Source organism: Ornithinimicrobium cavernae, from assembly GCF_003121625.1.
GTDB lineage: Bacteria > Actinomycetota > Actinomycetes > Actinomycetales > Dermatophilaceae > Ornithinicoccus > Ornithinicoccus cavernae.
In genome coordinates this window covers 1-55,822 of record NZ_QDDJ01000002.1, presented here as the reverse complement: position 1 = coordinate 55,822, position 55,822 = coordinate 1, and the positions used below count along the sequence as shown (strand labels likewise).

Annotated in this window: 57 protein-coding genes, 1 tRNA gene and 1 pseudogene (1 of these 59 cut by a window edge); 10 read left to right on the top strand and 49 right to left on the bottom strand. The window is 71.1% G+C overall.

Annotated elements, in window-relative coordinates:
* The 7 genes from DA085_RS02045 to DA085_RS02015 form a co-directional block, all read right to left on the bottom strand.
* On the bottom strand, positions 1-356 hold the 5' portion of the coding sequence (locus DA085_RS02045; RefSeq protein WP_237565255.1) for a MerR family transcriptional regulator. Its footprint begins 481 nt before the window's first position; 356 of the gene's 837 nt are visible here — the first part of the coding sequence; its start codon is at positions 354-356; its stop codon lies off the left edge, out of view.
* Positions 353-751 carry an FHA domain-containing protein gene (locus DA085_RS02040; protein WP_419866495.1) on the bottom strand — a complete coding sequence of 133 codons (399 nt, stop codon included), beginning with the start codon at positions 749-751 and terminating at the stop codon, positions 353-355. Before DA085_RS02040 ends, DA085_RS02045 begins: the two co-directional genes overlap by 4 nt.
* A gap of 83 nt (positions 752-834) precedes the next feature.
* Positions 835-1,224: a glycine cleavage system protein GcvH gene (gene gcvH / locus DA085_RS02035; RefSeq protein WP_109471275.1), complete on the bottom strand. Its 390-nt coding sequence runs from the start codon at positions 1,222-1,224 to the stop codon at positions 835-837.
* 43 nt (positions 1,225-1,267) lie between these two features.
* Entirely contained in the window at positions 1,268-2,014 is a 747-nt protein-coding gene (locus DA085_RS02030) for a DUF881 domain-containing protein (protein ID WP_154402069.1), read from the bottom strand.
* A 3-nt stretch (positions 2,015-2,017) separates the two neighbouring features.
* Entirely contained in the window at positions 2,018-2,350 is a 333-nt protein-coding gene (locus DA085_RS02025) for a small basic family protein (protein ID WP_109471273.1), read from the bottom strand.
* Positions 2,347-3,210: a DUF881 domain-containing protein gene (locus DA085_RS02020; protein WP_109471272.1), complete on the bottom strand. Its 864-nt coding sequence runs from the start codon at positions 3,208-3,210 to the stop codon at positions 2,347-2,349. The genes DA085_RS02025 and DA085_RS02020 overlap by 4 nt, the downstream gene beginning before the upstream one ends.
* Entirely contained in the window at positions 3,207-3,815 is a 609-nt protein-coding gene (locus DA085_RS02015; protein ID WP_237565254.1) for a CDP-alcohol phosphatidyltransferase family protein, read from the bottom strand. The genes DA085_RS02020 and DA085_RS02015 overlap by 4 nt, the downstream gene beginning before the upstream one ends.
* Positions 3,816-3,939: 124 nt before the next feature.
* Here DA085_RS02015 and DA085_RS02010 point away from each other — a divergent pair, with 124 nt between their 5' ends.
* Positions 3,940-4,425 (top strand): VOC family protein, encoded by a 486-nt coding sequence (locus tag DA085_RS02010; RefSeq protein WP_109471270.1) that lies wholly within the window; start codon positions 3,940-3,942, stop codon positions 4,423-4,425.
* A gap of 10 nt (positions 4,426-4,435) precedes the next feature.
* Here DA085_RS02010 and DA085_RS02005 read toward each other — a convergent pair whose 3' ends face one another.
* Positions 4,436-5,236: a hypothetical protein gene (locus DA085_RS02005; RefSeq protein WP_154402068.1), complete on the bottom strand. Its 801-nt coding sequence runs from the start codon at positions 5,234-5,236 to the stop codon at positions 4,436-4,438.
* A 289-nt stretch (positions 5,237-5,525) separates the two neighbouring features.
* Here DA085_RS02005 and DA085_RS02000 point away from each other — a divergent pair.
* Positions 5,526-5,599, top strand: a tRNA-Pro gene (locus DA085_RS02000).
* A gap of 104 nt (positions 5,600-5,703) precedes the next feature.
* Positions 5,704-6,444, top strand: coding sequence for a group I intron-associated PD-(D/E)XK endonuclease (locus DA085_RS01995; RefSeq protein ID WP_154402067.1), 741 nt, complete (start codon positions 5,704-5,706; stop codon positions 6,442-6,444).
* A gap of 15 nt (positions 6,445-6,459) precedes the next feature.
* On the opposite strand, the gene der is transcribed toward DA085_RS01995, so the two are convergent.
* From der to xerD, 9 genes are all read right to left on the bottom strand, one after another.
* Positions 6,460-7,932, bottom strand: coding sequence for a ribosome biogenesis GTPase Der (gene der / locus DA085_RS01990; RefSeq protein ID WP_109471267.1), 1,473 nt, complete (start codon positions 7,930-7,932; stop codon positions 6,460-6,462).
* Positions 7,929-8,411, bottom strand: a complete 483-nt coding sequence (locus DA085_RS01985; RefSeq protein ID WP_109471266.1) for a SufE family protein — start codon at positions 8,409-8,411, stop codon at positions 7,929-7,931. Before DA085_RS01985 ends, der begins: the two co-directional genes overlap by 4 nt.
* On the bottom strand, positions 8,411-9,280 hold the full coding sequence (locus DA085_RS01980) for a sulfurtransferase (RefSeq protein ID WP_109471265.1): 870 nt from the start codon (positions 9,278-9,280) through the stop codon (positions 8,411-8,413). The genes DA085_RS01985 and DA085_RS01980 overlap by 1 nt, the downstream gene beginning before the upstream one ends.
* Complete coding sequence (gene cmk / locus DA085_RS01975; RefSeq protein WP_109471264.1) at positions 9,277-10,008, bottom strand: (d)CMP kinase; 732 nt, start codon at positions 10,006-10,008, stop codon at positions 9,277-9,279. Before cmk ends, DA085_RS01980 begins: the two co-directional genes overlap by 4 nt.
* 41 nt (positions 10,009-10,049) lie before the next feature.
* A complete protein-coding gene (locus DA085_RS01970) occupies positions 10,050-11,012 on the bottom strand; it encodes a pseudouridine synthase (protein WP_109471263.1) in 963 nt (320 codons plus the stop codon).
* Positions 11,009-11,641, bottom strand: coding sequence for an SMC-Scp complex subunit ScpB (gene scpB / locus DA085_RS01965; protein WP_109471262.1), 633 nt, complete (start codon positions 11,639-11,641; stop codon positions 11,009-11,011). The genes DA085_RS01970 and scpB overlap by 4 nt, the downstream gene beginning before the upstream one ends.
* Positions 11,634-12,554 carry a segregation and condensation protein A gene (locus DA085_RS01960; protein ID WP_419866494.1) on the bottom strand — a complete coding sequence of 307 codons (921 nt, stop codon included), beginning with the start codon at positions 12,552-12,554 and terminating at the stop codon, positions 11,634-11,636. The genes scpB and DA085_RS01960 overlap by 8 nt, the downstream gene beginning before the upstream one ends.
* 74 nt (positions 12,555-12,628) lie before the next feature.
* The gene (locus tag DA085_RS01955; RefSeq protein WP_109471513.1) at positions 12,629-13,558 is read right to left on the bottom strand and encodes a ParA family protein; all 930 of its coding nucleotides are present in this window, start codon (positions 13,556-13,558) and stop codon (positions 12,629-12,631) included.
* Between the two features lie 89 nt (positions 13,559-13,647).
* On the bottom strand, positions 13,648-14,640 hold the full coding sequence (xerD, locus tag DA085_RS01950) for a site-specific tyrosine recombinase XerD (RefSeq protein ID WP_109471261.1): 993 nt from the start codon (positions 14,638-14,640) through the stop codon (positions 13,648-13,650).
* A 12-nt stretch (positions 14,641-14,652) separates the two neighbouring features.
* Between xerD and DA085_RS01945 the strand changes: the two genes are divergently transcribed.
* Positions 14,653-15,270, top strand: coding sequence for a hypothetical protein (locus DA085_RS01945; protein ID WP_109471260.1), 618 nt, complete (start codon positions 14,653-14,655; stop codon positions 15,268-15,270).
* 4 nt (positions 15,271-15,274) lie between these two features.
* On the opposite strand, the gene lgt is transcribed toward DA085_RS01945, so the two are convergent.
* Positions 15,275-16,243, bottom strand: coding sequence for a prolipoprotein diacylglyceryl transferase (lgt, locus tag DA085_RS01940; RefSeq protein ID WP_161958389.1), 969 nt, complete (start codon positions 16,241-16,243; stop codon positions 15,275-15,277).
* Positions 16,244-16,327: 84 nt separating this feature from the next.
* Between lgt and DA085_RS01935 the strand changes: the two genes are divergently transcribed.
* A complete protein-coding gene (locus DA085_RS01935; protein ID WP_202619071.1) occupies positions 16,328-16,708 on the top strand; it encodes a DUF2784 domain-containing protein in 381 nt (126 codons plus the stop codon).
* A 117-nt stretch (positions 16,709-16,825) separates the two neighbouring features.
* On the opposite strand, the pseudogene DA085_RS21980 reads toward DA085_RS01935, so the two are convergent.
* The 11 genes and pseudogenes from DA085_RS21980 to DA085_RS01880 form a co-directional block, all read right to left on the bottom strand.
* Positions 16,826-17,272: pseudogene (locus DA085_RS21980) on the bottom strand (HutD/Ves family protein); the annotation flags it as partial.
* Positions 17,273-17,418: 146 nt separating this feature from the next.
* Positions 17,419-18,879 (bottom strand): P1 family peptidase, encoded by a 1,461-nt coding sequence (locus DA085_RS01925; protein WP_109471511.1) that lies wholly within the window; start codon positions 18,877-18,879, stop codon positions 17,419-17,421.
* Positions 18,880-19,045: 166 nt separating this feature from the next.
* The gene (gene hisIE, locus DA085_RS01920; protein WP_109471257.1) at positions 19,046-19,669 is read right to left on the bottom strand and encodes a bifunctional phosphoribosyl-AMP cyclohydrolase/phosphoribosyl-ATP diphosphatase HisIE; all 624 of its coding nucleotides are present in this window, start codon (positions 19,667-19,669) and stop codon (positions 19,046-19,048) included.
* A complete protein-coding gene (hisF, locus tag DA085_RS01915; RefSeq protein WP_109471256.1) occupies positions 19,666-20,466 on the bottom strand; it encodes an imidazole glycerol phosphate synthase subunit HisF in 801 nt (266 codons plus the stop codon). Before hisF ends, hisIE begins: the two co-directional genes overlap by 4 nt.
* The gene (hisA, locus tag DA085_RS01910; protein ID WP_109471255.1) at positions 20,463-21,209 is read right to left on the bottom strand and encodes a 1-(5-phosphoribosyl)-5-[(5-phosphoribosylamino)methylideneamino]imidazole-4-carboxamide isomerase; all 747 of its coding nucleotides are present in this window, start codon (positions 21,207-21,209) and stop codon (positions 20,463-20,465) included. The genes hisF and hisA overlap by 4 nt, the downstream gene beginning before the upstream one ends.
* Positions 21,206-21,817: an imidazole glycerol phosphate synthase subunit HisH gene (gene hisH / locus DA085_RS01905; protein ID WP_109471510.1), complete on the bottom strand. Its 612-nt coding sequence runs from the start codon at positions 21,815-21,817 to the stop codon at positions 21,206-21,208. The genes hisA and hisH overlap by 4 nt, the downstream gene beginning before the upstream one ends.
* Positions 21,818-21,829: 12 nt before the next feature.
* The gene (hisB, locus tag DA085_RS01900) at positions 21,830-22,924 is read right to left on the bottom strand and encodes a bifunctional histidinol-phosphatase/imidazoleglycerol-phosphate dehydratase HisB (protein ID WP_109471254.1); all 1,095 of its coding nucleotides are present in this window, start codon (positions 22,922-22,924) and stop codon (positions 21,830-21,832) included.
* Entirely contained in the window at positions 22,921-24,207 is a 1,287-nt protein-coding gene (hisC, locus tag DA085_RS01895) for a histidinol-phosphate transaminase (protein ID WP_109471253.1), read from the bottom strand. The genes hisB and hisC overlap by 4 nt, the downstream gene beginning before the upstream one ends.
* Positions 24,204-25,526, bottom strand: a complete 1,323-nt coding sequence (gene hisD, locus DA085_RS01890; protein WP_109471252.1) for a histidinol dehydrogenase — start codon at positions 25,524-25,526, stop codon at positions 24,204-24,206. Before hisD ends, hisC begins: the two co-directional genes overlap by 4 nt.
* A complete protein-coding gene (gene hisG, locus DA085_RS01885; RefSeq protein WP_109471251.1) occupies positions 25,523-26,431 on the bottom strand; it encodes an ATP phosphoribosyltransferase in 909 nt (302 codons plus the stop codon). Before hisG ends, hisD begins: the two co-directional genes overlap by 4 nt.
* Positions 26,432-26,535: 104 nt before the next feature.
* Positions 26,536-26,880, bottom strand: a complete 345-nt coding sequence (locus DA085_RS01880; protein ID WP_109471250.1) for a YerC/YecD family TrpR-related protein — start codon at positions 26,878-26,880, stop codon at positions 26,536-26,538.
* A gap of 225 nt (positions 26,881-27,105) precedes the next feature.
* Here DA085_RS01880 and DA085_RS01875 point away from each other — a divergent pair, with 225 nt between their 5' ends.
* Complete coding sequence (locus DA085_RS01875) at positions 27,106-27,975, top strand: alpha/beta fold hydrolase (RefSeq protein WP_109471249.1); 870 nt, start codon at positions 27,106-27,108, stop codon at positions 27,973-27,975.
* Here DA085_RS01875 and DA085_RS01870 read toward each other — a convergent pair.
* The 3 genes from DA085_RS01870 to DA085_RS01860 form a co-directional block, all read right to left on the bottom strand.
* Complete coding sequence (locus DA085_RS01870; protein WP_202619070.1) at positions 27,945-29,939, bottom strand: hypothetical protein; 1,995 nt, start codon at positions 29,937-29,939, stop codon at positions 27,945-27,947. The genes DA085_RS01875 and DA085_RS01870 overlap by 31 nt on opposite strands.
* 99 nt (positions 29,940-30,038) lie before the next feature.
* The gene (gene hisS, locus DA085_RS01865; protein WP_109471248.1) at positions 30,039-31,442 is read right to left on the bottom strand and encodes a histidine--tRNA ligase; all 1,404 of its coding nucleotides are present in this window, start codon (positions 31,440-31,442) and stop codon (positions 30,039-30,041) included.
* Between the two features lie 43 nt (positions 31,443-31,485).
* Positions 31,486-32,178: an MBL fold metallo-hydrolase gene (locus DA085_RS01860; protein WP_237565253.1), complete on the bottom strand. Its 693-nt coding sequence runs from the start codon at positions 32,176-32,178 to the stop codon at positions 31,486-31,488.
* Between the two features lie 117 nt (positions 32,179-32,295).
* Between DA085_RS01860 and DA085_RS01855 the strand changes: the two genes are divergently transcribed.
* From DA085_RS01855 to DA085_RS01845, 3 genes are all read left to right on the top strand, one after another.
* Complete coding sequence (locus tag DA085_RS01855; protein ID WP_109471246.1) at positions 32,296-33,039, top strand: peptidylprolyl isomerase; 744 nt, start codon at positions 32,296-32,298, stop codon at positions 33,037-33,039.
* Positions 33,040-33,587: 548 nt separating this feature from the next.
* On the top strand, positions 33,588-34,871 hold the full coding sequence (locus DA085_RS01850; protein WP_237565252.1) for a DUF349 domain-containing protein: 1,284 nt from the start codon (positions 33,588-33,590) through the stop codon (positions 34,869-34,871).
* Between the two features lie 2 nt (positions 34,872-34,873).
* Positions 34,874-36,181 (top strand): M18 family aminopeptidase, encoded by a 1,308-nt coding sequence (locus tag DA085_RS01845; RefSeq protein ID WP_109471245.1) that lies wholly within the window; start codon positions 34,874-34,876, stop codon positions 36,179-36,181.
* Between the two features lie 21 nt (positions 36,182-36,202).
* Here DA085_RS01845 and DA085_RS01840 read toward each other — a convergent pair whose 3' ends face one another.
* The 16 genes from DA085_RS01840 to DA085_RS01765 all read right to left on the bottom strand — a co-directional run bounded on the left by DA085_RS01840 (position 36,203) and on the right by DA085_RS01765 (position 52,384).
* The gene (locus DA085_RS01840) at positions 36,203-38,509 is read right to left on the bottom strand and encodes a RelA/SpoT family protein (RefSeq protein WP_109471244.1); all 2,307 of its coding nucleotides are present in this window, start codon (positions 38,507-38,509) and stop codon (positions 36,203-36,205) included.
* Between the two features lie 52 nt (positions 38,510-38,561).
* On the bottom strand, positions 38,562-39,131 hold the full coding sequence (locus DA085_RS01835; RefSeq protein ID WP_109471243.1) for an adenine phosphoribosyltransferase: 570 nt from the start codon (positions 39,129-39,131) through the stop codon (positions 38,562-38,564).
* Positions 39,132-39,156: 25 nt separating this feature from the next.
* Positions 39,157-40,434 (bottom strand): protein translocase subunit SecF, encoded by a 1,278-nt coding sequence (gene secF, locus DA085_RS01830; protein WP_109471242.1) that lies wholly within the window; start codon positions 40,432-40,434, stop codon positions 39,157-39,159.
* A complete protein-coding gene (secD, locus tag DA085_RS01825; protein ID WP_109471241.1) occupies positions 40,434-42,332 on the bottom strand; it encodes a protein translocase subunit SecD in 1,899 nt (632 codons plus the stop codon). The genes secF and secD overlap by 1 nt, the downstream gene beginning before the upstream one ends.
* Complete coding sequence (gene yajC, locus DA085_RS01820) at positions 42,332-42,673, bottom strand: preprotein translocase subunit YajC (RefSeq protein WP_109471240.1); 342 nt, start codon at positions 42,671-42,673, stop codon at positions 42,332-42,334. Before yajC ends, secD begins: the two co-directional genes overlap by 1 nt.
* Before the next feature lie 190 nt (positions 42,674-42,863).
* Complete coding sequence (ruvB, locus tag DA085_RS01815) at positions 42,864-43,943, bottom strand: Holliday junction branch migration DNA helicase RuvB (RefSeq protein ID WP_109471239.1); 1,080 nt, start codon at positions 43,941-43,943, stop codon at positions 42,864-42,866.
* 74 nt (positions 43,944-44,017) lie between these two features.
* A complete protein-coding gene (gene ruvA / locus DA085_RS01810) occupies positions 44,018-44,623 on the bottom strand; it encodes a Holliday junction branch migration protein RuvA (RefSeq protein ID WP_109471238.1) in 606 nt (201 codons plus the stop codon).
* Entirely contained in the window at positions 44,620-45,444 is an 825-nt protein-coding gene (locus DA085_RS21975; protein WP_419866488.1) for a crossover junction endodeoxyribonuclease RuvC, read from the bottom strand. The genes ruvA and DA085_RS21975 overlap by 4 nt, the downstream gene beginning before the upstream one ends.
* Before the next feature lie 161 nt (positions 45,445-45,605).
* Complete coding sequence (locus DA085_RS01800; RefSeq protein WP_109471237.1) at positions 45,606-46,376, bottom strand: YebC/PmpR family DNA-binding transcriptional regulator; 771 nt, start codon at positions 46,374-46,376, stop codon at positions 45,606-45,608.
* On the bottom strand, positions 46,376-47,044 hold the full coding sequence (gene pdxT / locus DA085_RS01795) for a pyridoxal 5'-phosphate synthase glutaminase subunit PdxT (protein WP_237565251.1): 669 nt from the start codon (positions 47,042-47,044) through the stop codon (positions 46,376-46,378). Before pdxT ends, DA085_RS01800 begins: the two co-directional genes overlap by 1 nt.
* Complete coding sequence (gene pdxS, locus DA085_RS01790; RefSeq protein WP_109471236.1) at positions 47,041-47,964, bottom strand: pyridoxal 5'-phosphate synthase lyase subunit PdxS; 924 nt, start codon at positions 47,962-47,964, stop codon at positions 47,041-47,043. Before pdxS ends, pdxT begins: the two co-directional genes overlap by 4 nt.
* A 172-nt stretch (positions 47,965-48,136) precedes the next feature.
* Positions 48,137-48,691, bottom strand: coding sequence for a LemA family protein (locus DA085_RS01785; RefSeq protein WP_154402066.1), 555 nt, complete (start codon positions 48,689-48,691; stop codon positions 48,137-48,139).
* The gene (locus DA085_RS01780; RefSeq protein WP_109471234.1) at positions 48,688-50,043 is read right to left on the bottom strand and encodes a glycosyltransferase family 4 protein; all 1,356 of its coding nucleotides are present in this window, start codon (positions 50,041-50,043) and stop codon (positions 48,688-48,690) included. The genes DA085_RS01785 and DA085_RS01780 overlap by 4 nt, the downstream gene beginning before the upstream one ends.
* Entirely contained in the window at positions 50,043-50,981 is a 939-nt protein-coding gene (locus DA085_RS01775; protein ID WP_109471233.1) for a phosphatidylinositol mannoside acyltransferase, read from the bottom strand. Before DA085_RS01775 ends, DA085_RS01780 begins: the two co-directional genes overlap by 1 nt.
* A gap of 98 nt (positions 50,982-51,079) precedes the next feature.
* Complete coding sequence (gene pgsA, locus DA085_RS01770; RefSeq protein ID WP_109471232.1) at positions 51,080-51,700, bottom strand: phosphatidylinositol phosphate synthase; 621 nt, start codon at positions 51,698-51,700, stop codon at positions 51,080-51,082.
* 93 nt (positions 51,701-51,793) lie between these two features.
* Complete coding sequence (locus DA085_RS01765) at positions 51,794-52,384, bottom strand: HIT family protein (RefSeq protein ID WP_109471231.1); 591 nt, start codon at positions 52,382-52,384, stop codon at positions 51,794-51,796.
* 70 nt (positions 52,385-52,454) lie between these two features.
* On the opposite strand from DA085_RS01765, the gene DA085_RS01760 reads away from it, so the two are divergent.
* The gene (locus DA085_RS01760) at positions 52,455-53,756 is read left to right on the top strand and encodes a serpin family protein (protein WP_202619069.1); all 1,302 of its coding nucleotides are present in this window, start codon (positions 52,455-52,457) and stop codon (positions 53,754-53,756) included.
* A gap of 150 nt (positions 53,757-53,906) precedes the next feature.
* Here DA085_RS01760 and DA085_RS01755 read toward each other — a convergent pair whose 3' ends face one another.
* Complete coding sequence (locus DA085_RS01755) at positions 53,907-55,628, bottom strand: HNH endonuclease (protein ID WP_237565250.1); 1,722 nt, start codon at positions 55,626-55,628, stop codon at positions 53,907-53,909.
* Positions 55,629-55,822: the final 194 nt, after the last annotated feature.

Here is a 55,822-nt window from a genome sequence, read left to right as displayed (position 1 = left end):
TTCGTCCCCGGGCGCCCCCCGTCCCCACCGGCGGCCCCGTCGGTGGAACGGCCGCCCGGCCCCTCGGCATACGCAGGGTCGTTGGTCTGGGCACCGGGCACGTGCGGATCGACGCCCAGGTCCATCCGGTCCAGCGCCGCCTTGATCACCTTGAGCGGCCAGAACCGGTCCCGCTGCGCGCGCAGGACGAACCGGAGCCGTTCGATGTCCTCGTCGGTGAAGGCCCGCTGGCCGGACTCGCGCCGTTGCGGCAGCACCAGTCCCTCCGTCTCGAGGAACCGGATCTTGGAGACCGTCAGCTCGGGGAACTCCTGCTGCAGCAGCCGCAGCACGGTCCCGATCGGGTGGAGCGTCACTGCCGCCCGCGGTAGTAGACCAGCCGGAACTTGCCGATCTGCACCTCGTCACCCTGCCCGAGGCGCTGCTGGTCGATGCGCTCACGGTTCACGTAGGTGCCGTTGAGCGAGCCGACGTCGCGCACCTCGTAGCCCTCACCGGTGCGGGCGAACACCGCGTGCCGGCGCGAGACGGTGACATCGTCCAGGAAGATGTCGCTGCTGGGGTGCCGACCGGAGCTGACCTCGTCGGCGTCAAGGAGGAAGCGCGCCCCCGTGTTGGGGCCCCGCAGGACGATGAGCAGGGCGGTGCCGGGGCGCAGCGCGTCGACAGTGCGCTGGTCCGCCTCCGACAGGCGCGGCATCTCCTCGTCGAAGGTGTATCCCTGTGCGGGCAGGTCAACGCCCGCCGGCAGATTCGCCGTGGGGTCCACGCCGGACCCGTAGTGCTCGCGCTCCCGCTCGCTCACCAGCTACCTCCTCGTTCGGTGTGCCAAGCCTAGTTGGTCTGCTCCCGGTAGGCGCCGACGTCCAGCAGCCCGTCGAGCGCCGCCTCGTCCGCGACCTTGATCTCCATCATCCAGCCCTCGCCGTAGGGATCGGAGTTGATCAGCTCGGGCGTGGCGTCCAGCGCGTCGTTGACCGCCGTGACCTCCCCGTCCAGCGGCGCGTAGAGGTCGCTGACCGACTTGGTCGACTCGACCTCGCCGCAGGCGTCCCCCGCAGTGATCTCGTCGCCGACGGCGGGAAGGCTGACGTAGACGACGTCGCCCAGGGCGTCCTGGGCGAAGGCGGTGATGCCGACGCGCACGACGCCGTCGCCCTGGTTCTTGACCCACTCGTGGTCGGAGGTGTAGCGAAGGTCCTCGGGGTACTGCAGCTCACTCATGGGGATCCGGTCTCCTCGTCGAAACGTACGGGTGCAGCAGACCCTACTCTGAGGGCACGGGGCGAGCGTACTGAGGCTCCTCGACACGGTGCAACGCGTCGATGACGAGCTGCTCACCCTCGACGACCTGGACGTTGCCACCGATGCCGCGCACACTGTCCGTGAAGCCTCCCGGGATCGCCATGGCACCCGAGAGGGTGTGCGGGTCGCCGATGGCCACGATGCGGAAGGGCGCCTCGACCCGCTGACCGTCGACCAGCAGCGTCCCGTCCTCGATGCCGATCCAGCTGGTGGCGACCACGCGGACCGCACCGATCTGGATCGCCTCGGCACCGGCGTTGCGGAGCTCCTGCATCAGGTCGATCATCATCGTGGGCGTGAAGCCACCCTCCCGTGCCTCGACCGTCATGGTGACCCCCGGGCCCTCGACGGGGACGGTGCCGGCGAGGATCTGGTGGCTGGTCAGTCTCGTGAGGGCCGCCTCCGCGGCCTCGGTGCCGCTGCCCTGCTCCAGTGCCCGCTTGTCGCTCTCGAGGAGCCTGATCTCTGCCTCCAGCGTGTCGGCCCGCTCCGACACGTCGTCGAGCAGGGCGATCAGGTCGGTCTCCCGCAGCTCGTCCAGGGCGACGTCGTTGGCCGCCTGGACCTGGGTGACCAGGGCGAAGCCCACCGCCAGGGTCATCAGGGCGGCGAGCACGTTGCCGGTGCTGAGGCGCGGCCTGACCAGCCGGCCCAGACGTCGCCAGGCGTGTCGCGTGGAGACCGGCATGCTGCTCTGCTGCTCGCTCACCGGCTAGGCCCCCATGAGGTGGCGCCGGATGGCCGCCACGTTGGAGAAGATGCGCAGCCCGAGCACGACCACGACGCCCGTGGACAGCTGTGCGCCCACGCCGAGCTGGTTGCCGAGGAGCACGATGAGCGCAGCAACCAGGACGTTGGACAGCACCGAGACGACGAAGACCTTGTCGTTGAACGCGGCCTCCAGGGCGGCGCGGATTCCACCGAAGACGGCGTCGAGGGCAGCGATCACGGCAATCGGCAGGTACGGCTCCAGCCAGAGCGGCACCGTCGGGGACAGGACCAGCCCGATGACGATGCCTGCGGCGAGACCGATGAGGGGGATCACGAGTTGTCCTCCGTTGTCGCGGTGGTGTCGGGCACGGTAGCCACCCTGGTGCTGAGTCGCGAGGCCGACGGCACGGTGACCTCGTCCTCCGGGACGAGTTTGACGAGGATGCCGTAGTCGGAGCGCAGCTCGGTCAGGTATGTGCCGGTGCCACCAGAGCGCAGCTCGTCGACCAGCTGGTCCTGCGGTCCGATCGCCTCGATGACATAGGGGCGGGCCAGGGCCTTGAGGTCCACGACGATCGCCTGCCCGGCGAACCGGATCGTCGAGGTGGAGGTGAGCCGCTGTCCGTTGATCGCGATGGCCTCGGCGCCCGTCGCCCACAGGCCGTTGACGATGATCTGGAGGTCACGGGAGAAGACGCGGTCGCCGTCGTGGCTGTCGGCGCTCAACGGGGCGTCGTTGAGGGTCAGCACGACTCCTTCTCCGACGACCGCCCTCGCGCCTGCCTGGAGCGCTGCCGCGTCGGCCAGTCCGGGGTCCAGCGGCGGCCGGGCGCGGAGGTCCTGCAGGGCCTGGATCTCCTGCCGGAGGACCTCGATCTGCGCGGCGCGCTCGTCCCCGATCCCGTCCGCGACCTCGATCCGGTGGCTGAGCTCCTCTCTGGTCGTGGCGTCGGCCGAGTCGGGGGTCCGGAGCGTCTGGGCCGCGACCGAGAGCAGGAAGCCGAGCGTGACCGCCGCCACCAGCAGCAGCAGGCTGCGGCCGCCTGTGCTGCGGGGCAACCCGGCTGCCTCACGGGCTTCTGCCCACGAGGCGTAACCGGGGTCCAGGGGTGGGTCCATGACCTCGCGCAGCAGCGCCATCGACGCGGCGGGGTCCCGATCGGGGTCGGCGACACGGTTGCGGAGGAACCTCACGCTCCCACCGCCTGCCACTGTCGTCGCCTGGTGGCCACCATAACCCCGACCTGCCAGGCGTAGACCGCCGCACCGAGCCAGTACAGACCGGTCCCCCACCACGCGAACGCCCAGCCGACCGGGAGCGCGGCGGTGCCCAGCCAGGTGTCGAACTGGCCGAGCAGCAGGAGGGGGAAGGCGTACAGCAGGTTGAAGGTGGCCGCCTTGCCGATGTAGTGGACCGGCGGCACCGGCACGCGGAAGGTGTGCACCGCTGGGTACATCCCGAGGATGAAGGCGTCGCGCGCGATGAGCAGGAGCACGAGCCACCACGGGATGACCTCTCGCCAGGCCAGCCCGAAGAGCGTGGAGGCGATGTAGAGGCGGTCGGCGAGCGGGTCGAGATACTGCCCCAGCTTCGTCACCAGGCCGTAGTGGCGGGCGATCTTGCCGTCCAGGTAGTCGGTGACCCCCGAGGCCATCAGCACCACCAGTGCGAGGACGTCCTGGTGGGTGAGGATCGCCCAGAGGAAGACGGGCACCCCCACGAGCCGGAGCGTGGAGAGCACGTTGGGCACGTTGAGCGCACCCCCTCGGCGACCCCCGTCACCCTGTGTCCTGCTCACGGGCACAGCCTACGTTCCTGAGGGGCCCTGTCCGGTCACCGCCGGGCCGATGAGTATGCCGCGTGGTCCCGGTCCGTAGGGATAGCGGCACGCTCCCGTGCCGCAGACCGCGAGGAGGATCACCATGCGACAGATCAGCACGTGTCTCTGGTTCAACACCCAGGGCGAGGAGGCGGCGAACTTCTACGTGTCCCTCATCCCGAACTCCCGCATCGTCAAGGTCAGCCCCTACGTCGTGGAGACGCCGTCGCCGAACAGGGTGGGCAGCGTCATGACGGTGGACTTCGAGCTCAACGGGCAGCCCTACCAGGCGCTGAACGGCGGGCCGGAGTTCACCTTCAACGAGGCCATCTCCATCGTCCTGGCCTGTGACTCCCAGGAGGAGTCGGACCAGCTGTGGCACGCCCTCGGCGACGGCGGAGAGTTCGGCCCGTGCGGCTGGCTCAAGGACAGGTTCGGACTGTCCTGGCAGATCTATCCGGCCGAGTTCGACGATCTCGTCCAGGACCCCGACCCCGAGCGCGCGAAGGCGGCCATGACCACGATGCTCACGCAGTCGAGGATCGATCTTGCCGAGATCAGGGCTGCCATGCAGGCCGTCGCTCAGTGATCAGTCGCTGCTAAGACCGTGAGAGATCGGGGTAGCGCTGCTCGAAGTCAGGGTCACGGACGCTGTCGGGATCCGCGTCCATGACCACGTTGATGCCGGTCGGGTGGTCGTGCTCGCCGTCGGCACACACGTCGACGGTGCCGTCGATGACAGGGGCATCCGAACGCGGGACTCCGGGCAACGCCGTGACAACCTGCGTCGTGCCACGGGGCCGGGCTGTCACCTCGAAGATCTCCCGTTCGGAGGTGCCGGCACCCGGGCGCCAGCTGACGTCCAGCACGTCGGCGATGACCCGCGTGCCGTGCTCTCGGAGCTGCCTGCGCCGTTGGTGCTCCACGTGCCGGCGCCGGACCGTGCGGACAAACCTGCGGTAGGTGAGAGCCGCGAGGAGCAGGGCGAGGAGGCCGGCGCCCGCCAGGGCGAGCGCGACGATCGGTCGGACATAGCCGATGCCGGCCGCGACGAGGGCGAGCCCGGTGCCGGCGAGGGCCGCCTGCAGACCAACCGTGTGGGGGGCGCCACCGATCGATGACCAGGGGTCGTCCATCGAGAGGAAGATCGAGATGCCGAGCGCGGCGAAGACCGAGAGCACGGCGACGGTGATCCCGAGGCCCTCCCACCCGTCCGCGGGAGGCCAGCGGACCTCGAGGATCCCGATCAGCGCCGGGTTGCGCGCCTCAGGGAGAGGACAGACCCTGGATCCCGTCCCGTTCGAAGAGCATTCCGGGTCCATCTGCGGAATCAGGAACGCGAAGATCGTGAAGGTCGCCAGCGCCGAGAGCGCCGCCACAGCAACGCCCTGAGCCGCCACTGTCCGCCAGCCACCCTCCGGCTCGTGAAGAGTGCGGAAAGGCGACCCCTGCATCTCGCCCCCCGTTCGATCACCGTTGCGATGCCTCGTGCCTCAAGTTTAGGCACCCCGAAGGATGTGAACCTGCGTCCCCCCGCTGTCCCCGCTGAAGCTGGGTCAGGGACAGGTTCGGACTGACCTGGCAGATCTGTCCGGCCGAGTTCGCCGACCGCATCCCCGTGATGCCCCACCGATTCAGGCGCGCGCCCCTTCATGAGGTACATTTCTCGTTGCCCCGCCAGGGGCAGCACGGGCTGTGGCGCAGTTTGGTAGCGCACTTCACTGGGGGTGAAGGGGTCGCAGGTTCAAATCCTGTCAGCCCGACAGATGTGCCAGCTGGCACGGCGCCCAGATCCACTGCAGGTGGGTCTGGGCGCCGTACTGTCGGTCGCCTGCCGTGATGACGCAACCTGGATAGTGTGGTGTCCATGCCACGGGCGCGCTCCTATACCGACGAGGACTTGGTGGCAGCTGTCCTGTCCAGCCACTCCTGGCGCGGGGTGCTGCGGGTTCTGGGCCTCACCGCCACATCGTCGGCCGCCATCCGTTCTGTTCGACGCCATGCCGACGCCCTCCAACTCGACCACAGCCACTTCCGGGGGCAGCGGACCTGGAGCGAGCAACAGTTGCGCACTGCTGTGGCGAAGGCGAGGACCTGGCAGGAGGTCGCTGAATCCCTGGGGTTGAATGGTGGCTCGAGTCAGTCGACCATCCGCGGCCACGTCGTCAGGCTGGGCATCGACGCCGAGCACCTTGCCCCGATCCGGCCGGACTCCCAGCAGGAACTCCCCATGGGCCCCAGCCGGGCGCACCTCTCCCGGTCCGGTTCGCTCCTCGCGGCTGGCTGGTTCTCCCTGTGCGGCTATCAGGTGTCCTGGCCGCTCGAGCCCTGCAGGTACGACCTGCTCGTTGAGCACGCAGGGGTCACGCAACGCATTCAGGTGAAGACCACGACCGTCCGCACAGGTCGATCGTGGACAGTGTGGCTCTCCACAACGGGCGCGGAGAGAGTTCCCTACGCAGTCGACGAGATCGACGCCTTCTTCGTCATCGACGGGGACCTTCGCTACTACCTGATCCCGGTGGAGCGCGCCGGTGGCCTTCACGCGATCCAGTTGTCTGCCTACGCGAGCTACCGCCTGTCCGGCACGCCGGTGCAGTGGCCCTGAAGGTCGGGCTGACCTTCAGCGGCGACGCTTCTCGCGGACCCTGACGGAGATCTCGATCGGGGTGCCGTCGAAGCCGAACTGCTCACGCAGCCGCCGCTCCAGGAAGCGCCGGTAGCCGTGCTCGATGAAGCCGCTGGCGAAGATCACGAACCGCGGCGGCCTGGTGTCGGCCTGGGTCGCGAAGAGGATGCGAGGTTGCTTGCCGCCCCGTACCGGGTGCGGGTGGGCGGCGACGACCTCACCGAGGAACGCGTTCAGCCGGGAGGTCGAGATGCGCTCGTCCCACGACTCGAGAGCCTTCTCCAGCGCGGGCACGAGACGGTTGGTATGCCGCCCGGTCGCCGCGGAGATGTTGACCCGGGGGGCCCAGGTGATCTGCACGAGGTCGCGCTCGATCTCGCGCTCCAGGAAGTGTTGCCTGTCCTCGTCGACCTGGTCCCACTTGTTGTAGGCGATCACCAGCGCGCGACCCGCATCGATGACCTGCTGGATCACGCGGACGTCCTGTTCGGCGATCTTGTCGGCCGCGTCCACCAGCACGACGGCCACCTCGGCCTTCTCCAACGCCGTCTGCGTGCGCAGCGACGCGTAGAAGTCAGCACCCCGGGTCTGGTGGACCCGCCGACGGATCCCTGCGGTGTCGACGAAACGCCACTGCTTGCCGTCCAGCTCGATCAGCTCGTCAACCGGGTCTCGTGTGGTGCCGGCGACGTCGTGGACGACCGCACGGTCCTCCCCCGCCAACCTGTTGAGCAGGGAGGACTTGCCCACATTGGGGCGCCCCAGCAGCGCGACCCGACGCGGGCCACCACGCGGGTAGGCACCGGCCACACCGGAGGTGTCCGGGAGGTTCGCCAGGACGGCGTCGAGCACGTCGCCGCTCCCCCGCCCGTGCAGCGCCGAGACCGGCCAGGGCTGACCGAGGCCCAGGGACCACAGGGCCGCGGCCTCGAGCTCGGTCTTCTCGTTGTCGACCTTGTTGGCCACCAGCACGACCGGCTTGCCCGACCTCCGCAGCAGCCGCACGACCTTCTCGTCCGTGGCAGTCGCCCCGACGGTCGCGTCGACCACGAACATCACGACGTCACACAGCTCGACGGCCACCTCGGCCTGCTCGGCCACCCGCAGGTGGATGCCGGTGGCGTCGACCTCCCAGCCACCGGTGTCGACGAGGGTGAACCTCCGCCCCGCCCACTCCGCATCGTAGGCGACGCGGTCGCGGGTCACCCCGGGGAGGTCCTCGACCACGGCCTCCCGGCGCCCGAGGATCCGGTTGACCAGGGTCGACTTGCCGACGTTGGGGCGACCGACGACGGCGACGACAGGACGGGTCTCCGCCTCGAGGTCCTCAGCGGCCTGGCGCCGACGCCCCTCGACGAGGGCGAGGTCCTCCTCGCTGAGCTCGAACTCGTCGAGCCCGGCGCGCAGGGCCTGCTCCAGGGACGGGTCCGCCTGAGCGACCTCGTCGTGGGTGTCCGGCACAGTCACTGCCTCTCGTCGATGGTGGTGCGGGCCCGCACCTGACGCTTGATGCGCCCCAGCATGCCCACCATGCCGCGCATCCGCAGGGGCGACACGGCCTCGGAGAGGCCGAACCGGTAGGGCGCCTCCTCAGGCACGGCGAGCACGTCGTCCGCACCCAGCCCGTCCAGGCTCTCGTGCAGGATACCGGCGAAGCCCCGGGTGGTCGGCGCCTCCGGCGGCGCAGACAGGAAGATGTGGACCGTGCGCGCGGCGTCCGCGTCGACCTCCACGGCGAGGAAGACGGGTGACTGGCACTCGTCGACCTTCTCCATCTGCTCGAGGCGACCGGCATACCGCTCCGGCAGGTCCGGCAGGTCGTTCGCCAGCTCGAGCAACAGCTGCAACCGCTCCTTCGCCTGCAGCGCGTGGAACTCGGCCGCGAGCTCGGCCATCGCCTCCGGCAGGTCGTCGGTGCGAGCGGATGCGGTGAACTGCCCCGCCATCAGCGCTCCACCGGAGCCCCGACCGAGTTGCCCCACTCGGTCCACGAGCCGTCGTAGTTGCGCACGCGCTCGAAGCCGAGCAGGTGCGTCAGCACGAACCAGGTGTGGCTGGAGCGCTCACCGATGCGGCAGTAGGCGACCACGTCGTCGGACGGGTCCAGCCCCTGCTCCTGCTGGTAGATGGCCTCCAGCTCCTCACGGGTCCGGAATGTGCCGTCCTCGTTGGCCGCCCGACCCCAGGGCACCGACCTCGCGCCGGGGATGTGCCCGCCGCGCATCGCCCCCTCCTGGGGATAGTCGGGCATGGAGAGCAGCTCGCCGGAGAACTCGCCCGGCGACCGCACGTCCACCATCGGCTTGCCCAGGTGCTCCAGCACCTCCTGCCGGAAGGCACGGATGGCGGTGTCGTCCCGCTCGATGACGGGGTAGTCGGTCGGTGTCACCGGACGGACGTCGGTGGTCATCTCCCGGCCCTCGGCGACCCACTTGGCGCGGCCGCCGTCCAGGATCCGCACGTCCTCGTGCCCGAACAGGGTCATGACCCAGAGTGCGTAGGTGGCCCACCAGTTGCTCTTGTCCCCGTAGATCACCACGGTGGTGTCCCGGCGGATGCCGCGCTCGCCCATGACGCGGGCGAACTGCTCACCGTCCACGTAGTCGCGGGACAGCTGGTCGTTGAGGTCGAGGTGCCAGTCGAGCTTGAGTGCGCCCGGGATGTGCCCCGTGTCGTAGAGCAGCACGTCCTCGTTGGACTCGAGCACGACGAGGTTGTCCTCACCCAGGTGCTCGGCCAGCCAGTCGGTGGTCACCAACCGCTCGGGGTGGGCGTATGCCGCCAGCTTGCTCTGCGGGTCGGTCTGGGTGGTCATCGGTTGCCTCCGTCGTCAGGGGTGTGGACAGGTCGCCGGGTGGGGGCGGCGGCGCGCACGGCGTCGAGCACGGCCCCCACTGACTGTTCAAACGTCAGATCGGAGGTGTCGATTCCCACGACGCCCGGCGCCGGCTCGAAGAACGCCGAGACAGTGGAGTCCGCGGCGTCCCTGCGGACGATCTGGTCGTGGGTGGCGCTGATGGCCTCCGCGTCGTCCGTGGCGAACAGCTCCCGTGCACGGCGGGCCAGGCGAGCCTCCTCCGAGGCGGTCAGCAGGAAACGGTGCTCGGCGTCCGGGGCGATCACGGTGGTGATGTCACGCCCCTCGACGACGATCCCGGCACCGGTCTCGCGTGCCTCGGCGATGATCCGGCGCTGCTGGTCGCGCATCGTGGCCCGCACCTCCAGGTTGGTGGCGATGTGCGAGACCTGCTCGCTCACACGGGTCTGCCTGATCGCCGCCGCCACGTCCGTGCCACCGACGTGGACGGTCGGTGCGTCCGGGTCGGTGCCGATCTCCAGGGGGTAGGTGTGTGCCTGCTCCGCCACCTCCTGGGTGTCGGTCAGGTCGATCCCCTGCTGGAGGCACCACCAGGTGAGGGCGCGGTACATCGCACCGGTGTCGAGGTAGGTCAGCCCCAGGCGGCGGGCGACCTGCTTGGAGACGCTCGACTTGCCTGATCCACTGGGGCCGTCGATAGCGATGGTGATCGGGTTCTCAGGCACCGGACAAGCCTATCTGCTGCCGGGGCGTCGCCCGGCCGCGGTCAGAGCCCTGCGGCGCGGTAGAGCCCACCGACCTCCTCGGCGGTCAGCGCACGGGTCCGGCCCGGGCGGAGCTGGCCGAGCAGGATCGGACCGACCTGCACGCGGGACAGCGCCTCCACGGGGTGCCCCACCTCGGCCAGGAGCCGGCGCACCACGTGTTTCTTGCCCTCGTGCAGGATGAGCTCGACGATCGCCTTGCCCGGGGCGGAGTCGATCAGCTTGAACGAGTCGACCCGGACCACGCCGTCCTCGAGCTCCACCCCGGCCCGCAGGATCTTGCCGAGCTCGCGAGGGACGGGGCCCGGCACCCGGGCGATATAGGTCTTGGGCACCTCGTAGGCGGGGTGCTGCAGCCGGTGGGCCAGCTCACCGTCGTTGGTGAGCAGCAGGAGGCCCTCGGTGTCCGCGTCCAGGCGTCCGACGTGGAACAAGCGCTCGTTGCGGGGTGGGAGGAAGTCCGAGATCGACGGTCGGCCGAGCTCGTCGCTCATCGTCGAGACCACGCCCAGGGGCTTGTTGAACGCCAGGTAGACCCTGCTGTCGTCGAGCACGACCCGGGTGCCGTCGACGTGGATGGTCTGTCTCACCGGGTCGACGCGCACCCCGAGCTCGGTGACGATGTGGCCGTCCACCTCGACGCGTCCCTGGGTGATCAGCAGCTCGCACGCCCGGCGGCTCCCGATGCCGGCGGAGGCCAGCAGCTTCTGGAGACGGACCCCGTCGGGGGTGTGCACGTCGGCGCCGGAGTCGTCCACCGGCGGCGGGCTCTTGGGCCGCTTGGGCGTGATCTTGCGCACCGGGCCGGCGCCGGGGCCGACCGGGCGACCGGAACGTCCCCTGGGCACGTGCCGCCCCTTGCCACCCGGGGAGCCACCTCGGCGCTCTCCACCGGAGCCACCTCGGGCTCCACCGGAGCCACCTCTGGCCCCACCGGAGCCACCTCGTTGCTGGGGCGGGTTCATGCGTGTCCTTCCGAGGCGAGTTCGTCGATCACGTCTGCCGACGGCAGGTACGGGGCCAGAGGGGGCAGGTCGTCCAGGCTGTCCAGGCCCATGCGTTGCAGGAACAGGTCGGTGGTGCCGTAGAGCGAGGCGACCCCCGGCTCACCGTCCAGCACGACCTCCTCGATGAGACCGCGGGACACCAGGGTCCGGACGACGCCGTCGACGTTGACGCCGCGGACGGCGCTGACCCGGGACCGGGAGATCGGCTGGCGGTAGGCGATGACCGCGAGCGTCTCCAGGGACGCCTGGGTCAGGCGCGCCTGTTGCCCACCCATGAGGAACTTCTCCACGACCGGGGCGTAGGCCGGCTTGGTGTAGATCCGCCAGCGACCACCCAGGCGGCGCAGCATGAACCCCCGGTGACTGTCGGCATACTCGCTGGCGAGCTCCTCCAGGATCGCGATGACGTCCTCGAGCGGCAGCTCCAGGGCGGAGGCGAGCACCGCCTCCTCGACCGGCTCGTCGATGACCATCAGGACCGCCTCGATGGCCGAGCGGGCGCCACCGGGGAAGTCGTTGATGTCGAAGGCGACCTGCTCGACGGCACCGTCCTCCGTCGCGGTCGGCTCGTCCTGGGGCTCACTCATCGGCCACCTCCTGGCTCACGGGTTCGGTGTCGTCCTCATCGCCCTCGTCGAACTCGTCACTGACCTCGACGGAGCCCGTGGCGGTGCCCGTCCAGTGGACGGTCAGCTCCCCCAGGGCGTCCTCCTGCTCCAGCGAGAGCAGTGACTCGCGGAACAGCTCCAGCAGGGCCAGGAAGCGCGCGACGATGACCAGCGTGCTGTCCGCGTCCGCCACCAGGTCCCGGAAGCTCGCGGAGCCGGTGGCCCGGAGCCGGTCGACCACCAGGGCGGCCTGCTCGCGCACCGACACCTGCGGCGCGTGCAGGTGGGTCAGTCCGACCGTCGGCGGTGGCTTCGGCGTCATCGCGCGGGCCGCGATCATCGCGAGCTGGTCGGGGGTGATGTGCATGACCAGCTCGGGCAGGAGCCGGGTGAACTCGTCCTCCAGCGCCACGTCGCGCGGGAAGATCCGGCCGACCGTCTCCATGCGGGCGGAGAACGCGGCGGCGACCTCCTTGAACGCGCGGTACTGCAGCAGGCGGGCGAAGAGCAGGTCCCTGGCCTCGATGAGCTCGAGGTCCTCCTCGTCCTCCTCGCGCCGGTTGGGCAGGAGCCGGGCGGCCTTGAGGTCCAGCAGGGTGGCGGCGATGAGCAGGAACTCCGAGGCCTGGGACAGGTCCCACTCGTCCTCCCGCTCCTGCGCGGCCCGGATGTGGGCCACGAACTCGTCGGTGATCTTGGCCAGCGCGATCTCGGTGACGTCCAGCTTGTGCTTGGCGATGAGGCCCAGCAGGAGCTCGAACGGGCCCTGGAACACGTCCAGGTGCACCTCGAAGGGAGCCGGGCCGCGGCGGGTGAGCACACCACCGGGCACGACGCCGGCGTCGGGTGCGGGCGACGCTGCGGGGGCGGGCGACGCTGCGTCCGTCGTCACCGTCGGGTCGGCAGGCTGCCGGTCACCGGCCTGGTCGGGCCCGCTCCCGGGCTGCGCCAGCGTGGTGTCCAAGGTCAGGGCGCGCCGCCGCGCGAGATCAGCTCGCGGGCCAGCTGCCGGTAGGCCTCGGCGCCGCTGTGCGTGCTGGCGTAGGAGGTGATCGGCTCGGCCGCGAGGGTGGCGTCCGGGAACTTGATGGTCCGGCTGATGACGGTGTGGAAGACCTTGTCCTGGAAGTGGTCCACCACACTGCGGACGACCTCCCTGGAGTGCAGGGTCCGTCCGTCGAACATGGTTGCCAGGATCCCGTCGAGGGACAGGGCCGGGTTGAGCCGGTCCGTGATCTTGTCGATGGTCTCGATGAGCAGGGCGACACCGCGCATCGCGAAGAACTCGCACTCCAGGGGAATGACCACGCCGTGCGCCGCCGTGAGCGCGTTGACGGTCAGCAGGCCGAGCGAGGGCTGGCAGTCGATGAGCACGACGTCGTAGTCGTCCAGCACCGGCCGCAGCACGCGGGCCAGGATCTGCTCCCGGGCGACCTCACCGACCAGCTGCACCTCTGCGGCGGACAGGTCGATGTTGGCCGGCACCACGTCAAGGTTCTCGACGCGCGTCTTCTGGATCACGTCCCTGAGGTCGTGTCCCCGCTCGACCAGCAGGTTGTAGATCGTGACGTCGAGCTGGTGCGTGGGGATCCCGAGGCCCACCGACAGCGCCCCCTGGGGGTCGAAGTCGACGAGCAGGACCTTCCGACCGTACTCGGCCAGCGCCGCGCCCAGGTTGATGGTCGTCGTGGTCTTGCCGACGCCACCCTTCTGGTTGCACATGGCGATCACCCGTGCCGGACCGTGCCGGTCCAGCGGCGGTGGGGTGGCGAAGTCCGGCAGCGGCCGGCCGGTGGGCCCGATCTGCCCGCTCCCGGCGGTCTCGGTGCCGGGCAGCCGGTCGTGGGTCGCGCTGCTGCCGGTCGCCGCGTCCTGCCTCGTCGCCTCGGATGTCACGCTCACTCCGCCCTCTGGTCCGTGGTCGGCGTCTCGCCGATCGCTCCGACCCTAACCGGACACGCGCCCGGTCACCAACGGGCGTCGCCTCAACGGGCTCGCGGGTGCGCCTGGGCATAGACCTCACGCAGGTGCCGGGCAGTGACCAGCGTGTAGATCTGGGTGGTCGCCACCGACGCGTGCCCCAGCAGTTCCTGGACGACCCGGACGTCCGCGCCCCCGTCCAGCAGGTGGGTGGCGAACGAGTGCCGCAGTGTGTGCGGGCTCAGGTGCCCGGACAGGTCCGCGCGCTCCGCGGCCCGCTGTATGACGTTCCACGCGCTCTGCCTGGACAGTCGCCCGCCGCGCTGGTTGAGGAAGACGGCAGGAGTCCCCCTCCCCCTGGTGGCGAGGGCGGGACGGCCCCGGACGAGCCACGCCTCGACGGCATCCGTGGCATAGCTCCCCAGCGGCACGATGCGCTCCTTGCTGCCCTTGCCGAGGAGCCGGACGACCGCATCCTCGGTCACCGTGCCCTCGGCCCCAGTGCCCTGGGTCGCGTCGCCGCGCCCCAGGTCGACATCGTCGAGATCGAGTCCGATGGCCTCACTGACCCGGGCACCCGAGCCGTAGAGCACCTCGAGGAGCGCGCGGTCGCGGAGGCTCGCGGGGGTGTCGCCCACCGAGGCCGCCTCCAGGAGGCGCTCGACCGCGTCGATGCTGATCGCCTTCGGCAACCGGCGCGCGGGGGTCGGAGGTGCGACGAGCTGGGCCGGGTCCTCGACGACGTCGCCCTCGGCGGCGAGGAACTTGTGGAACCCGCGGACAGCGACGAGGGCCCGGGCCGCCGAGGACGCGGCCAGCGGGCGGTAGTCCTCGCTGCCCGTGCGCAGGTGAGCCAGAAAGTCCGTGACGACGCCCTCCCCGACCTCCGACGGTGAACCGATCCCCCGACGCCGCAGGAACTCCTGGTAGCGGCGCAGGTCCCGCTCGTAGGCCCGGAGCGTGTGCTCGGAGGCGCCGCGCTCGACGCGCAGGTGGTCCAGCCAGCCGCGCACCGCACGGGACAGCGCGTCGCGGGGTGCGGGGGTGGCCGTCGGCATACGGTCATTGTCATGCACTGGTATGCCGAGACCCCGGCCCGACGCACGCGGCAGGTCGTGGGCGACCTCCTCGCCCTGGCCTGGGTCCTGCTCTGGCTGCTCATCGCACGCTGGACCTTCGACCTGGTCCGGCTGCTGGCCGCGCCGGCGGATCCGCTCCGTGCCTCCGGGACGACGGTGCAGCGCCGGATGTCCGAGGTCGCCGGTCAGGTCGGTGAGGTGCCACTGGTCGGCGACCGGCTGACCGGGCCGTTCACCGGAGCGGCGGACGCGGGTGGCTCGCTGATCTCGGCCGGTGACGCCCTGGACAGTGCGGTGACGCGCGTCGCCTGGCTGCTGTCGGTCTTCGTGGCAGCGGTGCCCATCCTCGTCGTGGCGGGTGCCTATGTGCTGCTGCGGTATGCGTGGGCCCGCCGTGCGAGTGAGCTGGGACGGCTGCGGCAGGGGACGCATGCCCTGGAACTGCTGGCGCTGCGCGCCCTGGTCCACCAGTCCCCTCGGCGGCTCGCCCGCGTGGCGCAGGACCCGCTGGCCGGGTGGCGGACCGGTGACGCCGACACCGTCCGTGCCCTGGCCGACCTCGAGCTGGGCCGTCTCGGGCTCCGGGCCGGGCCGCAGCGCGGCGGTTGAGCGGTCAGGACGTGGGGCTCCCGTCGGAGTCCCGGGTGGGCGAGGGCCCGTCCGGCGGAGCGTCGTCGCTGGTGGGGGACGCGACGTCGGCGTGGTCACCGTCCGGTTGCACCGCCGAGCGCTCGTCGTCCGACGGCACGTGGTCCGGTCCCCCGGCGCCGGCCCGCTCGACCCACGGCTCCCGACCCTTGCGCAGGGTGTGGGCGATCGCGAACAGCAGCAGGCCGGCGATGATGAAGGCCACAGCGGTGACCTGGTTGGTCCGCAGCGGGCCGACCATGTAGCTGAAGTCCGTGCGGATCCCCTCGATCCAGAACCGGCCGGTGCCGTAGACCACCATGTAGAGCGCGATCAGCTTGCCCCAGCCCAGCCGGAACCTGCGGTCGATCCACAGCAGGAGCAGGCCACCCAGGGCGTTCCAGGTGAGCTCGTAGAGGAACGTCGGCTGGAAGGTCTCCACGTCGCGGTGCTCGGCGGGGCGGTGGTCGCGGTCGATCTCCAGCCCCAGGGGCCCGTCGTCGGGCCCCCCGAACAGCTCCTGGTTGAACCAGTTGCCCAGACGGCCGACTGCCTGCGCCAGGATCAGGCCGGGGGCGAGGCTGTCCGCGAAGGCGGTCAGTCGAGCGCCCTTCCGCCAGGCCACGAAGGCCGCGCCGAGGGCACCACCGAGCACCGCACCGAAGATGGCGATGCCACCCTCCCAGATGTACAGCGCGCTGACCGGGTCCCTGCCCTCGCCGAAGTAGTCCTCCCAGTGCGTGGCCACGTGGTAGATACGGGCACCGACGATGCCGGAGGGGATCGCGACGATCGCGATGGACTCGAAGGTGTCGGCCAGGCCTCCGCGCGCGACCCACCTCTTCCGTCCCAGCCACCAGGCCAGGATCATGCCGGCCAGCAGGCACAGCGCGTAGAAGCGGATGGTCAGCGGACCGAGGTCGAACTGGCTGATGTCCGGGCTGGGGATCGACATGATCACACCGCCCATCATGCGGGACCGGGCACCCCGGGCCGAAACCGGCCAGTGCGTCGGTCACGCCGTCACTAGGCTGAGGTGGTGACCGCCACCCGCACCCCGGCTCGCTCCACGGCGCTGCCCTACCAGGCCGTCGCGGTCGGTGCGGGGCTCGCCCACCTGGCCTTCGTCGTCCTCGTCGTGCTCGGTGGCTACCTCGCCTGGCTACAGCCGTGGGTCCTGTGGCTGCACCTGCCGGCCCTCGTATGGGGCATGGCCGGCCAGGTGCGCCCCCTCCCCTGTCCCCTGACCGACCTGGAGAACTGGGGCCGGGTCCGCGGCGGCTGGGCCCGGCTGCCGGCCAGTGGCTTCATCGAGTACTACCTCACCGGCGTGGTCTATCCCGCGTCGTGGAGGTCCCGGATGCCCTTCGTCGTGCTCGCGGTGGTGCTGCCCTCCTGGCTCGGCCTGGTCCTGCGGTAGTTCCACGATCCGGACGACCACGAAGACCCCGGGGCCGGCCGTGACCGCACCGGAGGCCTCCAGGACGTCATAGCGGTGCAGGGTCCAGGACAACCCCGAGAGAGCGCCCACGGCAAGGTCGTCCTCGAGCGCCACAACAAGCCGGCGCCCCGCGGCCTCTCCGACCGGAACCGGCGCAGCCGCCCGGTGGACCAGCACCTCGGCCTCGGCGTGTCCTCTCCTGGTCATCACGTTGAGGTCCCGGGTCGGCCCGGCGGGCAGGGCGCACGTCACCGGTGCGTCACCGCTGAAGCGGAAGGGTTGCAGAGGCCTGAGCTCCTCCTGCCAGTCCTCGGACCGAAGGACCATGACGCTGCCCTCGAGCAGGGTGATCGCCCGGTCCACGCCCGGGAACGTGGAGAACGTTCCGGCCCGGTCCACGTCAGCGATGCTGACCCGCCAGTCGAAGTCCTCCGCGCCCGAACCCGGCGGGTGGGCCCGCAGCTCGCGCGTGACGCCACCGCCGTTCTTCCAGGGCACCGCCGGCCGGTCCCGCCACCGGCGCACCGCCGCCTCCTCAGCCATGCCACCACTCTGCCACCAGTGATCCTGCCGCGCCGTGCGGCGACCGGTCTCGCACGGTGGAGGACGCGGGTCGGGCGTGCCGCTCTCCGGTGTCGACAACCCGTCGTCGGGTTGTCGACACCGGAGAGCACGAGGCGGTCAGGGCGTCAGGAGAGTGCCACGACGCCGGGTCGACGCCTCCGGAGGGCGACGAACGCGCCGAGGAGCAGGGTCACACCGACAGCGGCGAGGGAGCCCGCCGTCAACGCCGCGGGATCCAGTGAGCCCGCGGGACCGCCGGGCGCACCACCGCCGGCGTCCCCAGCGACAGGCAGCGCGGCCGCGCTGTCCCCACGATCCGATGCGCCGGTCTCCAGGGCCGCGTTCCTGGCGCCGGGCGCCGGCACCGGGGTCTGCTCGAGGGCACGCCGGGCCCGCTCGAACTCCGGACGGGTCACGTCGGGAGCCTCACCGGCGGTGCGCCACTCCTCCAGCTGCGGCATGTCGGCGCACGCCGACGGGTAGGTGTCGCAGTAGCTGAGCCGGCCGTCGTGGCTCTCGGCCGAGAGGACGGCCTTGGCGATCGCGCGGGAGAGTGTCGTGGAGCCGGCGTTGAAGATGCCGTTCAGCTGGCGTGAGTCGGCCGGGTCGTTGATCTGCAGGGGCTCTCCCTCGCCCGTCGAGACGGCGAACACGGTGTCTCCGTCGGAGAGCGTGTGGATCGGGTAGATGGCCCTGGCCATCCCGTCGTGGGCGTTGCCCGACATCCGCTGGGCCGCCGCCTTCTCGAGCGGCGCGTTGGTCACCACGACGGCGATGGTGGTGTTGAGCGACTCCTCGGACATCTGCTGCGCAGCGGCCGAGTCCTCGCTGTGGCACTCCTCCGCCGAGGGGACCTGGTAGCCGTCGAACTCGCCCCCGACCCCGTAACGCACGCCGTAGAGGGAGCAGTCGAGCGGGTCCACGGGCGAGCCTGCCGGGTTGACGATGACCATGGCTCCCACCCAGATCCCGTCACCGAGGTAGGTGCTCGCGGTGCCGACACCGCTGCGCAGCCCACCGCCACGGGCGCCGGTGCCACCGCCGACGCTGCCCTGTCGCACCGGGCCGTCGGTTGTGGCCTCGGCCGCCAGGTAGCCCCACTCGGCGGACGTCCGCGCCTTCGGGTCGCCGCCACGGTTGAGGTCGTAGATGTCGGCCGCGGGCACGATCGGTGCCACGCCGGCCGATCCCAGCGGCACACCCTCTCCGCGGTCCTCCAGCCACCGGATGATCCCGTTGGTGGCGGAGAGTCCGTACATGCTGGAGCCGCCCAGCTGGATCGCGTTGACCCCCGGGTTGGAGTTGAGCGGACTCAGCAGGTCCGTCTCCTTGGTGGCCGGGGCGCCGCCGCGCTGGTCGACGCTGGCCACGGACATCTCGGGGGTGTAGATGACGGTCGTGCCGGTCAGGAAGGGGGCAGTGTCCGACTGCACCTGGCCGACGTGCACGCCGGGCACGTCGGTGATCGCGTTGTGCTCGCCGGGCTGGCCTATCCCCTCCTCCGCGGCGGTCGCCGACGCGGGGGCCACCGCGAGCAGGGACGAGGCGAGCGCTGCGGTCAGCAGCGCAGGCAGGGTGGGCTTCATGAGGTGTTCTCCGATCCACAGGGCCATCGCGGGGCAGGGGCCTCCGCGAGCTGGCCGGGCTGATGCGATCACGGAACCGGAGGCACCGGCGCCGCTTGGAGTGAACCTACTTGGTGCGGCGCGGCGAGGATAGCCCTGGGGAGAACGTGGACCAGGTCGGTGAGGCTCAGCCGTGACGCCGGCGCAGCTCGGCCTCCACGTCGGCCAGACCGAGCCCACGGCTCCGCAGCAGGACCAGGAGGTGGTACAGCAGGTCGGCCGACTCCCCGACCAGGTCGGGGTCCTCCTGGGCGACGGCGGCCAGCGCCGTCTCGACGCCCTCCTCCCCCACCTTCTGGGCGATTCGCCGCACGCCACCTTCCAGGAGTGAGGTCGTGTAGGAACCCGGCGGGCGCTCACGGTCCCGGGTGATCACGACCTGCTCCAGCTCGGGCAGGAAGGTGCCCGCGCCCTCCCCCGTGAAGCAGGACTCCGCCCCCGTGTGGCAGGTCGGTCCGTCCGGGTCACACAGCAGCAGCACCGTGTCGCGGTCGCAGTCGATCTCGACGGCGCTGACCCGCAGGTAGTTGCCGCTGGTGGCGCCCTTGACCCACTGCTCCTGACGGCTCCTGCTGTAGAACGTGGCCAGCCCGGTCTCCAGGGTCGCCGTCAGCGCCTCCTGATCCTGGTAGCCCACCATCAGGACACGGCCCGTGCGGTGGTGCTGGACGACCGTGGGCACCAGGCCGTCCTGCTTGCCGAAGTCGAGGTCGCTGAGGCCGAGGCCCTCGGGCAGCTGGAGGACGCTCACGGCGCCACCGCTGCGGAGGAGTCGTCGAGCCGGACCTCGATGCCCGCGACCTGTAGCTGACGCTTGAGGTCCTCGATCGCCAGCTCACCGGAGTGGAAGACACCGGCCGCCAGCGCCCCGTCGACGTCCGCCTCGCGGAAGACGTCGATGAAGTGCTGGGCGCTGCCGGCCCCGCCCGAGGCGATGAGGGGGACGCCACAGACCTGGCGGACCGCGCGGAGCTGCTCCACGTCATACCCCTGCCGGACACCGTCGGAGCCCATCGCATTCAGCACCACCTCGCCGGCACCCAACTCCTGCACCCGCTCGACCCAGGCCAGGGTCGTCGTGTTCAGGGCCCGCGTCGCGTCCGGGTCACCGGTCAGCTGCCGGATGCGCCACTGACCGTCCTCGTCGCGGAGGCTGTCAACGCCGACGACGACGCACTGGCTGCCGAACTCGCGGGCCAGCTCGGCCACGAGCTCGGGGCGCCGCGTGGCGGGGGTGTTGACGGACACCTTGTCCGCCCCGGCCAGGAGCACCGCACGGGCGTCCTCGACCGAGCTGATCCCGCCGGCGACGCAGAACGGGATGTCGATCTCACGGGCGACCCGGTCGATCCAGTCCACGTCGACGCGCCGCCCCTGCGGACTGGCGGTGATGTCGTAGAAGACCAGCTCGTCGACGCCCTCGGCGCTGTAGCGCGCCGCGAGCTCGGTGATGCCGCCCATGTCCTGGTGGTCCCGGAACCGGGTGCCTTTCACGACCCGGCCGTCCCGGACGTCCAGACAGGCGATGATCCTGCGTGCCAACGTCATTGGCGCTCCTCGGCGATGGCCTCGTCGATGGTGAGCTTGCCCTCGAGCAGGGCCTTGCCCAGGATGACACCGGCACACCCGAGCTTGCGGACGCTGCGCACGTCGGCGGCGTGCCGGGTGCCCCCGGACGCCTGCACCGCGATGTCGGGGACCGCGCGGGTGAGGAAGGTGTAGAGGTTGAGGTTGGGACCGGACAGGGTCCCGTCCCGTCCGATGTCGGTGCACAGGGCGTGGGCCAGCCCGGAGCGGGAGTAGTGGCTCAGCAGCGCGGCGAGATCGGTCTCGGAGTCCGAGGTCCAGCCGCTGGTCGGCAGCACCCAGGACCCGTCCTCGCCGGTCCGGGCATCCAGTGCCACGGTGATCCGGTCGGCCCCGAACTCCTCGATCCACTCCGACACCGTCTCCGGCTCGCGGATCGCCAGGGAACCGATCACGACCCGCGACGCCCCGGCCTCCAGCAGCGCGGTGACGTCGTCCTTGCTGCGCACTCCCCCGCCGGTCTGCACGGACAGTGGGGTCTCGGCGACGATCTCGCGCAGCAGCGGGGTCAGCGTGTAGCCACCGGCGCGCGCGGCGTCCAGGTCCACCAGGTGCAGCCAGGAGGCGCCGCCCTCGGCATACTCCCGGGCGACGGTCAGCGGCTCGGTCGGGTAGCGGGTCTCCCGGTCGTAGTCGCCCTTGTGCAACCGGACGACGCGACCCTCGCGGACGTCGATTGCGGGATAGATGGTGAAGTCGGTCATGGCGCCACCTCCAGGACGAAGTCTCTCAGCAGGCGGGCGCCGGTGCGGGCCGACCGCTCGGGGTGGAACTGGGCGCCCCACCGGTTGCCGTGGCGGACGACCGCACTCCAGGTGCCGGAGTGCTCGGTCGTCAGCACCGTGTCGGGCGTCACGGGGACGGCGTAGCTGTGCACGAAGTAGGCCCGGGAGCCGTCGGCCAGACCGGCGGTCAGCGGGTCCTCCCGCAGCGCGGTCAGGGTGTTCCAGCCCATGTGCGGGACCCGGAGCCCGGGCGCCCGCGGGATCGGGACGACCTCGCCGGCCAGCAGGCCCAGGCACTCGGTGCCGCCGTCCTCGGCCGAGCGCTCGAAGAGCAGCTGCATGCCCAGGCACACGCCGAGCAGCGGCTGCTCGACCTGGTGCAGCACGTCGACGAGTCCGGCCTGCCGCAGTCTGCGCATGCCCGCGCCCGCGGCGCCGACCCCGGGAAGGATGACCCGGTCGGCGGCCAGGATGTCGGCCGGGTCGCTGGTCAGGCGCGCGTCCGCGCCGATCCGGTCGAGGGCGTACCGGACCGAGCCGATGTTGGTCCCGCCGGAGTCGACGAGCGCGACCCGCGGCCTACCCACCGGACCCGCCACTCACAGCACGCCCTTGGTGGAGGGGAGCTCGGTGCCCTCGACGCGGATCGCCTGGCGCAGCGCGCGGGCCACGGCCTTGAAGCCGACCTCGATCTTGTGGTGGGCGTTGTCCCCCGTCACCGACAGGTGCAGGGTGGCGCGCAGCGACTCGGCGAAGGAGCGCCAGAAGTGCTCGACCATCTCGGTGGGCAGGTCGCCCACCATCTCGCGCTCGAAGTCGCACTCGAACTTCAGGAACGGGCGCCCCGAGAGGTCGAGGGCGGCGCTGGCCTGCGCCTCGTCCATCGGCGCCGTGAAGCCGTAGCGGCCGATGCCGCGCCGGTCACCGAGGGCCTCGTCCAGCGCCTGACCGATGGCCAGCGCGGTGTCCTCGGTGGTGTGGTGCTCATCGATGTGCAGGTCACCCTCGCAGGTCACCTTCATCGAGAAGCCACCGTGCTTGGCGAGCTGGTCGAGCATGTGGTCCAGGAACCCCAGTCCGGTCGAGACCTCGATGTCGCCGGCCCGGTCGAGGTCCACCTCGACGTGGATCCGCGTCTCGGAGGTGTTGCGGTCCACGACGGCGACCCGCGGCCGGTTGGCCAGCTCGTGCGCGATCTGCTCCCAGGTCACGGCCTCCTCGCCGCCCTGCCCCATCGAGCTCTGCAGCAGGTAGGTGCGGATGCCGAGGTTGTCACCGAACTGGCGGTCGGTGAGGCGGTCGCCGACCATCATCGAGCGGTCCCAGTCGATGCCGCGGTCGCGCAGCAGGTGCTTGACCATGCCGATGCCCGGCTTGCGGGTGTCGGGCTGGTTCGGGCCCGGCGGGTGCGGGTCGACGAAGACGTCGCGGAAGGTGATGCCCTGGCTCTCCAGGATGTGCAGCAGCAGGTCGTGCGGGCCCTGGAAGGTCTCGACCGGGAAGTTCGGGCCGCCGAGGTCGTTCTGGTTGGACACCATGATGAAGTCCCACCCGGCGTCCCGCAGCGTGAGCAGCGCGGGGAGGACCCCGGGCACCAGACGGAGCTTCTCGTAGGAGTCGATCTGGCAGTCGGCGGGTTCCTCGATGATGGTGCCGTCCCGGTCGATGAACAGGACGGGGCGCTGGGTGCTCATGGGTGGGTTCCTCGTGCTGGTGCGGTGGTGGACGTGGTCGGATCGGGTATGCCGGACGGCTGGCGGCTCTGCGTCTGCGACCCGGTGGTGGGTCGGGGTGTGGTGTCCCGGCCATCGCCGGGCCCGGACCCGGAAGGGTCCTCCCGGACGGCGTCGGCCAGGGCCTGCTGCACCGCCTCGATCTCCTCGGGTGAGCCTACGGTGACCCGCAGGGCGTCGCTGAGGAGGTGGCGCATGTCGCGGACCACGATGCCACTGGCCCTCAGGTCGGTGAGCAGGGTGTCCACCCCGGGCCCCCGGACCAGCAGGAAGTTGGCCTCGCTGGCATAGACGGTGGTGACCCTGGGGTCGGCGGCCAGGAGCTCGGCGAGCCGCTCGCGCCCGGCCCGGGTCTGGACGACCCGTGACTCCACGGAACGGCGGACGGAGCCGGAGAGGGCGCTGACGGCGAGCTCGGTCACGGGGACCGGCAACGGGTAGGGGGCCTGCACGCGGCGCAGGACGACCGCCAGGTCCGGGTGGCACAGGGCGGCGCCGATCCGGGCACCGGCCAGGCCGTGGGCCTTGGACAGGGTCCGCAGGACGACGAGGTTGGGGTGGGTCCCCAACAGCGTCGTGGCGCTGGGGGGCCCGGCGAACTCCTGGTACGCCTCGTCGACGACCACGACCGCTTGGTCCGCGAGGGCGCCAGCCAGTGCGTCGATCTGGTCCAGCGGGACCACCGCCCCGGTCGGGTTCCCCGGGCTGGTCAGGAAGACCAGCCGGGCCCCCTGCTCCTCCACCGCGGCGCGCAGGCCCTCGGTGTCGACCTCCCAGAGGGCGCCCAGGTCCCGCTGGGGGACGTCGACCACCGGGACACCGTGCAACCGGGCCGACACGGCATACATGCCGAAGGTCGGAGACGCCTGGGCGATGCCGTCCTCGCTGCCGGGGGCGCAGACGGCCCGGACGAGCAGGTCGATGCACTCGTCGCTGCCCCGGCCCACCACCACGCGGTCGGGCGCCACGCCGTAGGTGTCGGCGAGGGCGGAGACCAGGTCCGCCGGCTGCGGGTCGGGGTAGCGGCGCTGCGCGCCGTCCGGGTCCACCGCGCTGGCGGTCGAGGCCTCGTTGGCGTTGAGCCAGATCGAGGCGGGGACGCCGCTGTCGCTGGTGCGCGCCGAGGAGTAGCCGGTGAAGTCGCGCAGGTCCGCACGGATCAGGTCAGCCGGGAACTCCCCCCATTCTTGGGGAGGTTCGGACCGGTCCCTGCGGCTTTTTGGGGAGGTTTCGCCCGGTGTCACGCGCGGACCTCGCTCCCGGGTGCGCCGCCACGGGCCAGACGACGGGTGACCGCGGCCTGGTGGCCGATCAGGCCCTCCGCCCCGGACAGGGCCACAGCGGTCGGGCCCACGGCGGCCAGCCCCTCCGGGCTCACCCGCTGGACGGTCATGGCGATCTGGAAGCTGGCGACGTTGACACCGCCGGTCCACCGGGCGGCGCCGGCGGTCGGCAGGACGTGGTTGGTGCCGCTGCAGTAGTCACCGAGGGTCTCCGGGGCCCAGTCACCCAGGAAGACCGAGCCGGCCCGCTCCACGCTGTCCACCCACGCGTCGGGCTCGCGCAGCGCCAGGATCAGGTGCTCGGGGGCGTAGTCGTTGCTGATCGCGAAGGCCTCGGGCAGGTCCTCGGTGAGGACGATGGCGCTGGCCGCGAGCGACTTCGCGGCGATGTCGGCGCGGGGCAGCACCTCCAGCTGGTCCTGCACCTGCTCGGCGACGGCCTCCGCGAGGGCGGGGTCGTCGGTCAGCAGGAGCACCTGGGAGTCCGGTCCGTGCTCGGCCTGGGACAGCAGGTCGGCGGCGACGAACTCGGGGTCCGCGCCCGCGTCGGCGATGACCAGCACCTCGGAGGGACCGGCCGGCAGGTCGATGCCCGGACCGCCCTCGGCGGTGCTCATCTGCCGCTTGGCCTCCGTCACCCAGGCGTTGCCGGGGCCGAAGATCTTGTCGCAGCGCGGGACCGACTCGGTGCCGTAGGCCATTGCGCCGATGGCCTGCGCTCCCCCGGTGACGAACACCTGGGTGATGCCGCACTCGGCGGCGGCGGCCAGCACGGTGGCGTCGGGCAGCCCGTCCTCCCCCGGCGGCGTGCACAGGACGATCTCGGGGCAGCCGGCCAGCTGCGCGGGGACGCCCAGCATCAGGGCGGTGGACGGCAGTGGCGCCGAGCCGGCGGGGACGTAGAGGCCCACCCGGCGGATCGGGCGGACCACCCGGGCACAGCGGACGCCGGGGGCGGTCTCCACCTCGTAGTCGGCGCTCATGCCCGCGCGGTGGAAGGTGCGGATGGTCCCGGCGGCCGCAGTGATGGCCGTGCGTAGCTCCTCCGGGAGCTCCTCGGCAGCCCGGGTGATCTGCTCAGCGGGCACCACGAGCTGGCGGGCCGGTGCGCGGTCGAAGCGCTCGGCATACTCCTGCAGCGCGGCGTCGCCGCGCTCCCGGACCCCCCGGAGGATGTCGGCGACGCCCGTGGTGACCTGCGGTCCGGCTGCTGCCGTCCCACGGGCCAGCAGCTCCGTGCGCGCGGCGTCGTCCAGGGCGGACCAGGTGACCGTCCTCATGCCAGCATCCCCTCCACCGGCAGCACCATGATCGTGTGGGCTCCGACCCGCTTGAGCTCCTCCAGGCGCGGCCACGGCACGGCGTTGTGGCAGAGCAGCTGCACGGAGACCTCGTCGCGACCGTCGACGGCCAGCACGGTCGGCTCCCCACCTGCCGGCAGCCGCTTGAGCACCTCGGGCAGCACGTCCCGGCCCGCGCGCAGCATCAGCAGCCGGGTCTCCTTCAGCCGCAGTGCTCCGTCCATCCGGCGCAGCAGGAGGTCGGCGATCTCCTCGCGGCCGTCCTCCAGCGGTGCCGTCGGGCCGGCGATGACGGCCTCGGAGTGCAGCAGCGTCTCGACCGGCTTCAGCGCGTTGGCGGCCAGGGTGCCCCCGGTGGAGACCAGGTCGCACACCACGTCCGCCTGCCCGAGGCGCGGGGCGATCTCGACCGAGCCGGACAGGGTGACGACCTCGGCCGCGACTCCCTTCTCGGACAGCCAGCGGCCCAGGGTGCGCGGATAGCTGGTCGCGATGCGCTGCCCGGCCAGCTGCTCGGGCCCGGTCCACTGCTCGTCGTCGTTGATGGCGATGTCCAGACGGCACACGCCCCAGCCGAGCTGGCGCCACTCCTTGAGGGCACTGGCCTGGCCGTTGGCGGTGCGGCCGAGGTCGTGCTCGACGAGGACGTTGCGACCGACGACGCCGAGGTCGCAGACGCCGTCGGCGATGAGCCCGGGGATGTCGTCGTCACGGACCAGGAGGAGGTCCACGGGCAGGGACTCGCCGTAGCAGAAGAGCCGGTCGCGGCTCTCCCGCCAGGTGAGCCCGCAGGAGGCGAGCAGGTCGCGTGCCGGCTCGGCGAGGCGGCCCGACTTCTGGATCGCCACGCGCAGGCGGTCTCGGGTGGTGGGAGGCGGGGTCATCGTGACCTTCCGGATCTGGGCCGGGGTGGGCCCTGGCTGGTGGGGGCGCGTCGTCGCGCCGGTGTGGTCGGGCGCCCTGGTGCGCCGGGTGTCGGGTGGTGCGCTCAGCCGTGGGCGGGCTGCGCACCGCGCGTATGCGCCAGCACCGCGCGGTAACCCCCGGTCCCGTGCTCGAGACAGCGGGCCACCCGCCCGACCGTGGTGACGCTGACCCCCGTCTGCTCGTGCACCTGCCGGTAGGAGACGCCGTCGGCAAGCAGCGGCACGACACTCCAGCGGTCGGCCAGCGCCTCGAGCTCGGCGGGCGTGCACAGGTCGGTGAGGAACGCGGCCATCTGCCCGGGGCTGTCCACGGAGGCCAGTGCCTGAGCGAGGGCAGCCTGGGCCTGCTCGCGCTGCGACAGCTCGTCGCTGGCGGGCCGGTCCTGGCCGGTCTCTCGGCGCTTCATCGGGTGCTCCCGTGGTCGTTGCCGAGGATCGCCCGGCAGGGGTGGTGTATTAACGCGCTATTACGCTAGCACAGCCTGACGGTGGTCAGAAACTCAGGGCTCTCACCGCCGCCATGACGGCGGGAGCGTCGAAGTCACCGCGGTAACAGCTTTCCTCACGCCTACCGGTTGACCACGCCGGTGCCGGAAGGGCGCCGGATCCGAAAGGGTGCGAAGGGAAGACCGATGAATGCAGAAGTGACACAACTGGCTCAGTCGGGCACAGTGCAGGCCAATGGACAGGAGTTGTACTACGAGGTCCACGGTGACGGACCGGCCCTCGTCCTGGTGATGGGGATCGGATACGACTCGTCGCTGTGGACACTGGCGCAGGTCCCCGCCCTGTCGACGGAGTTCCGTGTGGTCATCGTCGACAACAGGGATGCCGGCCGCAGCTCCAGGGGCGGAACACCGTACACGATCGCGGACCTGGCCGATGACATCGCCGGCCTGCTCGACGTGCTGGAGATTCCAAGGACCCATCTGCTCGGGCTCTCGATGGGCGGGATGATTGCCCAGGAGTTCGCGCTCCGTCATGCGGACCGACTCGATCGGCTGGTGATCAGTGGGTCGGGGGCGGCTCCGGCGCGAAGCGCGGTCGATCCGATCCGCATCTGGAGCTGGGTCAAGGCGCATGACCCAGGCGGAGAGGTGTTCGGCGGCCAACAACTCGCTGCGCTGTTCTCCACGACATTCCTGCGCAACCGTCAGGCAGTCCAGGACACCACTGCGCTGCTCGCCAGCAATCCCTACCCGATGGGTCCAGAGGCGTACGCGCGCCAGGCCGAGGCATACCTGCAGTTCGACGCACTCGACCGGCTTGGCACCGTCGCCGCCCCGACGCTGGTGCTGGTGGGTGAGCAGGACCTGCTGACCCCACCGTGGATCGCACGTGAGGTTGCCGACGCGATCCCAGGCGCACGGTTCGAGATCATCCGCGGCGCCGGGTCCTCGCACGTGGTGCCGATCGAACGTCCGGAGGATTTCAACCGCCTCGTGTCGGACTTCCTCGCCGGAAGGCAGCCTCATGAAGAGCGGGTGCCATCCGGTAGGTAGGCGCAGTAGGTGCCGGTCCGAATGCTCCGTTGGAGGTGCTGCCCAAGCTCGGGGTGATGCTCCCCGATGAGTCCGATGGCTTGGCGTTTCGCCCGCGTCACCGCGACACGGGCTCGCTCGGTGGCCGAGCCGGCGCGTCGCGGACGACCACCCAGTCCGACGGCGCGGGACAGCTCCAGGAGAAGAAAGTCTCGCTCGGCGTCCGCTTGGAGCTCCCGCCCGTCGTCGTTGCGGGCGCGAGCATCAGAGAGATCCTCCTCGATCTCGGCGAGGCGGCGCCGGTAGGCATCCCTGGCCTTTGCGTCGAGCATCTCACCGGCGTCGCCGAACGCCTGATGCGCGGCAGCCGCCTCCTCCACGCCGGGGATGGGGTTGCCTGCCTCGGCAGCGACGAGGTCGAGCGCGTGCAGGCTGCGGCCCGGCCGGGCGAGCAGCCGGGAGAGGTGGCGCATCCCCTTGCGGTCGCGCACGCGCACCGTCCGGCCTTCGAACGTCACGGTCCAGTAGTCGCCCTCGCGCTCAAAGCCCAAGGCGAGCGTGCCCGGTGCCTGGATGCGTTCGATGATCTCCGTCGCCGTGCGCCGCTCGAGACGGGCCCGGTGAGTGCTGCCGCTGGCGTCGCAGGCGTCAGCCAGCCCGAGTCGGGCGACTGCGGCCTCGTAGGGCGCTCCGACGTCGCTCCAGAGTTGGACGGCCTCAGAGAACCGGTGTTGAGCTTGGACCGGGTCGCCGTCGGCCAGGAGCACGCGGCCTCGGGCGTGCTCTGCCGCTGCGGACAACGCTGTGCTGTGAAAGCGCTCAGCGATGGTGTTCAGCTCCTCGCTCGCAGCTCGTGCTCTGTCGACGTCGGCGGCGGTAAGGCCGATCTCGACCTGTGCCGCGAGCAGGGGCGCCCGTTGCAGGTCGGAGTGTGGCGGGCGCTCCTTGGAGGGCACCCATGTCGGGTGCTCAAGCGCGTCGCAGATCGATGCTGACGCCGACGCCACGTCACCCCGGGCGAGGAGCATGAGCGCCAGAGCCGGTTGGGGATCCCAGCCACACTGCTGTGCTGACAGCAGGGCCTCTCCCGCACCGGCCACGTCACCCATGCGCAGCCGGATCCCACCGAGCTCGGTCAGCGGCCAACCCAGCTCCCGGCGAACGTAGGGCCTGAGCTCCTCGCAGGCTGCCAACGCCTCGGCCTCGGCCTCGTGGCAGCGGCCCCGCAACCGGAGGATCTCGGCACGATGCACCCGGCAGCGGCCGTGCAGACTGCCGACCGCGTTGCCGCGGGACCACTGCTCCATCGCTGCTGTCCACTCCTCGGCGAGGTCGTACTGCGCAAGTCCCTGGAGGGCGCACACCAACTCGCAGTACACGATGCCCGTCGACAGCGGGTCCAGGCCTCTCGAGACCGCGGCAACGCCCGCCTCGTCAAGCAGTGCCAGGCCCTCCTCGACGGCGCCGTCGAGGATCAGCAGGCGCGCCTCGGCGACGCGCCCGATGGCGGCGGCGGCAGGGTCGCACTGCGACCCCACCTCGATGGCCCGCCGCGCCCAGGTATCGGCGGCCGAACGGTCGCCGATCTGCATCCGTTCATAGCATCGGACGACCGCGTACCACGCGTGTGCCGACGTCGCGCCGTCGTCATTGAGGAGTCGCCCCGCCCGAGCCAGCCAACCACGTACCGGCGCCAACAGAGCGGTGTCGAACAGCAGGTGCATCGCCACCCGGACCGCCGCACCTGCCGCGGCGACCTCCTCGCCCGATGCCGTCAGTCCGGAGTGGGCCCGCTCCCACAACTCGATGGTCACATCGAGATGTCCCGATCCGTACGCAACCCCGGCAAACACCGGAAGATCATCGAGACCAACCTGGCCGGCCGCGTCCGCCTCGGCGAAGAAGCGGAAGGCCGTCTGCCAATCGCCCCGCGACGCGGCGTCACGGGCGCGCTGGACCATGCTGGACGTGGCGCCGACCCTCATTCAGCACCCTCCGTTCCGCGGCTGCACTAGCGTCACCCAGTCTTGCGCATCCGGTGACCGGCGCCACCCACGGAGCGATCGCTCAGGTGACCTGGAGGGTCAGTCCTCGTGTGGCACGTCCAGCGGCTGGGCGAGCTCGACGCGCACGGCCGGCACTACCTCGTCGCGGGCCACCGTGAACTGGTCCTGGCGGCGCAGGTCCTTGATCGTGACGGTGTCCGCCGCGACCTCCTGCTCCCCCACGATGGCGACGAACCGGATCCCGGCACGATCGGCATACCGCAGCTGCTTGCCGAGCTTGCCACCGTCCAGGACCACCTCGGTGTTGATGCCGCCCTGCCGCAGGTCGGTGGCCAGCGCCAGGCACTGCGGCAGGTAGGCCTCGTCGAGCTGGGGCACGAGCACCTGGACGGTCGACTCGGCGGTGCCCACCAGCCCCACCTCGCGGAGCTGCCAGAAGAGCCGCGTGAGACCGATGGACAGCCCCACACCAGGCAGCTTGGACTTGGTGTACTGCCCGGCCAGGTCGTCGTAGCGCCCACCGGAGCAGACCGAGCCGATCTCGGGGTGGTCATCCAGCGTCGTCTCGTAGACCGTGCCCGTGTAGTAGTCCAGGCCGCGGGCGATCGACAGGTTCAGGGCGTAGTCACTCTCGGGGACACCCAGGTCCCGCAGCACGGTGAGCACCTCCCGCAGCTCGGCGACGCCGGTGGCCAGGACCTCCGAGCCGGTCGACTCCGCCAGCACGCGGTCCAGGTGACCGAGGGCGTCCGCGTGCGACGTGGACCGGACCGCGACCAGGGCGAGGACGGCGTCAGCCGCCTGCTCGGTGAGGCCCAGGGCCTCGCCGACCAGCGTCTCGCGCACGGCGTCCGCGCCCCGCTTGTCGAGCTTGTCGACCTCCCGCAGCACGGACACCTGGTGCTCGCCGTCCGTGATGCCCAGGTCCTCGAAGAAGCCGCGCATCAGCTTGCGGTTGTTCAGCTGGATCGTGAACGGGCCGATGTCCAGGTCCGTGAAGATCGTGTGGATCACCGCGGGGCACTCGGCGTCATGGCGCGGGCTGAGCCCGTCCTTGCCGATGATGTCGATGTCGCACTGGTAGAACTCCCGGTAGCGCCCCTTCTGGGGGCGCTCGCCGCGGTAGACCCGCTGCATCTGGTAGCGCCGGAACGGGAAGGTCAGCTGGTGCTCGTGCTCGGCGACGTAGCGCGCCAGGGGCACGGTCAGGTCGAACCGGAGAGCCAGCTCCGGCAGCCCCGGCTCCTCCTGGGCGGCCGACTTCTCCAGCGACCCGGTGGACTGCACGAAGTAGACCTGACGCTCGGTCTCACCGCCGGTCTTGGTCAGGAGGACGTCGGTCAGCTCGTAGGCGGGTGTCTCGATCGGCAGGAACCCGAACCGCTCGTAGCCGGACCGGATCACATCGAGCATCCGCTGGAAGGCGATCTGCTCGGTGGGCAGGAGCTCGAGGGTGCCGGGGGCGGTGCGGGGTCTGATCACGCGGCGAGTCTAACGAGGCGGGACGCCGGCGCCGGCCGCCCCGTCAGGCCAGGGAGGTCAGGTAGGGGTTGGTCGCCCGCTCGCGCCCCATCGTCGTGGCGGGCCCGTGGCCCGGCAGGACCAGGTGGCTGTCGGACAGCGGGAGGACGACGTCACGCAGGGACCGCAGCATCGCCGAGTGGTCTCCGCCCGGCAGATCGGTGCGACCGATGGAGCCGGCAAACAGCACGTCCCCGGTGAGCACCGTGCGGTCCACGTCGTCCGGCACACCGCCGGGCACGCCGGAGAGGCCGTAGAGCACGGACCCCTCGGTGTGCCCGGGAGCGTGGGAGACCTCGAGGGAGAGCCCGGCCAGGTCGAGCACCTGACCGCCCTGCAGGTCGACGACCGTGTCCGGCTCCTGCCAGGAGGCCCGGGTGCCGAACTGTTGCTCCAGCATCGCCAGCAGGCCAGGGCTGGTACTGGCGAGGGGGTCACGCAACCAGTAGCGGTCGTCCTGGTGGATGTAGGCGGCGGTCGTCCCCCCGCACACTGGTGTGACGGCATACGTGTGATCGACGTGACCGTGGGTGAGGAGGACCGCCGCGGGTCGCAGACCGTGCTGGGCCAGGGTCTCGGCGACCTGCGCCTCCACCCCCACGCCCGGATCGACGATCAGGCACTCCTCCCCCGCACCCGGTGCGACCAGGTAGCAGTTCGTGCCGAACGCGGCCGCCTCGATGCGAAGAACCAACACGTGACCAAACCTACGTCCTATCGTGTCCAAACCGTCATCGGCCCGTGACCACATCGCTGGGAACGGCTGCCTAGACTGGCCGCTCCACCCCCGCCCGAGCACGTCAGGAGCACGACTATGACGCTGGGTCGTCACCGGTGGCAGGCCCTCGGAACGCTGGTGTCCAGCGTTCTGCTGGTGGCCGCCTGCGGCAGTCCCGAGACGACTGACCAGTCCTCCGCCCCCGGACAGGACGACATCAGTGTCCCCTCAGCCACCCTCACGCCCGCTGGTGCCAGCGCGGGGTGCACCGAGCCACCGGTCGTGCCCAGTGGCCGGACACAGGAGCCGCTCGAGCCGCCGGCCGACGAGGCCTCCGGGACCTGGACCGCCCAGATCGAGACGAACTGCGGGGCCATCGGGGTCGAGCTCTACGGGGACCTGGCACCGGTGACAGTCGCCTCCTTCGCCCACCTCGCCGGGGAGGGCTACTGGGCGGACAGCCCGTGCCACCGCCTGACGACCCAGGGAATCTTCGTGCTCCAGTGCGGCGACCCCACCGGCACGGGGCGTGGGGCGCCGGGTTACACCTTCGGCATCGAGAACGCCCCGGCGGACGGGACCTACCCGCCCGGGACACTCGCGATGGCCCGCAGCCAGGACCCCAACAGCAACGGTGGCCAGTTCTTCATCGTCTACGAGGACACGGAACTGCCGGTCGCGGGCGGCGGCTACAGCATCTTCGGTAAGGTCACCAGTGGAATGGACATCGTGGACCGCGTCGCCGAACAAGGCGTCGATGGCGGCGGTGCCGACGGAACCCCCGCGGCGCCGATCAGCATCCTCTCGGTCGAGGTCACACAGGAAAAGGCGACACAGTGAGCGAGCAGCCGCAGGGAACCAGCAACACGCCGGACGACACGTCGGCGGCACCCGAGGAGTCACCGGCCACGGCAGATGAGCAGGCCCGGCCGGAGAGTTCACCACAGGCCCCTGACCCAACGGAGGCTGCCGCATCGCCCGAAGAGGTGACCGGGTCGGGCGACGCCCCACAGGAGCCGGCAGTGGCCGAGCCCGAGGCGGCAGAGCCCGAGGCGGCAGAGCCCGAGGCTGCCGGCGAGACGGTCCCGGAGCCCCCGACCCCGGGTGAGATGCCGAGTCCCGACCCCTCAACGGTTCCCGTGCCCGGGGAGCCCGAGCCGGTCACTCCCGAGCCCACCCCGGAACCCGTGACTCCCGAGCCCACCCCGGAACCCGTGACTCCCGAGCCCACCCCGGAACCGGTCACTCCGGAACCCACGGGCACCGCAGAGGCCGCACCCGGGTCGGCTCCCTCGCCGGCCGCGGCAGCGAAGCCGGCACCGCCGAAGCCGGGCCCCGTTCCCTCCCCCGCTGCGTTGGCGGGACGTCGTCCATCCGTCACACCGGCAGTGCCGAGTCCCCCGCAGGCGGCGTCCACGTCCAACGCCATCACCTTCGGCCGGGTCGGCGACGACGGCACCGTCTATGTCCGGGACGGCGAGGAGGAGCGCGCTGTCGGCTCCTACCCGGAGGCGAGCAACGAGGAGGCCCTGGCCTACTTCGCGCGCAAGTACGACGAGCTGGCGGCCACCGCCACACTGCTGGAGCAGCGTCTGGGCCAGACCGAGATCTCCGCCAACGAGGCGCGCGAGGCCCTCAAGGCCCTGCGTGACCAGATCGGTGAGGCGAACGTCGTCGGCGACCTGCCGGCGCTCCGCGAGCGTGTGACCGCCCTCGAGGTGGCCGTCAAGGACCGGCAGCGCGCCGAGACCGAGCAGCGCGCCCAGGCCAAGGCGGAGGCCACGACGGTCCGCGAGGCCCTGGTCGCCGAGGCCGAGAAACTGGCTGCCTCGGACGTGCACCAGATCCAGTGGAAGACGGCGAGCGCCCGCATGCGCAGCATGCTCGATGAGTGGCGGGGCCTGCAGAAGAAGGGGCCAAAACTCGATAAGGATGTCGAGAACGCACTCTGGCACCGGCTCAGCACTGCGCGCAGCGCGTTCGACAAGGCCCGCAAGGCCTTCTTCAGCGAGCTGGACACCCAGCACGCCGAGGCGAAGCGCACCAAGGAGAAGCTCGTCGCGGAGGCCGAGGCGCTCTCGACGAGCAAGGACTGGGGCTCGACCGCCGGCGCGTTCAAGCGGTTGATGCAGGAGTGGCGCCGCGCCGGCCGGGCCCAGCGCGCGGACGACGATGCCCTGTGGGAGCGGTTCCGCAGCGCCCAGGATGCCTTCTTCAACGCCAAGGACGAGGTCGTCGCCGCCGAGAACGAGGAGTTCGAGGCCAACCTCGCTGTCAAGGAGGAGCTCCTGAAGGAGGCCGAGGCACTGCTCCCGGTCACCGACCTGGAGGCCGCCAAGAGCCAGCTGCGCACCATCCAGGACAAGTGGGACGACGCCGGCAAGGTGCCCCGCAAGGACATGTCGCGGGTCGAGGGCCGGCTGCGAAAGGTCGAGCAGGCCGTGCGCGACATCGAGGATGCCAAGTGGTCCCGGTCCAACCCCGAGCTCAACGCCCGTGCCCAGTCCATGGTCGAGCAGCTCGAGCGCGCGGTGCAGGGTCTCGAGCAGGACCTCGAGGCCGCCCGGGCCACCGGCAACGACAAGAAGATCGCGCAGGCGCAGGCCGCTCTCGATGGCCGGCGGCAGCTGCTCGACGCTGCCCGCGGCGGGTTGTCCGAGTTCGGGAGCTGAGGATGAGCCACCCCTTCGGGCCGGACGACGTCGCGACGCGTCTGGCGGACTATCTCGACGCCTCGCCGTCGCCGTTCCATGCGGTCGAGAGCTCGGCTGCCCTGCTCGAGGCCAGCGGCTTCACCAGGGTGGTCGAGACCGACCCGACACCGACGGAGCCGGGTCGCTACCTGACCATCCGCGGTGGCTCGCTGATCGCGTGGTCCACGGAGGCCGACCAAGGGCCGGCCACGCCGTTCCGGGTCGTCGGTGCGCACACGGACTCCCCCAACCTGCGGATCAAGCCGCGCCCGGACCTGGTCCGGGCCGGGTGGCAGCAGCTCGCTGTCGAGATCTACGGCGGGCCGCTGCTCAACACCTGGCTGGACCGGGACCTGGGCCTGTCCGGACGGGTGGCTGTCCGGGGCGCCGGGGGCGTCGAGGGGCGGCTCCTCCTCATCGATGAGCCCCTCCTGCGAGTGTCCCAGCTGGCCCCGCACCTGGACCGCACTGTCCACACCGAGGGACTGAAGCTCAACCCGCAGCAGCACCTGGTGCCTCACTGGGGTCAGGGTGAGACGGCCGGCGACTTCGTCGGCTTCGTCGCGGACCACCTGGGCGTCTCGCCGGGCGACGTCCTCGGCTGGGACCTGATGACCCACGACCTCACACCGGCGCGTCGCATCGGCCGGGACCGCGACCTGCTGGCCTCGGCGCGTCTGGACAACCTGGCGACCTCGTTCGCCGCCACCATCGCACTGGCCACGTCCGCGGAGGAGGGGCAGGCGGGCACCTCCGCCACGGTCCCGGTGATCGCCCTCTTCGACCACGAGGAGGTCGGCAGCACCACGGAGCGGGGCGCCCAGTCGACGTTCCTGCCGTCTGTGCTGGAGCGGATCGTGCTGTCCCGCGGCGGGTCCCGGGAGGACTACCTGCGCGCGCTGGCCGGCACGGTGATCGCCTCGGGCGACATGGCCCACGCCACCAACCCGAACTATGCCGACCGCCACGAGGCCGGACACCACGTCCAGATGAACGGTGGCCCGGTCCTCAAGATCAACGCACAGGCGCGCTACGCCACCGACGGGCTCGGCGCCGCCGCCTTCCGGCTGGCGTGTGAGCAGGCGGGCGTGCCGGTGCAGAGCTTTGTCACGCGGACCGATCTGCCGTGCGGTTCGACCGTGGGGCCGATGACCTCCGCGCTGACCGGTGCGACGACGGTGGACTTCGGCGCCCCGACCCTGTCGATGCACTCCACCCGGGAGGCCTGTGGGGTCGCGGACCAGACGATGTATGCCGGAGCGCTGGCGGCCTTCCTCTTCCCCGCCTGAGCCGTCGGCCGGCAGGCCCTGTCAGGCGCTGCGGTGGCGCCGGTGCGGGTCGGTGTTCGACGTCCCGGTGATCCGGTAGGCGTCCAGCACGCCACTGACCCGACGCACGGCCCGGATCACCGACTCCAGGTGGCTCGGGTCGGCCATCTCGAAGGTGAACTTGGACAGGGCCACCCGGTCGCGGCCGGTCTGCACCGAGGCCGCCAGGATGTTCACGTGCTGCTCGGTGAGCGCCCGGGTGATCTCTGCGAGCAGCCCGGACCGGTCCAGCGCCTCGACCTGGAGCTGGACGAGGAAGACGCTGCTCTCGGTCGGCGACCAGGCCACCTCGATGATGCGCTCAGGGTGCTGCCTGAGCGACTCGGCGTTGGTGCAGTCCGTGCGGTGCACGGAGACGCCCTTGCCGGTCGTCACGAAGCCCATGATCGGGTCCCCCGGCACCGGCGTGCAGCACTTGGCCAGCTTGACCCAGACATCGTCGGTGCCGACCACGGTCACCCCCGAGTCCAGGGTGCGGCTCCGTCCACGGCTGGGCAGGGTGGCCTCGGCCAGGTCCTCGGTGGCGCCGTCCTCCCCGCCAAGGGTGGAGACGAGCTGCTTGACGACGTGCGGTGCCGAGACGTGGCCCTCGCCGACCGCGGCGTAGAGCCCGTCGACGTTGGTGTAACGCAGGTCGCCGGCGACCGCGGTCAGCGTCTCGTGAGACATGAGCCGCTGGATCGGCTGGTTCTGCTTGCGGAGCACCTTGGCGATCTGGTCCTTGCCGGACTCGATCATCTCCTCGCGGCGCTCCTTGGAGAACCACTGGCGGATCTTGTTGCGCGCCCGCGGGCTCTTGACGAAGTTGAGCCAGTCGCGGCTCGGGCCGGCGTCGGCGGCCCTGCTGGTCAGGATCTCGACCACGTCACCGTTGCTGAGGCTGCTGTCCAGCGGCACGAGCTTGCCGTTGACCCGTCCACCCACGCAGTGGTGGCCGACCTCGGTGTGGACCGCGTAGGCGAAGTCGACGGGGGTCGCCCCGGAGGGCAGCGCCATGACGTCGCCGCCGGGGGTGAAGACGTAGACCTCCGCGCCGCTGATCTCGAAGCGCAGCGACTCCAGGAACTCCCCCGGGTCCGAGGTCTCCTTCTGCCAGTCGAGCAGCTGCCGCAGCCACTCCATCCCCTCCATCTGACCCGGCCCGCCGTCGGCGCCGACGGCGGTCTTGGCCCCGTCCTCCTTGTACTTCCAGTGCGCGGCCACGCCGTACTCGGCGCGCCGGTGCATCTGGTGGGTGCGGATCTGGACCTCCACCGGCTTGCCGTCCGGACCGATCACGGTGGTGTGCAGCGACTGGTACATGTTGAACTTCGGCATCGCGATGTAGTCCTTGAACCGGCCGGGAACCGGGTTCCACCGCGCGTGCAGGGCACCGAGCACGGCATAGCAGTCCTGGACCGTCTCGACGAGCACCCGGACCGCCACGAGGTCGTAGATCTGCTCGAAGTCGCGCCCGCGGACGATCATCTTCTGGTAGACCGAGTAGTAGTGCTTCGGTCTACCGGTCACGACGGCCTTGATCTTGGCTTCCTTGAGGTCCTTGCCGATCTCGGCCCGGACCGTCGCGAGGTACTCCTCGCGTGCCGGGGCGCGCTGCGCGACCATCCGCACGATCTCGTCGTAGATCTTCGGGTAGAGCTGGGCGAAGGACAGGTCCTCCAGCTCCCACTTGATGGTGTTCATGCCCAGCCGGTGCGCCAGGGGAGCATAGATCTCGAGGGTCTCGTTGGCCTTGCGCGCGGCCGACTCGCGGGAGACGTAGCGCCAGGTCCGGGCGTTGTGCAGCCGGTCGGCCAGCTTGATGACCAGCACCCGGATGTCGCGCGCCATGGCGACAACCATCTTGCGGACGGTCTCGGACTGGGCGGCCTCGCCGTACTGGACCTTGTCGAGCTTGGTGACGCCGTCGACCATCATCGCGATCTCGTCGCCGAAGTCCTTGCGCAGCTGGTCGAGGGAGTATGCCGTGTCCTCCACCGTGTCGTGCAGCAGCGCCGCCGCGAGGGTGGACGGGGTCATCCCCAGCTCCGCCAGGATCGTAGCCACCGCCAGGGGGTGGGTGATGTAGGCGTCCCCGCTCTTGCGGACCTGGCCGTCGTGGGCGCGCTCGGCGACCTTGTAGGCGCGCTCGATCAGCTCCAGGTCGGCCTTGGGGTGGGTGGCGCGCACGGCGCGCAGCAGCGGCTCCAGGACCGGGTTGGACCCGGTGCGGGTGCCTCCCAGTCGGGCCAGGCGTGCGCGGACGCCGTAGCTGCTGTGGGAGGAGGCCGGGGCGACATCCTCACTCATGACGTGATTGTAGGCCGCTCGGGCAGGAGGTTGTGCCTCGGCTCGGGCGTGGTCAGTCGACCAGCAGCGCGTGGACGTCGGTGCCGCCCAGCCTCTGCCGGCCGTGGAGGAAGCCCAGCTCGAGCACGACCTCGACCCCCACCACCTCGGCGTCGCACCGGCGGACCAGCTCGACCGCGGCCGCGGCCGTGCCGCCGGTGGCGAGCACGTCGTCGACCACCAGGACCCGCTGGCCGGGCCGGAGCGCGTCCGTGTGCACCTCGATGGTCGCGGTGCCGTACTCCAGGTCGTAGGAGACCGAGTGGGTCTGCGCCGGCAGCTTGCCCTGCTTGCGCACGGGCACGAAGCCGGCTCCCAGCTCGTGGGCGATGACCGACCCGAGGATGAACCCGCGTGCCTCGATGCCGATGACGACGTCTGCGCTGCCGGCGCGCCGGCGCACCACGTCGGCGACGACCCGGTCGCGCAGCGCGGGGTCGAGCAGCAGCGGGGTGAAGTCCTTGAAGACGACACCCGGCTCCGGGAAGTCCGGGATGGCCCGCAGGCTCGCCGCCACGTCTGCGGCCAGGTCGGGGTCCGGCCCGTCGACGACGTGGTCCGCGGGCCGCAGGTCCTGGGTCATGACTCGAGTATGCCGCCCGGCCGGGTCAGCGCTTGGACCTGGGCGGCCGCTTGGGCTGGTTGCGCGGACCGCGGGCCCGGGGATGCACCTCGCGGGCCGCCCGTGGGTGGACCCCGCGAGCAGGTGCCGTGGGGCTGCCCTCGGCGCCGAGCTCCTGGTCCGCGGTCGGCACGGCCTCCGGGTCGGAGCCGGTGGCCTCCTCGGTCAGCAGGGCGACGCCCGAGGTCTCACCGTCGGTGCCGATGGTCTCCATCCCGGGGGGCGCGTTGCCGTCGATGGACTCCATGCCCGGGGGTGCGGAGTAGTCGACCTTGCCCGCCTGACGGTCCTCCCGCTTGCTGACCTTCTTGTCCAGCGCCCGGACCTCCGGCTCCCCCTGGCGCAGGTGCACCAGCAGCGGGGTCGCGATGAAGATCGACGAGTACGTGCCGACCGCCATGCCGACGAACAGGGCCACGGAGAGGTCGAGCAGCGTGCCCGGTCCGATGAGGGTGATCCCGAAGACCAGGATGGCCGCCACGGGCAGCAGCGCCACGACCGAGGTGTTGATGGAGCGCACGAGGGTCTGGTTCACGGCCAGGTTGGCCGCGTGGGAGTAGGTGGTGCGCTTGGAGTCCAGGGCGTACTCGGTGTTCTCCCGCACCTTGTCGAACACGACGATGGTGTCGTAGATCGAGTAGCCGAGGATCGTCAGGAAGCCGATCATGGAGGCCGGCGAGATCTCGATCCCCAGCAGCGCGTAGATGCCGACCGTGAAGAGGACGTCGTGCAGCAGCGCGATGAGCGCTGCGGCAGCCATCTTCCAGGTGCGGAAGTACAGCGCCAGGACCACCGCGACGAGCACGAGGAAGGCGACGAGGGCCTGGATCGCCTTGTCGGTGACCGTGTCGCCCCAGGACGGCCCGACGAACGAGCTGGTGACGTTGTCGGCGTCGACCGCGAACTCCTCGGCCAGCGCGTTGATCGCGTTGTTGGACTCGTCGGCCGTGAGCTCCCCGGTCTGGATCCGGACGGTGTTGTCACCGATCTGGGTCACGGAGACCTCGGCGGCGTCCGGGGCCTGCTCACGCAGGGTGGAGTCGGCGCGCTGCTCGTAGTCCTCCATGCTGCTGACGCCGGGGACCCGCAGCTCGGTGCCCCCGCGGAACTCGATGCCGAAGTTGAGTCCCTTGACGAAGATCCCCAGCAGGGAGACCACGATGAGCACGCCGGCGACGGCGTACCAGACGTTGCGCCGGCCAACGATGTTGAACGAGCGCTTGCCCGTGAACAGGTCATTACCGAACCTGGCGAAGCTGAACATCAGACGATGCCTCCCTCGGTCTGCTCACGGGTGGGACCGGTGCGTTGCGGCTCAGGCATGGCGAACTGGCCGCGTCCGAGGTAGGTCGAGCGGCGGGCGCCCAGGTGCTCGGGGTCCATGCCCGACCACTTGTGGCCCTCGCCGAAGAACTTCGTGTTGGCCAGGATGCTCACCACGGGGTGGGTGAACATCATGACGACCAGCAGGTCGATCACGGTGCTGAGGCCGAGGGCGAAGGCGAAGGCCTTCACGCCCGACTCGGACAGCAGGTAGAGCACACCGGCCGCCAGCAGGTTCACGATGTCGGAGATGATGATCGTGCGCCGGGCTCGCCGCCAGCCGGTGTCGACGGCATAGCGCAGCGGACGCCCGGTCCGCACCTCGTCACGGATCCGCTCGAAGTAGACGATGAAGCTGTCGGCGGTGACACCGATGGCGACGATGAGTCCTGTCACCCCGGCCATGGTGAGCCGGAAGTTGTTGGTCCAGCCCAGCAGGGTCACGGCCAGGTAGGCCAGGACCGCGGCGATGATCAGCGAGGCGATCGTCACCAGGCCGAGCGCGCGGTACTGGAACAGCGAGTAGATGAAGACCAGGATCATGCCGATCAGGCCGGCGATCATGCCAAGCCTGAGCTGCTCACCACCGAGCTGCGGGCTCAGCTGCTCCGAGGTCTGCACGTCGAAGCTCATCGGGAGGGCACCGAACTTCAGCTGGTTGGCAAGCTCCTTGGCGCTGTCGTTGGTGAAGCCGCCGGAGATCGTGGCCACCCCGTCGTTGATCGGGCTGTTCACGCCGGGCGCCGAGATCACCTGCCCGTCGAGGACGATGGCGAACCGGTTCTGGGAGGTGTTCTGCCCGAAGTTGAACAGTCGGGTGGTGATCTCCCGGAAGGCCTCCTGGCCCTCGCTGTTGAACTGCAGGCGCACCTCGACGACACCGGTGGGCTGACCGCCGGCCCCGACCTGCAGACCGGAGCTCGCGTCGGTCAGTGATGCTCCGCTGAGCTCGGAGGGGCCCAGGATGAACTTCTCGGTGCCTCCCACGGAGCAGGCCACGATGGGCTTGTCCATCGGGGCGCTCGAGGCGGCCCGCTGGTTCTCCGGGTCGTCGCAGTCGTACTCCATGAACTCCTGCTGGAGCTCGGGGGTGATCCACGCCAGGTCGCTGGCGCTGGTGGGCTCCGGGGCCTCCGGCCCCTCCGTGACCTGGGCGTCGTCCGGCCCGGCCGTGGACTCGGCGTCATCGGTCGTGGTGCCCTCGTCGGTGCCGGTCGGCTCCTCGGTGCTCTCGGCGCCGTCCGTGGTCCCGCTCGCCGGGAACTGCTCCGCAGCACCCACCATGGGCTGCTGGTCGGCCAGCAGCCCCTCGGGGTAGGCCGCGTTGGTGGTCTCTGCGGGGTCGGCACCCGGCTCGGTCGTGGGGGCCTCGGTCGGGGACTCGGTGGGGCCGACCGGCATCGGGAGCTCGCGCGGCGGCTCGGTGGGAGCCTGCTGGGTCACTGGCGCCGAGACCAGCACGGCGCGGAACCGCAGCTGCGAGGACCGGCTCAGGGCCTCCAGCTGGGCGGCCGTGGGCGTCCCTGGGATGGCGACCTGGATGTTGGAGCCCAGCCGGGACACCTCGGCCTCGGCGACGCCGCTGCCGTCGACGCGTCGTCGGATGATGTCGATGGCCTGGTCGAGCTGCTCGGCCCGGACGGTCTGGCCTCCCTCGACGATCGGCTCGATGACCACCTGCCGTCCGCCGGCGAGGTCAAGGCCCAGCAGCGGCGTCAGCTGCGCCCTGGGCGTGCCCCAGAGGTTCGCTGCACCGAGGCCCCCGCCCAGGACCAGGATCAGGGCCAGCAGGGCGAGGAGGGTGTTCCGCGCGCTGCGGTTGCGCGGATGACCCGCCATCAGTTGTCTCCCTGGGTGTCATCGGGACCGGGCTGGGCGTGCGGCGGCTGGGCCCCCGGAGCCTGCATCACGACGCGCCGGTCAAACTGCAGGACGACGCCGGGGGCGGCCTCGATCTGGACGGTGGTCTCGTCCATGGCCGCGATGGTGCCGTACAGACCTGTGGTCGTCATCACCCGCGACCCGACGGCGAGGTCGGCCTGCATCTCCTTGAATTTCTTCTGGCGGTTGCGCTGCGAGATGAAGAGGAAGGCGATCAGTGCGAGCGGGAGCAACAGCAACAGCATGCTGAAGCCGTCACCGCCGCCTGAGGAGGCGGCGGCCGAGGCCAGTGGCGACATGGAGATTCCTTACAACGTCTGTCGGAGGGTGTCCCGGTGCCCTGACCGTGGGGCGGCCCAACGGCCGGTAGACACTCGCGGCAGTCTAGGTGACACGGCTGTGCCCGCCCAACACCCCGTGCCGCACATCAGGTAAAGATCCGGTCACAACCGCCCTTTTCGCGCCACGAGCGTCGGGAAACACGCCGGGTCAGTGGTCGAGGCGACCGCCGAGCGGTAGCTGGTCCTGGCTCGGCGTCGACTTCGGTGGCTGCAACCCGAGGTGCTCCCAGGCCGTCCGTGAGGCGGACCGACCTCGGGGGGTGCGGACGATGTAGCCCTCGCGCACCAGGTAGGGCTCGGCCACCGTCTCGACGGTGTCCGGCTCCTCGCCCACGGCGACCGCGAGCGTGCTCAGCCCGACCGGCCCACCTCCGAACCGTTTGCACAGCGCCTCGAGCACCGCGCGGTCGAGACGGTCCAGACCCTGCTTGTCCACGTCGAACAGCTCCAGGGCCGCGAGCGAGGCGTCCTGGTCAACGAGGTGCTCCCCGTGCACCTGGGCCCAGTCACGGACCCGGCGCAACAACCGGTTGGCGATCCGGGGGGTGCCACGGGAGCGGGAGGCGATCTCGTGGATCCCCTCCCGGGTCGCCTCGATCTCCAGGAGCCCGGCGCTGCGGGTCAGGATCCGCTGCAGGTCCTCGGTGTTGTAGTAGTCGAGGTGCCCGGTGAAGCCGAACCGGTCGCGCAGGGGTGCCGGCAGCAGACCGGACCTCGTCGTGGCGCCCACCACGGTGAACGGCGGGAGCTCCAGGGGGATGGCCGTGGCCCCGGGGCCCTTGCCGACGATCACATCGACCCGGAAGTCCTCCATCGCCAGGTAGAGCATCTCCTCCGCCGGACGGGCCATGCGGTGGATCTCGTCGAGGAAGAGCACCTCCCCCTCGGCCAGCGAGGACAGCACCGCCGCCAGGTCGCCGGCGTGCTGGATCGCGGGGCCACTGGTGATCCGCATCGGCTGCTCGAGCTCGGTGGCGATGATCATTGCGAGCGTGGTCTTGCCGAGGCCGGGTGGCCCGGAGAGCAGGACGTGGTCCGGCGGAGCCTGTCGGCGCCTGGCAGCCTCGAGCACCAGCCCCAGCTGGTCACGCACGCGTTGCTGGCCGGGGAAGTCCGCCAGGCGGCGCGGCCGCAGGGCTGCCTCGATGCGTCGTTCCTCGTCGGTCGGCGCCGCGTCGACGACACGGGCGGTGGCATCGATGGAGCCGTCCTCGCCCCAGTCACCCACCGGACCATGACTCCGTCCGGCGCCGGCGTCCTCGGGCAGTGGCCGGTCACGGGGCCCCTCGTCGGAGCGGGACGTCACCGACCCAGCTCCCGGAGGGCCGACTTCAGGAAGTCGGACACCGCGGTCGGTGTCGCGCCCGTGGCCCGGACCCGCTCGATCGCGTCGTCAGCCTGCTTGCTGCTCCAGCCGAGACCGACCAGGGCCTCGTGGACCTGCGCGCCCACCGGGTCCGCACCGGTGCTGGGCGTGGTGGGACCGCCCAGGGACGGCTCGACGCCCATGGCCAGGATCTTGTCCTTGAGCTCGAGCACGATCCGCTCGGCGCCCTTCTTGCCGATGCCGGGCACCTTGGTCAGGGCGGCGAGGTCTCCCCCGGCGATGGCCTGCCGGACGCCGTCCGGGCTGTGCACCGACAGCATGGCCAGCGCGAGGCGGGGCCCCACGCCGGAGACGGTCTGCACCTGCTCGAAGAGGCCACGGGCCTCCGAGCCATCGAAGCCGTAGAGGGTGAGCGACTCCTCGCGCACGACCAGCGTCGTCGCCAGTGTCACCTCCCGACCCGTGGTGCAGCCGGCGGCCGTGGCAGGGGTCGTGTGGACGTGGAGCCCGACGCCACCGACCTCGACGACCACGTGCTCGAGGCCGACATGGAGCACGGGTCCCCGGACTGAGGCGATCACTGGACGCTCCTTGTGCTGGTGGACTCGCTGGTGGTGGACCGGCTGGTGGTGGACTCGCTGGTCGTTGACCGGTTGTTGGCGGACTCGCTGGTGGCGGACACGTTGGCGCCGGGCGTGGGCCCGGGTCGCCCGCTGCCGGGCGTGGCTCGCACGCTGAGGGGGCCGCGGCGCACGGTCGCCGGCGGTGGGCGGCGCGCCGCCGGTGCCTGCGCCCGCGGTGCGCCCGCACCGGGTCGTGCCGAGTGCGCGGCGTGCAGCTCCTCGAGCCTGTTGCGGGGGGCGCGGGCGGCGTCCTGCGCGAGCTGCTGCAGGGTGTTGCCCCGGGCTGCGGCCTGCAGCCGGGCGTCGGACTGACCACGCCACAGGTGACACACGGCGAGGGCGAGGGCATCGGCGGCATCGGCCGGCCTGGGCGGGGTCTCGAGCCCCAGGATGCGGGTGATCATCGCCGTGACCTGTGCCTTGTCGGCCCGGCCGTTGCCGGTCACAGCCGCCTTGACCTCCGTGGGCGTGTGCAGGGCCAGGGGAAGTCCGAGCCTGGCTGCGGCGAGCATGGGCACGGCCGAGGCCTGGGCGGTCCCCATGATCCCCTTGATGTTGGCCTTGGCGAAGACCCGCTCGACGGCGACGGCGTCGGGACGGTGCTCCGCGAGCCACGCGTCGATCTCGGTCTGGAGGGTGAGGAGCCGCTCGGCCGGGTCGTCACCGGGCGGGGTGCGCACCACCCCGACGGCGATCATCCGCACGCTGCGGCCGGGGCCCGCCTCCACCACCCCGAGGCCGCACCGGGTGAGCCCGGGGTCGACACCAAGCACACGCACCGTGGCACACCTCCTCGCGAGTCCTGTCGGCCCGGGGACCCGACCGGTCTCCGAACACCTGTTCGCGAACCACGCTACGACACTGCACCCTCACCGGCGGAGAGGACTCGCCGTGGTGGCCTGTGCACGGCCCCCGCCCCACGGCATACGGCTGGCGGAGGTCAGTCGTCGTTCTCGAGCTCGGCCAGGACCTCGTCGGACACGTCGGCGTTGGAGTAGACGTTCTGGACGTCGTCGCAGTCCTCGAGGGCGTCGACGATGCGCATCATCTTGCGGGCGCCCTCGGCGTCGAGTGGCACCTCCATGCTCGGCACGAAGGTCACCTCGGCCGAGTCGTAGTCGAGGCCCGCCTCCTGCAGCGCGGTGCGCACGGCGACCACGTCGGTCGCCTCGGAGATGATCTCGAAGGAGTCGCCAAGATCCTCGATCTCCTCGGCACCGGCCTCCAGGACGACCTCCAGCAGGGCGTCCTCGTTGGTCTCCCCCGCCTCCTGCTCCTTGGGCACGACGACCTGGCCCTTGCGGTCGAACAGGTAGGCCACCGAACCACTGTCGGCCATGCTGCCGCCGTTGCGGGTCAGCGCGGTGCGGACCTCCATGACGGCGCGGTTCTTGTTGTCGGTCAGGCACTCGATGTAGAGCGCGACGCCGCCGGGCGCGTAGCCCTCATAGACCAGGGCCTCATAGCTGGCACCGCCCGCCTCGGCCCCGGAGCCCCGCTTGACGGCACGATCGATGTTGTCGTTGGGGACGGAGGTCTTCTTGGCCTTCTGGATGGCGTCGAACAGCGTGGGGTTGCCGGCCGGGTCACCGCCGCCGGTGCGCGCCGCGACCTCGATGTTCTTGATCAGCTTGGCAAAGAGCTTGCCGCGCTTGGCGTCGATCACCGCCTTCTTGTGCTTGGTCGTTGCCCACTTGGAGTGCCCAGCCATCAGTCGTCCTTGCTCGTTGTGCTCGCGGATCCCTCGGGTACTGCTCGGCCCCCGATGCTACCCGCAGCACGGACCATGTCCACGAACATCGCGTGCAGCCGGGCATCGTCGGTCAGCTCGGGGTGGAAGGACGTGGCCAGCACGTTGCCCTGGCGGACCGCCACCACGTGGTCGACCCCGTCGCGCTCGATGCTCGCCAGGACCTCGACGTCCTCACCGACCCGCTCCACCCACGGGGCGCGGATGAACACCGCGTGGAAGGCGCCGTCCAACCCGACGACCGGCAGGTCCACCTCGAAGGAGTCGACCTGGCGCCCGAAGGCGTTGCGTCGCGTCGTGATGTCCAGCGCACCCAGGACCTGCTGGTCGCGGTGCCCGTCCAGCACCTCCCTGGAGAGCAGGATCATCCCGGCGCACGAGCCGTAGGCAGGCATGCCGTCGGCCAGCCGTGCGCGCAGGGGCTCGGCCAGGTCGAAGATCCGCAGGAGACGGTCGATCGTGGTGGACTCCCCGCCGGGGATGACCAGCCCGTCGACGGCCGCCAGTTCCTCGGGGCGGCGCACTGGGACCGCCTCCGCACCGGCCAGGGTCAGGGCGCGCACGTGCTCGACGACGTCGCCCTGGACGGCCAGGACCCCGATCAACGGGGCCGGGGTGTGTCCGGTCACCAGCCGCGCTCGGCCAGCCGGTGCGGCTGGGGGATCTCGTCGACGTTGATGCCGACCATGGCCTCGCCCAGGCCCCGCGAGACCTTGGCGATCATGTCCGGGTCGTCGTGGAAGGTCGTCGCCTTGACGATGGCCTCCGCGCGGGCAGCCGGGTTGCCGGCCTTGAAGATCCCGGAGCCGACGAACACGCCCTCGGCGCCCAGCTGCATCATCATCGCGGCGTCCGCGGGGGTGGCGATGCCACCGGCGGTGAACAGCACGACGGGCAGCTTGCCGTTGCGGGCCACCTCGGCCACCAGGTCGTAGGGGGCCTGCAGCTCCTTGGCGGCGACGTAGAGCTCGTCCTCGGGCAGGCTCTGCAGCCGGCGGATCGCCTGGCGGATCTCCCGCATGTGGGTGGTGGCGTTGGAGACGTCGCCGGTGCCCGCCTCGCCCTTGGAGCGGATCATCGCGGCGCCCTCGGTGATGCGGCGCAGGGCCTCACCGAGGTTGGTCGCCCCGCACACGAAGGGCACGGTGAAGGCCCACTTGTCGATGTGGTTGGCGTAGTCGGCCGGCGTGAGCACCTCGGACTCGTCGATGTAGTCCACACCGAGGGACTGCAGCACCTGGGCCTCGACGAAGTGGCCGATGCGGGCCTTGGCCATGACCGGAATCGAGACGGCCTCGATGATGCCGTCGATCATGTCCGGGTCACTCATCCGCGAGACGCCGCCCTGGGCGCGGATGTCCGCCGGGACGCGCTCGAGCGCCATCACGGCGACGGCCCCGGCGTCCTCGGCGATCTTGGCCTGCTCGGGGGTCACCACGTCCATGATGACGCCGCCCTTGAGCATGTCGGCCATACCGCGCTTGACGCGGGTGGTGCCGGCCTGCTGGACCGGGGCGGTCGCGGAGTTGGTCTCGTGCGTCGTGCTCATCTCTGGTGCCTTCCGGGGCGTGGTGGGACTCCGCCTACGGCGAGGTCACGGGGTGGTCGTGCCCGGCGGGACGGGGCATCCCGGACAGGGCAGCCCACCAGGTGGACTGGTCGGTTCTCCAGTCTACGGTCACCCGGGCACGGCAACCGCACGCGGCACCGGTTCCCGGCCCTCAGCGCGCGCTGGGCCAGTCGTCATCGAAGGTGATCGGCAGCGGCACCTTCGCGGAGCCGGCCAGGTGCAGGAAGCGGACCAGGCGCTGCCCTCGCACGTCCCGGGTCTCCCGCACTGCCTCGTTGTGGAAGCGCCGCGCCAGCTGCACCCGCTCCCCCGTGCCCCGCAGCCGCTCGAGCAGCTCGACCACCTCGGCACCTGCCGCGTTGTCCGGCGCCTCGGTGGCCCGCAGGACCCCCGTGAGCTGCGACTCGGCGTCGAGCCTTTCCTGGGACCACGTCTCCGCCTGGTCCAGGACCTGACCGGCCGAGGCCGCCATGAGCGTGGCCGAGGCCGGGTCGATCCCGGCGATGTAGGCCACCTCCAGGGCCGCCTCCGCGCGACGGACGAGCTGGGCGTCCAGGGCGGCGGCCGTCCCCATGACGCGGTGGTGCAGGCGGTCCAGCCGCACGGCCGTGTAGGAGAGGTACCAGCCGAGGGCCAGCAGCACGGCCAGGACGGCCGCACCGATGATCGCGATCTCCTGCGGACCCCAGTCCACGCCCGTGCTCATCGGCCGAACCACCGTCGGACGGTGCGGCCGAGCGCGCCGGAGGCGCTCGAGGCACGCACGGCGGCTGCCGCCGGCAGGGTGGCACGCGACCGGCCGCGTGCCCCGGCACGGTCGGCCAGTATGCGGCGCGCCCGGCCCCCTGCACGGGCGGGCGGAGCGTCCGTCCCCGGCGGGGCCGCCACGGGCGACCCAGCGCCTGCCTCCTGTCCTGCGGGTCGGAGTGTGCCCCCGAGCGGACGGTCGGCCGCACGCTCCACGGCCACGGAGTCGTAGACCGCCTCGATGCGCGCCCCGACCCGGGACCAGTCGAACAGGCGGGCGCGCTCGCGCCCGGCAGCGCTCAGCCGGGCCTGCTCGGTCGGGTCCTCGAGCACCCGCACGATCGCACCGGCGAGCGCGCGGTGGTCGCCGACCGGGAACACCACACCGGCGCCGGAGTCCCCCACGACGGCCACGAACGCATCCAGGGCGCTGGCCACCACGGGCGCGCCGGCACTCATCGCCTCCACCAGGATGATGCCGAAGCTCTCCCCACCGGTGTTCGGCGCGACATAGGCGTTGGCGCGCGCGAGCAGCGCCACCTTGTCGTCCTCGCTGATCATGCCGAGGAAGCGCACCGAGCCGGCGACCTGCTCCGAGAGCGCTCCCCGGACCTCCTCGATGTCGCCCGGGCCGGCGACCAGGAGCTCGGCGTCCGGGACCTGCGCCAGCACCAGCGGCAGGGCCGCGAGCAGCACCGGGAGGCCCTTGCGGGGCTCGTCGAACCTGCCCAGGAAGACGATGCGCGGCGGACCCTCCCGGTCCGGCACGTCCTCGTCCCCCGGGCAGAACCGGTCCACGTAGACCCCGTTGGGGATGACCAGCGTGGTGCCGCCCACGCCCGAGGCCATCGTCCGGTGCGCCGCGTCGGAGACCGCGATCCGCGCGGAGATCTTGTCCAGGCCGGGCTGGAGCAGCGGTTGGGCGGCACGCAGGGTCCCCACGCGCGCCTGGGAGCTGTGGAAGGTTGCCACGACCGGCACGTCCGCCGCCCACAGCGCCAGGAGGGACAGGCTGGGAGCCGCGGGCTCGTGCAGGTGGAGCACGTCGAAGTCCCAGTCCTCCAGCCACGCCTCCACCCGGTTGGCCACGATCGGGCCGAAGGACAGGCGGGCCACCGACCCGTTGAACCGGACGGGGACCGCCCGACCGGCACTCACGACATACTCCGGCAGCTCGGTGTCCTCGTCCGCGGGGGCGAGGACGGAGACCACGTGTCCGCGGCGCAGGAGGTGCTCGGCCAGGTCCCGGACGTGCAGCTGGACCCCGCCGGGCACGTCGAAGGAGTAGGGACAGACGATCCCGATGCGCATCAGCGGATCCCGTCCGCCACGAAGACGCGCTGCATCATGTGCCAGTCCTCGGTGTGCTCTCGCAGCGTCGCACCGAGGTAGTCGGCGCACGCCTGGGTCATCGCGACGATCTGCTCGGCCCTGGTCCCCCCGTCCGGAACGGCGACGGCGGGGCCGAACGTCAGGACGACACCGTATGCCGTGGGGCCGGGTCGTCGCCCGAGGGCCCCGCCGGTCCGTGGTTGGCGGCGCTCGTAGGTGACCGTCACCGGGTGCAGCGGCGCGCCCGTGGCCAGAGCCAGGGCCGCGGGGCCGCCGGCCATCCGGGCCGGGTGCCCGCAGAGGCTGACCTCGACCCCGGAGTCGGTGAGGTCCCGGTCGGCCAGGAGGGGCACCAGTCCCCCGTCGTGGACGGTGCGGACCAGGGCGCGGAAGGGTGCCTGCCCGCCGGTCAGGGGCAGGATCGTCATGCCGAGGGACTCCCGGTAGGCGACGAAGCGCTCGTAGACCTCCTCGGGACGCAGGCGCTCGGCCACCGTCGTCACCGGCGCCAGGTGGTGCGTGGCCCAGGCCCCCACCGTGTCCCAGTTGCCCAGGTGGCCCAGGAAACAGACGACGCCCCGGCCGGCGTCGAGGGCCTCCCGCGGCGGACCGTCGCCGATCACGCGGACGCTCGCCGCCAGCTCCTCGGCAGTGCGGTCGGGCAGGCGGAACGACTCGCACCAGTAGCGCAGGTAGGAGCGCAGGCCCGCCCGCACCAGGGCGTCGAGCTCGTCGGCCCTCAGCTCTGGCCTGACCCTGGCGTAGTTGGCGCGCATCCGCTCCACGCCCTTGCCACCGCGGCGGTGCATGACGTCGGCGATCGTGTCGAAGAGCCGGTAGGCGGCCGCCGCGGGGAGCCGGCGCACCGCCGTCCAGCCGAGGCGGTAGGCCAGCACGGCTGCCTGGTCTCCCCCCATTCTTGGGGAGGTTCGGACCGCCTCCCACGCCTTTTTGGGGAAGGTTGGCCCGTCGGCTCGCGAGCCGCCGGCGCGCGACGAGGTGAGCCTCGGCATACTCACGACCCGATCGGACGGGTCAGGGCCTGGATCCGCACGGTGACAATGCGCTGCAGGACGGTGATGAGGCTGGCGAGGGCGAGCAGGGCGAGCACCGCGGTGAGCACCCACGTCGGCAGGAACAACCCGACGAAGCCGGTCGTGACCAGGGTGGCCACGAGACGGTCGGCCCGCTCGGCGATCCCGACGTCACAGGTGAAGCCGAGGCTCTCGGCGCGTGCCTTCGCGTAGCTCACGACGAAGCCGAGGATCAGACAGGCCAGGGCCAGCCCCGCGTTGAGGTCGTGGTCGCCGCGGCCGGTGAAGTAGAGGATGAGGCCGCCGAACACCGCTGCGTCCCCGACCCGGTCGAGGGTCGAGTCGAGGAAGGCGCCCCAGGAGCTGGTCCGCCGCGACATCCTGGCCATCGTGCCGTCGACGAGGTCGGTGAACACGAACGCGGTGATGAATAACGTCCCCCACCAGAGCTCGCCGCGCGGGTAGAAGTAGAGCGCGCCGAAGGTCACCCCGACCGTCCCGACCACCGTCACGACATCAGGACTCACCCCGAGGCGCAGCAGGAGGCGGGCGATCGGGGTGAAGAGTGCGGTGAAGAACGCCCGGGCGTACTTGTTGAGCATCGTGGACCCCAGGCTACTGATGCGTGCTCGGTGGGCGGCCACGACGTGCCGGGGAGCCACGTGCCGTGCGTCACGCCGGCGCGTTGTCCCGCCTCAGGCGGGCCAGGCGGCGAGCAGCGCCTGCCGGGCGTCCTCGAGCAGGGTCGGCACGGCCTTGGTCTGACCGATCACCGGCAGGAAGTTCATGTCCCCGCCCCACCGAGGGACGACGTGCTGGTGCAGGTGTGCGGCCACCCCGGCGCCAGCGACCTCGCCCTGGTTCATGCCGATGTTGTAGCCGGCCGGCGCCGATGCCTTGGTCAGGGCACTCATCGCCGTCTGCGTGAGATGTCCGAACTCGACCGTCTCCTCGGGCGTGAGGTCGGTATAGAGGGGCACGTGCCGGTACGGGCAGATTAGGAGGTGGCCGGGGTTGTAGGGGAACAGGTTGAGCACGACGTAGCAGGTCTCGCCGCGGTGCACCATGAGGCCCTCGGCGTCGTCCTTGTCCGGCGCCGCGCAGAAGGGGCAGCCCGTGCCGGCGTGGTCGGAGGGCCGGTCGCCGCGGATGTACACCATCCGGTGCGGCGTCCAGAGACGCTGGAACCCGTCGGGCACGCCGGCGAAGTCCGAGGCGTGCTCCTCCGTGGTCGGCTGGCCGGCGGTCCCGGCTGCTCGCTCGGCCGGCTTCTCCTGGTCCACCATGCCGGCGATCCTATCCGCGTGCCGTGGCCGGACCAGGGAACCGTCCGGCCCTGCTCCGCGTCCGACCGTCATGCAACGACGCACCCGGTCCTGCCTGGCCCTGTTCGTGACCGTGCCGGTGGTGATGACGCTGACGTCCTGCGGTCCCCAGGCCCGGGACGTGCCGCCGGGTGACACCGCGACCGGAACGCTGCCCGCGAGTCAGGTGGTGCGCGCCGAGGTCATGCTGGCGGAGGCGCGTGCGGTGGCCGACGTCGTGGACGCCGCCGACGTGCTGGGCCTGGACCTGATCAACGAGGGAGCTGGCACGACCACTGTCACGTCGCCGGCCAGCCTTCAGGTCGCGCTGTCGATGGCAGCGGAGGGTGCCGAGGGCCAGACCCTGGCTGAGCTCGAGGCGATCATCGGCGCAGAAGGCGCAGACCGCAGCGAGGCGATCAACGCGCTGACGGCCACGCTGGAAGAGTTCGACGGCGACCCGGCTCTGGTGCAGGACGACGAGCTGCCCGAGACGCCCCTCGTCCACCGTGCCGACCGGTTGGTGATGGACGACAGCCTCGACGTCAGGCAGGACTTCGTCGACGCCCTGACGGTGAACTACGGAGCGACGGCGGACGTCACGGATCTGGCCGGTCCGGCCGGCAAGAAGGTGCTGGACGAGTGGGTCAATGAGCACACCGGTGGCCTCGTCCCCGAGTCCGCGATCCAACCGACAGACACGCTGCGCCTGGTCCTGCAGGACGCCATCGTCCTCGCCGCACGGTGGGAGGCGCCCTTTGCCGCGTCGCTGACGACCCCACAGGACTTCACGCTGCCGGGTGGCGAGACCGTCACGGTGGACATGATGACGACGGGGCGGGCGCGCGAGGTCTACTACGCAGAGGTCGAGGGCTGGCAGGCCGTGCGGCTGCCCTACACCGGTGGCAGGCTCCATGCCGACATCGTCCTCCCGCCCGAGGGCAGTGCACCCACGGCGATGAGCCCGGCTGTGCTCGGCCAGATCCGCGCCATCCTCGACCGAGAGGAGCGGGTCGCGGTGATCCTGAGTATGCCGGTCGCAGACACCAGGTCGGCTCTCGACCTGAAGCCGTACCTCACCGACCACGCTCCCGCTGCCCTCGACGGCGGTTTCTCAGGTATCAGTGACACGAGTCTGACGATCGAACAGGCCTTCCAGCAGGGCGTCCTTCGGATCGACGAGGAAGGCACCGTGGCGGCTGCCGTCACCGAGATCGGCTTCGGCGAGTCCGGGATGGCCGAACCGCCTCTCGAGTTCAGCGTCGACCGCCCCTATCTGGTCCGCATCGCTGACGGAGAGACCGGCTGGCCGCTCTTCCTGGCCCACATCACCGACCCGCGCAGCACCGACTGAGACCCGGGCGCACCTTCACTGAGGCGCGGCGCGGCACCAGGTGCCGCAGGAAGGTCCGGACTCACGCGGACGGTCGTGACTCACCGTGACCGCCGTGGCTCACTTGCCATCGGCCAGCAGTCCTGCCAGATGCTTTCGAGCGGACTCAGCTCACCGGCTCGGGAACCTCCACGCCAGCGACCGGTCAGCAGCAGGTGACGTCTGAGGTGCTGGGATCCATGGCGGCTGGGCCGGTCGGCCGGGTGGCCCGACGGGTGTGCGGAGCCGGATCGTCACCTCGCCGTGCCGGCGGCGTCGACAGCTCATCGCGCTGGTGCGTGCCGGCCTCGACCCCGGCCCCGGTCCGGGACCGGTCGACGGTGGCGGCGCGGCGTCCTCACGCGAGCCCGCCCGCGTCACCTCGGGCACACCCGCACCCAGCGGCTCCGCCCCCTCGGCAACAGCGCCAGTGGTCGTCGCACGAGAGCCGTGCACGGACCGACGAACGGCATCCCTCAGCGCGCGGTCCGTGGCAGCCCCCGGCCCAGGGCCGAGGGTGGGCAGGACGGGCGGGGGCTGGGAGTAGTAGATGTGCCCGGTCGGGGTGGTGATCCTCACCGTGTGCGACCCATCGGGCAGATCGACGACCTCGTGGGACCAGCCGGTGGCCTCCTTGGCATAGTTGCAGGCTTCACACAGCCCCTGCCCCTCCCCGGCAGTGGTCCGCCCACCCCGAGCCCACGGGACGACGTGATCGGCGTGTCTCACCGGGGCCTCGCACCGCGGGGTCCGGCACACCTGGTCCCGCGCCACCAGGAACCGGCGCAGCGCCCCGGTGAACCGGCGCCGCCGCCCGTCCTGAACGGTCAGCACCCCGGTGACCGGATCGGCATACAACCGCCGCAACCAGACCACTGCCTCCCGCGCCTCCCGGAGCAGATCCCGGGCCAACGGCGCCGGGAGCGGGCCATACCCCTCCAGGCGGGCCGGGGTCTCCTCCGCCCCCACCAGGGCCTTGTCGGTCATCACCAGTCCGACCTCGATGGTCACGTCCTCCGCGGTGTCCTGACCGGTCAACCGCTGCGTGAACACATCGGCGCGCAACTGGTCCAGGGACCGCTCGTCCCCCGCCGCCCGCAACGCCTTCGCCGCCTCATCCAACGCCTTATAGCAGGCCACGCCCTGCGCCACCGGCAGATACCCCGACACGATCGCCATCACGTCCGGGGCCGGCCGCACAGTGACCCGGCGGTCCTTGACCGCCTTCCGGCCGCGGTTGGCTACCGAGTACGGATCCAGCTCATACGCCTTCGCCTTCGCCGCCGCCACCAGCCAACGGTGCGAGGCGGTCCCGAACAGCCCGGCCAGGTGCGCATCCACCCTGGCCCGGTGCTCCACCGACAGGCACGCGGTCTCCTTCACCACCTGCGTCGCGGTCCACTCCCCGATCAACCCCGCCGTCAGCGCCGCGTGCGTGGCCGGCATCTCCCCCACCACGGCCCGGGCGAACCCGACGTGCCGTGACCCCGCGTGCGGCGACTCGCGCCGCGCCAGTGCGAGCTGCGCCCCGACCCCCTTGGCGGCGGTCTCCTCCGACGCACCGTCAGCCACCGCCTGCTCCTGCAACCTCGCCGCGGCGAGCACCGTCACCCGCGCCTGCGCCGCAGCCGCCGCATTCTTCAACACCTCGAGCCGGTGCAGCACCTCGCACAACTCCGCCGGGCCCACCTCCGCCAACGGCCCGAGATCACCACCGACAGCCATCCGCTCCACCCACGAGGCCACCTCGCCCGAGGACAACGCGCCACCGCTCACCGCCGAGGAAGCGTCCCGCCCCGTGACGGCCTGCGCGGCGTCCACTGCCAGCCCGACACTCTCAGCCTGTGCGGTCACGGTCCCCTCTTCCCGACCACGGCGATCCCTCTCCCAACATGAACCACGTTAGCACAGGTGTACGTCTCCTGACCTTTGTGTGGGTGTTTCGCCGTTGGGTCGGGACCCGTGCAGGGGCGGGAGCGAAAGGGGTTGACGTGTGACGCGCACGTCGTGTTGTCCGTAGGTTCGGGATTGCTGAAGTCCTCGATCCG

Bases quoted from the DNA above. Each gene is read 5' to 3' on its own strand.
- gcvH (WP_109471275.1), bottom strand. From the start codon at position 1,224: ATGAGTGAGCTGCAGTACCCCGAGGACCTTCGCTACACCTCCGACCAC.
- DA085_RS02010 (WP_109471270.1), top strand. From the start codon at position 3,940: ATGCGACAGATCAGCACGTGTCTCTGGTTCAACACCCAGGGCGAGGAG.
- DA085_RS01995 (WP_154402067.1), top strand. From the start codon at position 5,704: ATGCCACGGGCGCGCTCCTATACCGACGAGGACTTGGTGGCAGCTGTC.
- DA085_RS01985 (WP_109471266.1), bottom strand. From the start codon at position 8,411: ATGGCGGGGCAGTTCACCGCATCCGCTCGCACCGACGACCTGCCGGAG.
- DA085_RS01980 (WP_109471265.1), bottom strand. From the start codon at position 9,280: ATGACCACCCAGACCGACCCGCAGAGCAAGCTGGCGGCATACGCCCAC.
- DA085_RS01970 (WP_109471263.1), bottom strand. From the start codon at position 11,012: ATGAACCCGCCCCAGCAACGAGGTGGCTCCGGTGGGGCCAGAGGTGGC.
- scpB (WP_109471262.1), bottom strand. From the start codon at position 11,641: ATGAGTGAGCCCCAGGACGAGCCGACCGCGACGGAGGACGGTGCCGTC.
- xerD (WP_109471261.1), bottom strand. From the start codon at position 14,640: ATGCCGACGGCCACCCCCGCACCCCGCGACGCGCTGTCCCGTGCGGTG.
- DA085_RS01945 (WP_109471260.1), top strand. From the start codon at position 14,653: ATGCACTGGTATGCCGAGACCCCGGCCCGACGCACGCGGCAGGTCGTG.
- lgt (WP_161958389.1), bottom strand. From the start codon at position 16,243: ATGTCGATCCCCAGCCCGGACATCAGCCAGTTCGACCTCGGTCCGCTG.
- DA085_RS01925 (WP_109471511.1), bottom strand. From the start codon at position 18,879: ATGAAGCCCACCCTGCCTGCGCTGCTGACCGCAGCGCTCGCCTCGTCC.
- hisF (WP_109471256.1), bottom strand. From the start codon at position 20,466: ATGACGTTGGCACGCAGGATCATCGCCTGTCTGGACGTCCGGGACGGC.
- hisA (WP_109471255.1), bottom strand. From the start codon at position 21,209: ATGACCGACTTCACCATCTATCCCGCAATCGACGTCCGCGAGGGTCGC.
- hisB (WP_109471254.1), bottom strand. From the start codon at position 22,924: ATGAGCACCCAGCGCCCCGTCCTGTTCATCGACCGGGACGGCACCATC.
- hisD (WP_109471252.1), bottom strand. From the start codon at position 25,526: ATGAGGACGGTCACCTGGTCCGCCCTGGACGACGCCGCGCGCACGGAG.
- hisG (WP_109471251.1), bottom strand. From the start codon at position 26,431: ATGACCCCGCCTCCCACCACCCGAGACCGCCTGCGCGTGGCGATCCAG.
- DA085_RS01880 (WP_109471250.1), bottom strand. From the start codon at position 26,880: ATGAAGCGCCGAGAGACCGGCCAGGACCGGCCCGCCAGCGACGAGCTG.
- DA085_RS01875 (WP_109471249.1), top strand. From the start codon at position 27,106: ATGAATGCAGAAGTGACACAACTGGCTCAGTCGGGCACAGTGCAGGCC.
- DA085_RS01870 (WP_202619070.1), bottom strand. From the start codon at position 29,939: ATGAGGGTCGGCGCCACGTCCAGCATGGTCCAGCGCGCCCGTGACGCC.
- DA085_RS01855 (WP_109471246.1), top strand. From the start codon at position 32,296: ATGACGCTGGGTCGTCACCGGTGGCAGGCCCTCGGAACGCTGGTGTCC.
- DA085_RS01845 (WP_109471245.1), top strand. From the start codon at position 34,874: ATGAGCCACCCCTTCGGGCCGGACGACGTCGCGACGCGTCTGGCGGAC.
- DA085_RS01840 (WP_109471244.1), bottom strand. From the start codon at position 38,509: ATGAGTGAGGATGTCGCCCCGGCCTCCTCCCACAGCAGCTACGGCGTC.
- DA085_RS01835 (WP_109471243.1), bottom strand. From the start codon at position 39,131: ATGACCCAGGACCTGCGGCCCGCGGACCACGTCGTCGACGGGCCGGAC.
- secF (WP_109471242.1), bottom strand. From the start codon at position 40,434: ATGTTCAGCTTCGCCAGGTTCGGTAATGACCTGTTCACGGGCAAGCGC.
- secD (WP_109471241.1), bottom strand. From the start codon at position 42,332: ATGGCGGGTCATCCGCGCAACCGCAGCGCGCGGAACACCCTCCTCGCC.
- yajC (WP_109471240.1), bottom strand. From the start codon at position 42,673: ATGTCGCCACTGGCCTCGGCCGCCGCCTCCTCAGGCGGCGGTGACGGC.
- DA085_RS01800 (WP_109471237.1), bottom strand. From the start codon at position 46,376: ATGGCTGGGCACTCCAAGTGGGCAACGACCAAGCACAAGAAGGCGGTG.
- pdxS (WP_109471236.1), bottom strand. From the start codon at position 47,964: ATGAGCACGACGCACGAGACCAACTCCGCGACCGCCCCGGTCCAGCAG.
- DA085_RS01785 (WP_154402066.1), bottom strand. From the start codon at position 48,691: ATGAGCACGGGCGTGGACTGGGGTCCGCAGGAGATCGCGATCATCGGT.
- DA085_RS01780 (WP_109471234.1), bottom strand. From the start codon at position 50,043: ATGCGCATCGGGATCGTCTGTCCCTACTCCTTCGACGTGCCCGGCGGG.
- DA085_RS01775 (WP_109471233.1), bottom strand. From the start codon at position 50,981: ATGGGGGGAGACCAGGCAGCCGTGCTGGCCTACCGCCTCGGCTGGACG.
- pgsA (WP_109471232.1), bottom strand. From the start codon at position 51,700: ATGCTCAACAAGTACGCCCGGGCGTTCTTCACCGCACTCTTCACCCCG.
- DA085_RS01765 (WP_109471231.1), bottom strand. From the start codon at position 52,384: ATGGTGGACCAGGAGAAGCCGGCCGAGCGAGCAGCCGGGACCGCCGGC.
- DA085_RS01760 (WP_202619069.1), top strand. From the start codon at position 52,455: ATGCAACGACGCACCCGGTCCTGCCTGGCCCTGTTCGTGACCGTGCCG.